Origin of the sequence: Celeribacter indicus (genome assembly GCF_000819565.1) — a bacterium.
In the GTDB taxonomy this organism is placed as follows: domain Bacteria; phylum Pseudomonadota; class Alphaproteobacteria; order Rhodobacterales; family Rhodobacteraceae; genus Celeribacter; species Celeribacter indicus.
The window spans coordinates 3,164,512-3,221,447 of the sequence record NZ_CP004393.1 but is presented as its reverse complement, the minus strand read 5'-3'; the positions used below and the strand labels follow the sequence as shown (position 1 = coordinate 3,221,447).

The 56,936-nt window shown below is 66.6% G+C and carries 52 protein-coding genes and 1 tRNA gene (2 of these 53 only partly in view); 17 read left to right on the top strand and 36 right to left on the bottom strand.

All coding sequences use genetic code 11. The features are described from left to right. The 7 genes from P73_RS15910 to P73_RS15880 all read right to left on the bottom strand — a co-directional run. Positions 1–491, bottom strand: partial view of an AEC family transporter gene (locus tag P73_RS15910; protein WP_043870334.1) — the 5' portion only. 448 nt of this gene lie to the left of the window's left edge; only the first 491 of its 939 coding nucleotides appear in the window; the start codon lies at positions 489–491; its stop codon lies off the left edge, out of view. Continuing rightward, entirely contained in the window at positions 491–1,294 is an 804-nt protein-coding gene (locus P73_RS15905) for an MBL fold metallo-hydrolase (protein WP_043870333.1), read from the bottom strand. Before P73_RS15905 ends, P73_RS15910 begins: the two co-directional genes overlap by 1 nt. After that, positions 1,291–2,082, bottom strand: coding sequence for a TatD family hydrolase (locus tag P73_RS15900; protein ID WP_043870332.1), 792 nt, complete (start codon positions 2,080–2,082; stop codon positions 1,291–1,293). The genes P73_RS15905 and P73_RS15900 overlap by 4 nt, the downstream gene beginning before the upstream one ends. 44 nt (positions 2,083–2,126) lie before the next feature. Further along, positions 2,127–3,275, bottom strand: a complete 1,149-nt coding sequence (locus tag P73_RS15895; protein WP_043870331.1) for a DNA polymerase III subunit delta' — start codon at positions 3,273–3,275, stop codon at positions 2,127–2,129. Then, entirely contained in the window at positions 3,272–3,895 is a 624-nt protein-coding gene (gene tmk / locus P73_RS15890; protein WP_043870330.1) for a dTMP kinase, read from the bottom strand. Before tmk ends, P73_RS15895 begins: the two co-directional genes overlap by 4 nt. Before the next feature lie 24 nt (positions 3,896–3,919). Next, a complete protein-coding gene (locus P73_RS15885; protein WP_043870329.1) occupies positions 3,920–5,089 on the bottom strand; it encodes a D-alanyl-D-alanine carboxypeptidase family protein in 1,170 nt (389 codons plus the stop codon). A gap of 61 nt (positions 5,090–5,150) precedes the next feature. Beyond that, on the bottom strand, positions 5,151–6,032 hold the full coding sequence (locus tag P73_RS15880) for an SPOR domain-containing protein (protein ID WP_043870328.1): 882 nt from the start codon (positions 6,030–6,032) through the stop codon (positions 5,151–5,153). Positions 6,033–6,333: 301 nt separating this feature from the next. Between P73_RS15880 and P73_RS15875 the strand changes: the two genes are divergently transcribed. Beyond that, positions 6,334–6,421: transfer RNA gene (locus P73_RS15875), tRNA-Ser, on the top strand. 150 nt (positions 6,422–6,571) lie between these two features. Beyond that, positions 6,572–7,279 carry a heavy metal-binding domain-containing protein gene (locus tag P73_RS26830; protein WP_476727303.1) on the top strand — a complete coding sequence of 236 codons (708 nt, stop codon included), beginning with the start codon at positions 6,572–6,574 and terminating at the stop codon, positions 7,277–7,279. 451 nt (positions 7,280–7,730) lie between these two features. Here P73_RS26830 and P73_RS15865 read toward each other — a convergent pair whose 3' ends face one another. The 7 genes from P73_RS15865 to P73_RS15835 form a co-directional block, all read right to left on the bottom strand. Then, positions 7,731–8,561, bottom strand: coding sequence for an NHL repeat-containing protein (locus P73_RS15865; protein ID WP_043870326.1), 831 nt, complete (start codon positions 8,559–8,561; stop codon positions 7,731–7,733). Continuing rightward, positions 8,561–9,619: a cyanuric acid amidohydrolase gene (gene atzD / locus P73_RS15860; RefSeq protein WP_043870325.1), complete on the bottom strand. Its 1,059-nt coding sequence runs from the start codon at positions 9,617–9,619 to the stop codon at positions 8,561–8,563. The genes P73_RS15865 and atzD overlap by 1 nt, the downstream gene beginning before the upstream one ends. 13 nt (positions 9,620–9,632) lie before the next feature. Beyond that, positions 9,633–11,144, bottom strand: a complete 1,512-nt coding sequence (locus P73_RS15855; protein WP_052453345.1) for an FAD-dependent oxidoreductase — start codon at positions 11,142–11,144, stop codon at positions 9,633–9,635. 44 nt (positions 11,145–11,188) lie between these two features. Beyond that, on the bottom strand, positions 11,189–11,950 hold the full coding sequence (locus tag P73_RS15850) for an ABC transporter permease (RefSeq protein ID WP_043870324.1): 762 nt from the start codon (positions 11,948–11,950) through the stop codon (positions 11,189–11,191). After that, complete coding sequence (locus tag P73_RS15845; RefSeq protein WP_052453344.1) at positions 11,947–12,777, bottom strand: ABC transporter ATP-binding protein; 831 nt, start codon at positions 12,775–12,777, stop codon at positions 11,947–11,949. The genes P73_RS15850 and P73_RS15845 overlap by 4 nt, the downstream gene beginning before the upstream one ends. A gap of 21 nt (positions 12,778–12,798) precedes the next feature. Further along, entirely contained in the window at positions 12,799–13,761 is a 963-nt protein-coding gene (locus P73_RS15840) for an ABC transporter substrate-binding protein (protein ID WP_043870322.1), read from the bottom strand. A gap of 120 nt (positions 13,762–13,881) precedes the next feature. Beyond that, positions 13,882–14,814, bottom strand: a complete 933-nt coding sequence (locus P73_RS15835; protein WP_043870321.1) for a LysR family transcriptional regulator — start codon at positions 14,812–14,814, stop codon at positions 13,882–13,884. 151 nt (positions 14,815–14,965) lie between these two features. Here P73_RS15835 and P73_RS15830 point away from each other — a divergent pair, with 151 nt between their 5' ends. The 4 genes from P73_RS15830 to P73_RS15815 are packed head-to-tail and all read left to right on the top strand — an operon-like array spanning position 14,966 to position 19,140. Next, positions 14,966–16,315 carry an amidase gene (locus P73_RS15830; protein WP_043870320.1) on the top strand — a complete coding sequence of 450 codons (1,350 nt, stop codon included), beginning with the start codon at positions 14,966–14,968 and terminating at the stop codon, positions 16,313–16,315. After that, positions 16,312–17,244 carry a polysaccharide deacetylase family protein gene (locus P73_RS15825; protein ID WP_052453343.1) on the top strand — a complete coding sequence of 311 codons (933 nt, stop codon included), beginning with the start codon at positions 16,312–16,314 and terminating at the stop codon, positions 17,242–17,244. Before P73_RS15830 ends, P73_RS15825 begins: the two co-directional genes overlap by 4 nt. Beyond that, complete coding sequence (locus tag P73_RS15820) at positions 17,234–18,139, top strand: polysaccharide deacetylase family protein (RefSeq protein ID WP_043870319.1); 906 nt, start codon at positions 17,234–17,236, stop codon at positions 18,137–18,139. Before P73_RS15825 ends, P73_RS15820 begins: the two co-directional genes overlap by 11 nt. Before the next feature lie 11 nt (positions 18,140–18,150). Continuing rightward, on the top strand, positions 18,151–19,140 hold the full coding sequence (locus P73_RS15815; RefSeq protein ID WP_043870318.1) for a bile acid:sodium symporter family protein: 990 nt from the start codon (positions 18,151–18,153) through the stop codon (positions 19,138–19,140). Between the two features lie 586 nt (positions 19,141–19,726). On the opposite strand, the gene P73_RS15810 is transcribed toward P73_RS15815, so the two are convergent. Beyond that, entirely contained in the window at positions 19,727–21,553 is a 1,827-nt protein-coding gene (locus tag P73_RS15810; protein ID WP_043871823.1) for a flavin-containing monooxygenase, read from the bottom strand. 229 nt (positions 21,554–21,782) lie between these two features. On the opposite strand from P73_RS15810, the gene P73_RS15805 reads away from it, so the two are divergent. Next, a complete protein-coding gene (locus P73_RS15805; protein WP_043870317.1) occupies positions 21,783–22,241 on the top strand; it encodes a nuclear transport factor 2 family protein in 459 nt (152 codons plus the stop codon). A gap of 84 nt (positions 22,242–22,325) precedes the next feature. Here P73_RS15805 and P73_RS15800 read toward each other — a convergent pair whose 3' ends face one another. From P73_RS15800 to P73_RS15780, 6 genes are all read right to left on the bottom strand, one after another. Next, a complete protein-coding gene (locus tag P73_RS15800) occupies positions 22,326–23,222 on the bottom strand; it encodes an ABC transporter permease (protein ID WP_052453341.1) in 897 nt (298 codons plus the stop codon). Beyond that, on the bottom strand, positions 23,222–24,175 hold the full coding sequence (locus tag P73_RS15795) for an ABC transporter permease (RefSeq protein WP_043870316.1): 954 nt from the start codon (positions 24,173–24,175) through the stop codon (positions 23,222–23,224). The genes P73_RS15800 and P73_RS15795 overlap by 1 nt, the downstream gene beginning before the upstream one ends. Before the next feature lie 51 nt (positions 24,176–24,226). After that, entirely contained in the window at positions 24,227–26,260 is a 2,034-nt protein-coding gene (locus P73_RS15790) for an ABC transporter ATP-binding protein (protein WP_052453340.1), read from the bottom strand. Positions 26,261–26,615: 355 nt separating this feature from the next. Next, complete coding sequence (locus P73_RS26780; protein ID WP_420836140.1) at positions 26,616–26,792, bottom strand: SDR family oxidoreductase; 177 nt, start codon at positions 26,790–26,792, stop codon at positions 26,616–26,618. A 178-nt stretch (positions 26,793–26,970) separates the two neighbouring features. Beyond that, entirely contained in the window at positions 26,971–27,723 is a 753-nt protein-coding gene (locus P73_RS15785; RefSeq protein WP_202966911.1) for an SDR family NAD(P)-dependent oxidoreductase, read from the bottom strand. Between the two features lie 116 nt (positions 27,724–27,839). Beyond that, a complete protein-coding gene (locus P73_RS15780; protein WP_043870314.1) occupies positions 27,840–29,408 on the bottom strand; it encodes an ABC transporter substrate-binding protein in 1,569 nt (522 codons plus the stop codon). Positions 29,409–29,788: 380 nt separating this feature from the next. Between P73_RS15780 and P73_RS15775 the strand changes: the two genes are divergently transcribed. Together P73_RS15775 and P73_RS15770 are read left to right on the top strand one after the other, a co-directional pair. Further along, positions 29,789–30,583, top strand: coding sequence for an SDR family NAD(P)-dependent oxidoreductase (locus tag P73_RS15775; protein WP_043870313.1), 795 nt, complete (start codon positions 29,789–29,791; stop codon positions 30,581–30,583). 87 nt (positions 30,584–30,670) lie between these two features. Then, positions 30,671–31,444 (top strand): SDR family NAD(P)-dependent oxidoreductase, encoded by a 774-nt coding sequence (locus tag P73_RS15770; RefSeq protein WP_074743047.1) that lies wholly within the window; start codon positions 30,671–30,673, stop codon positions 31,442–31,444. Between the two features lie 442 nt (positions 31,445–31,886). Here the strand turns inward: P73_RS15770 and P73_RS15765 are convergent, their stop codons facing one another. From P73_RS15765 to P73_RS15710, 12 genes are all read right to left on the bottom strand, one after another. After that, positions 31,887–32,966: a catalase family protein gene (locus P73_RS15765; protein ID WP_043870312.1), complete on the bottom strand. Its 1,080-nt coding sequence runs from the start codon at positions 32,964–32,966 to the stop codon at positions 31,887–31,889. 292 nt (positions 32,967–33,258) lie between these two features. Continuing rightward, positions 33,259–33,801: a flavin reductase family protein gene (locus tag P73_RS15760; RefSeq protein WP_043870311.1), complete on the bottom strand. Its 543-nt coding sequence runs from the start codon at positions 33,799–33,801 to the stop codon at positions 33,259–33,261. A gap of 319 nt (positions 33,802–34,120) precedes the next feature. Then, complete coding sequence (locus P73_RS15755; RefSeq protein ID WP_043870310.1) at positions 34,121–35,917, bottom strand: adenine deaminase; 1,797 nt, start codon at positions 35,915–35,917, stop codon at positions 34,121–34,123. Between the two features lies 1 nt (position 35,918). Next, positions 35,919–36,821: a nucleoside hydrolase gene (locus P73_RS15750; RefSeq protein ID WP_052453337.1), complete on the bottom strand. Its 903-nt coding sequence runs from the start codon at positions 36,819–36,821 to the stop codon at positions 35,919–35,921. After that, on the bottom strand, positions 36,818–37,831 hold the full coding sequence (locus P73_RS15745; protein ID WP_043870309.1) for an ABC transporter ATP-binding protein: 1,014 nt from the start codon (positions 37,829–37,831) through the stop codon (positions 36,818–36,820). Before P73_RS15745 ends, P73_RS15750 begins: the two co-directional genes overlap by 4 nt. After that, entirely contained in the window at positions 37,824–38,600 is a 777-nt protein-coding gene (locus tag P73_RS15740) for an ABC transporter permease (RefSeq protein WP_043870308.1), read from the bottom strand. Before P73_RS15740 ends, P73_RS15745 begins: the two co-directional genes overlap by 8 nt. Positions 38,601–38,604: 4 nt before the next feature. After that, on the bottom strand, positions 38,605–39,426 hold the full coding sequence (locus P73_RS15735) for an ABC transporter permease (protein ID WP_043870307.1): 822 nt from the start codon (positions 39,424–39,426) through the stop codon (positions 38,605–38,607). A gap of 104 nt (positions 39,427–39,530) precedes the next feature. Beyond that, positions 39,531–40,547, bottom strand: a complete 1,017-nt coding sequence (locus P73_RS15730; RefSeq protein WP_043870306.1) for an ABC transporter substrate-binding protein — start codon at positions 40,545–40,547, stop codon at positions 39,531–39,533. Positions 40,548–40,605: 58 nt separating this feature from the next. Then, positions 40,606–41,577 carry a LacI family DNA-binding transcriptional regulator gene (locus P73_RS15725; protein WP_052453336.1) on the bottom strand — a complete coding sequence of 324 codons (972 nt, stop codon included), beginning with the start codon at positions 41,575–41,577 and terminating at the stop codon, positions 40,606–40,608. Between the two features lie 454 nt (positions 41,578–42,031). Beyond that, positions 42,032–42,811 carry a MurR/RpiR family transcriptional regulator gene (locus P73_RS15720; protein WP_043870304.1) on the bottom strand — a complete coding sequence of 260 codons (780 nt, stop codon included), beginning with the start codon at positions 42,809–42,811 and terminating at the stop codon, positions 42,032–42,034. Between the two features lie 77 nt (positions 42,812–42,888). Then, positions 42,889–43,551, bottom strand: coding sequence for an HAD family hydrolase (locus P73_RS15715; RefSeq protein WP_043870303.1), 663 nt, complete (start codon positions 43,549–43,551; stop codon positions 42,889–42,891). Positions 43,552–43,603: 52 nt separating this feature from the next. Then, entirely contained in the window at positions 43,604–44,422 is an 819-nt protein-coding gene (locus P73_RS15710; RefSeq protein WP_043870302.1) for a sugar phosphate isomerase/epimerase family protein, read from the bottom strand. A gap of 306 nt (positions 44,423–44,728) precedes the next feature. Between P73_RS15710 and P73_RS15705 the strand changes: the two genes are divergently transcribed. The 6 genes from P73_RS15705 to P73_RS15680 all read left to right on the top strand — a co-directional run bounded on the left by P73_RS15705 (position 44,729) and on the right by P73_RS15680 (position 51,106). Continuing rightward, positions 44,729–46,369 carry an ABC transporter substrate-binding protein gene (locus P73_RS15705; RefSeq protein WP_043870301.1) on the top strand — a complete coding sequence of 547 codons (1,641 nt, stop codon included), beginning with the start codon at positions 44,729–44,731 and terminating at the stop codon, positions 46,367–46,369. A 154-nt stretch (positions 46,370–46,523) separates the two neighbouring features. Continuing rightward, positions 46,524–47,525: an ABC transporter ATP-binding protein gene (locus tag P73_RS15700; protein ID WP_043870300.1), complete on the top strand. Its 1,002-nt coding sequence runs from the start codon at positions 46,524–46,526 to the stop codon at positions 47,523–47,525. Then, positions 47,522–48,505 (top strand): ABC transporter ATP-binding protein, encoded by a 984-nt coding sequence (locus P73_RS15695; protein ID WP_043870299.1) that lies wholly within the window; start codon positions 47,522–47,524, stop codon positions 48,503–48,505. The genes P73_RS15700 and P73_RS15695 overlap by 4 nt, the downstream gene beginning before the upstream one ends. Before the next feature lie 10 nt (positions 48,506–48,515). Next, positions 48,516–49,442, top strand: a complete 927-nt coding sequence (locus tag P73_RS15690) for an ABC transporter permease (RefSeq protein WP_043870298.1) — start codon at positions 48,516–48,518, stop codon at positions 49,440–49,442. A gap of 13 nt (positions 49,443–49,455) precedes the next feature. Next, complete coding sequence (locus P73_RS15685) at positions 49,456–50,343, top strand: ABC transporter permease (protein ID WP_082033267.1); 888 nt, start codon at positions 49,456–49,458, stop codon at positions 50,341–50,343. 22 nt (positions 50,344–50,365) lie between these two features. Beyond that, positions 50,366–51,106 (top strand): glycerophosphodiester phosphodiesterase family protein, encoded by a 741-nt coding sequence (locus tag P73_RS15680; protein WP_043870297.1) that lies wholly within the window; start codon positions 50,366–50,368, stop codon positions 51,104–51,106. A gap of 40 nt (positions 51,107–51,146) precedes the next feature. Here P73_RS15680 and P73_RS15675 read toward each other — a convergent pair whose 3' ends face one another. Both P73_RS15675 and P73_RS15670 read right to left on the bottom strand, forming a co-directional pair. Continuing rightward, a complete protein-coding gene (locus tag P73_RS15675) occupies positions 51,147–51,755 on the bottom strand; it encodes a hypothetical protein (RefSeq protein WP_043870296.1) in 609 nt (202 codons plus the stop codon). Between the two features lie 337 nt (positions 51,756–52,092). Next, positions 52,093–54,192 carry an alpha-amylase family protein gene (locus tag P73_RS15670; protein WP_043870295.1) on the bottom strand — a complete coding sequence of 700 codons (2,100 nt, stop codon included), beginning with the start codon at positions 54,190–54,192 and terminating at the stop codon, positions 52,093–52,095. A 212-nt stretch (positions 54,193–54,404) separates the two neighbouring features. Between P73_RS15670 and P73_RS15665 the strand changes: the two genes are divergently transcribed. Further along, complete coding sequence (locus P73_RS15665; RefSeq protein ID WP_043870294.1) at positions 54,405–55,397, top strand: aldo/keto reductase; 993 nt, start codon at positions 54,405–54,407, stop codon at positions 55,395–55,397. Positions 55,398–55,431: 34 nt separating this feature from the next. Here P73_RS15665 and P73_RS15660 read toward each other — a convergent pair whose 3' ends face one another. Continuing rightward, the gene (locus P73_RS15660; RefSeq protein ID WP_043870293.1) at positions 55,432–56,487 is read right to left on the bottom strand and encodes a LacI family DNA-binding transcriptional regulator; all 1,056 of its coding nucleotides are present in this window, start codon (positions 56,485–56,487) and stop codon (positions 55,432–55,434) included. 213 nt (positions 56,488–56,700) lie between these two features. Here P73_RS15660 and P73_RS15655 point away from each other — a divergent pair, with 213 nt between their 5' ends. Then, positions 56,701–56,936, top strand: partial view of an ABC transporter permease gene (locus P73_RS15655; RefSeq protein ID WP_245629184.1) — the 5' end (the start) only. Its footprint extends 916 nt past the window's final position; 236 of the gene's 1,152 nt are visible here — the first part of the coding sequence; the start codon lies at positions 56,701–56,703; its stop codon lies off the right edge, out of view.

The window sequence follows — 56,936 nt, the reverse complement described above, 5'->3', positions numbered from 1 at the left end:
TGGCGGAAAATCCTGTAGCCCGACAGGCCCATGCCGGCGGTGCGCGCCAGCTCCATCGCGGAGATGCCGACCGCGTAGAGCAGCGGCGAATGGATCGAGATGATCGCGTAGTTCCAGGCCAGCGCCGCCTCGCCATAGGCGCGTTCGGTGATCGGGATGCCGAGCAGGAGCGAGTTGGAGAACATCCCGACGAAGCCGATGGCGACGCTGTCGGTCAGCTCCCGCCGGAACAGGAAGCGCGCGCCGAGGAATCCCGCGAGCCCGCCCGCCAGCGCCCCGGAATAGAAGGAGATCAGGAGCGGCGGGTGGAAGTTCTCCCCGAGGTCGATCCGCGCGATGCCGGCGAAGAGCAGGGTGGGGACGGCGAAATTCTGGGCGAAATCCATCACCGCGTCGATCGCCTCGTCGGATATCCAGTGCCGCCAGGTGGCGAGATAGCCGAAGCCGATCACAAGGAAGACCGGCAGGATCACATCGAAGAGTGTCTGCATCAGGCGGGATCGCCCGCGATCTCGAGCACGAGCCCGTCATAGGCGGGTGTGACGTGATCCGGGGTCTGGCGGTCCACCGTGTCGCGGTCGATGTCGATATGCATGTTGGTCAGGATCGCGCGGCGCGGACGGGCGCGCGCGATCCAGCCGAGGGCGAGCTCGAGATGGGCATGCGAGGGGTGCGGCTTGTAGCGCAGCGCGTCGATCACGAGAGTGTCGAGCCCCTCGAGCAGCGGCCAGCTCGTCTCGAAGATCTCGAGCACGTCCGGGATATAGGCGAGGTCACCGATGCGGAAGCCGAGCGCGTCGATCTGGCCGTGATTGACCTTGATCGGCGTCAGCGTGACCGGTCCGCCGGGGCCCTCCACCGTCACCGGGCCGCGGATGGCGTGCAGGTTCAGGATCGGCGGGTAGTTCGAGCCCTCGGGCTGGATGAAGGCATAGCCGAAGCGCGAGATCAGGTCGTTCTCCGTCTCGCTGTCGGCCCAGACATCCACCCGTTCGCGCATGTTGAACACGATCTGGCGCAGGTCGTCGAGCCCGTGGACGTGGTCGGCATGCGGATGGGTGAAGATCACCCCGTCGAGCCGGGAGACATTCGCCCTCAGGAGCTGTTCGCGCATGTCGGGCGAGGTGTCGATGAGCACGGTGGTCGTGCCCTCCGGCCCGTCGCGCTCGACCAGTGCGGAACAGCGCAGGCGCCGGTTCTTCGGGTTGGCCGGATCGCAGGCGCCCCAGAGCCCGCCGATCCGCGGCACACCGCCCGAGGAGCCGCAGCCCAGGATGGTGAAGCGCGTGCTCATGCGGCGGCCTTCGTGAAGAGGCGGGCGAAATTCGCCTCGGTCAGCTCTGCGAATTCCGCCAGGTCCATCTCGAAGGTCTCCGCGGCATTCGCGGCGGTCTTCGCGACATAGGCGGGTTCGTTGCGCTTGCCGCGATGGGGCGGCGGCGCGAGATAGGGGCTGTCGGTCTCCACCAGGATCCGGTCCCGCGGCACGTCGCGGAAGATCTCGCGCAGCTCCCCGGATTTCGGGAAGGCGGTGATCCCCGACATCGACAGGTAGAAGCCGAGGTCGAGCGCCGCTTCGGCGAGCGCGCGGGAGGAGGAAAAGCAATGCATGACACAGGGATAGGCGCCGGCCCTGAACTCCTCCGTGAGGATGCGCGCCATATCGTCATCGGCCGCGCGGGCATGGATGATCAGCGGCAGCTGCGTGATCCGCGCGGCCTCGATATGGAGGCGCAGGCTCTCCTGCTGGATCGCGGCGCTCTCGGCGGTGTAGTGGTAATCGAGCCCGGTCTCGCCGATGCCGACGAATTTCGGGTGCTCCGCCAGCGCGACGAGCTCCGCGACGGTGGCAAGCGGCTCCTCGGCGGCGGACATCGGATGCGTGCCCGCGGCCCAGTAGACGGAGGCATGGTCCTCCGCGATGGCGCGCACCCGGTCGGCCTGGCGCAGGCGGGTGCAGATCGTCACCATCCGGTGCACGCCGGCCGCCGCGGCGCGCGCGATCACCTCGGGAAGTTCATCGGCGAAATCGGGAAAGTCGAGATGGCAATGGCTGTCGGTCAGGCGGGGAAGGGTGGTCATCCGGAGGCGGCTCTGTCGCTGGAAAGCCACCCACGCCGGGCGCGTCATCGCGCCACGCGGGAAGCCGTGTCGTTGATCTTGAATACCATATCTAGGATCAGCGCGGCAGGGTCAAGGTTGACCGCGCGCGCATGCGCCGCCCGCGCCGAAAGCTCCTGTTGCAGCACCGCCCAGTCACCCGCGGCCCAGGCATCCGGGGCAAGCCGGGCCATCAGGCCGGCCTCTCCCGGCGCGGCCTCGACGATCGGGGGGCGCCCCGCCCCGGCGCGGGCGAGCCGGGCGAGAAACCGGTCCATCAGCCCGAGCACGAGGTCGAACCGCTCCACGTTCGCCGCACCGACGCAGCCTTCGGCGAGCTTCAGCGCGCGCGCCCGGTCGAGCCGCGGCATGGTGGCAAAGAGCGCGATGATCTCGCCATAGGTCTCCACCCCGTCCAGATTGGTCAAGCGCAACGCCTCCCCCACGGAACCCGCCGACAGTTCGGCGAGCGCATCCGACCGGTCTGCGGCATCGAAGCCCGCCGCGTCAAGCGCGCGGGCGAGATCGTCCTGTCCGAGCGGGGCGAGCCGCAGCTCGCGGCAGCGCGAGCGGATCGTCGGCAGAAGCCGCGAGGGCTGGTGCGAGACGAGCAGGAGGACGGCATGTTTCGGCGGCTCCTCGAGCGTCTTCAGGAGCGCGTTGGCGGCGGAAACGTTCATCTCGTCGGCACTGTCGACGATCACCACGCGCCGCCCGCCGTCGGCGGCGGACATGTGGAAAAACCCGTTGAGCTTGCGCACCTCCTCGACGGAGATCTGCGCGGCATGGCGCGCCTTCTTCTCGTCCCAGGCGCGGCGGATGAGGCACAGGCGCGGCTCGGCCAGCTGCGCGGAGCGCCGGTAGACCGGGTGATCCGTGCCGATGTCGAGCGTGTCGGGCGGGGGCGGGGCCGCGCCGAACAGGCCGCCGCCCGGCTCCCCGACCGGCTGGGCGAGCAGAAACCGCGCGATGCGCCAGGCGAGTGTCGCCTTGCCCACGCCGCGCGGGCCGGTGATCAGCCAGGCGTGATGCAGCCGCCCGGTGGTGAAGGCGTCGAGGAAGCGGGCCTCCGCCGCGTCCTGGCCGAACAGCGCCACGGTCTCGCGCGGGTGCGGCGCGCCGGGGGCGCGGTCCGCCTCGGGCGCAAGCTCCATCTCCCCGAGCGCGGCGCTCATGGCGCCGCCGCCGCGGACAGGCGCGCGTGCACCAAAGCCGCGACCTCTCGGGCCACCGTCGCGACGTCCCGGCCCGCGTCGATCACCGCGAAACGGGCGTTGCCGCGCGCGAGATCGAGAAAGGCGGCGCGGCATTTCTCCTGGAATCCGGCGCCGAAATCCTCGAACCTCTCCTCGGCCGTCTGCCGCCCCTTGGCGCGCGCCAGCCCGATCGCGGGGTCCATGTCGAACAGGAGCGTCAGGTCGGGCTCGATCCCGATCATCTCCGCGTGCAGCCGGTTCACCTTGTCCCGCAGATCGCCGCGCGTGACGCCCTGGAAGACCCGCGTGCTGTCGGCGAAGCGGTCGCAGATCACGACCTTGCCGGCGGCCAGGGCGGGGCGGATGGTCTTTTCAAGATGGTCGCGGCGCGCGGCGGTGAACAGCAGGATCTCGGTCTCCGCCGACCAGCGGTCGGGATCGCCTTCGAGCACGAGGGCACGGATCTCCTCGGCGCCCGGCGAACCGCCGGGTTCGCGCGTGAGCACCACCCCGACGCCGCGGGCGCGCAGATCCTCGGCAAGAAGACGCGCCTGCGTCGATTTTCCGGACCCGTCGATGCCCTCGAGACTGATGAACATGGCGCTCCCCGCGGCGGTTGGCGGTCAGTTGGACACGGACAGGCCCGTTTGTCCCTCCAGCTTGTCCTTAAGCACCATGAAGGCCGTGCGCAACCGCGGACCGAAGCCGCCGCGCGCCACCGAGCGGTCCGCGACCAGCGGAACCCGCGCCTCGGGCAGGTCGCCGCGGGTGATCACCAGTTCCGCGAGCGTGTCGCCCTGGGTGATCGGAGCCTCGAAGGGGCCGGTATAGACGACCTCGGCCTCGAGCCCCTCGAGCTGGGAGCCGGGCAGGAGCACGGTGACATCCTCTCCCGCGACGAGGCCGACCTCCGTCTCGTTGCCCATCCAGACCTGCGCGCGGGCGAATTCATGCCCGCTCTCCGCGATGGTCTTCTCCGCGAACTGGCGGAAGGCCCAGTTGACGATGCGCTGGCTTTCCTGCGAGCGGTCGGCCTCCGAGGCGAGGCCGGAGATCACGAAGACGATGCGGCGCGTGCCCTGCATCGCGGAGCCGACGAGCCCGTGCCCGGCCTCCTGCGTATGCCCGGTCTTCAGCCCGTCCGCCCCGATCCCCAGTTTCAGGAGCGGGTTGCGGTTGAAGCGGTTCTGTGGCGCACGGTTGTCGTAGGGGAATTCATTCTGGCCGAAATAGCCGTAATATTCCGGGAATTCGGAGACGAAGCGCACGGCGAGCTTGCCGAGATCCTCCATCGACATGCGCTGGCCGGGATTGGGCCAGCCCGAGGCATTGGCGAAGGTCGAGTTCTCGAGCCCGAGCGCCTTTGCCCGTTCGTTCATGAGGCGTGCGAAATTGTCCTCGGTGCCGGCGAGCCCCTCGGCCACCACGACGCAGGCATCGTTGCCCGACAGCACGATGATGCCCTGGATCAGCTCCTCCACCGTCGGACGGTCGGTTTCGTTGAGAAACATCGTCGAGCCGCCCATGCTCTTGGCCCGCGTGGACACGGCAAAGCGCGTGTCGAGTGTCACCCGCCCGTCGCGCAGCGCCTCGAACAGCATATTGAGCGTCATCAGCTTGGACATGGAGGCCGGCGGCAGCGGCGTCTGCGCCTCCTTTTCCATCAGGACCGTATCGGTCGTCATGTCATAGACCCAGGCCGCCCCCGCCGTCGTCTCGAAGGCGCGGGCGGGCAGGGCGAGGGTGAGGAGCGTCACGCCGGTGGCGAGGCTTTTGGCGATGAGGCGAAGCATGAAGGGTGTCCTGGTCCTGTGACTTTGTGCGACGGGGGCGGGGCCTCGGACGGCCCCGTCCTTAATGCGTGACGGCATAGGCGTCCGTGAAGCCCGCCCTTTTCACTTTTTCGAGAAGCGTGGCGCGTTCTGCGGCGGAGGCGGCCGGTCCCACGACCACGCGCCAGAACGCCTTGCCGCTGGAATCGCCCGGTTTCACCGTCGCGACGATGCCCTGGGAGCCGAGCATGTCGACCGTCCGGCGCGCATTGGCCTCGACGGAGAAGATCCCGATCTGGAGATAGGGCCGGTCGAGGGCGGAGGCGGGTTTCGGTGCCGCCGCGGGCGCCGGTACCGGTGCGGGAGCTGCGGCCGCGGGGGCCGCCGGTGCGGCCGGCGCCGCGAGCGCATCGAGCGTGGCCGCCGCGTCGGCGATCGGGTCGTCGAGCGGGGTGGCCTCGATGCTTTCGGCCGCCGCGATGGTGGCGACCGTCTCCTCTCCGCGCCCGCGCACCTCCTCGCGCCGGAGCGCGGTGACGTTGAGCTTCGCCGGCGCCCCCGCGAGCATGCCGAGCGCCTCCGCCGCGTCGGAGGAGACCTGCACGCCCGGTCCCGGCGCCGTCACCTCGCGCTTGAACAGCGCGCCGATGACGAACTTGCCGTTCTCCTCGTTGCGGATGATCACCCGTTCGGGGTCCTTCACCCTGGCATGGGCGACCCAGACACCGCCGAGGGAGGGGCGCCCGTCCCACAGGCCGGTGTCGGTGACCTGGAAGACATCCGGCGCCTCGACGTCGCGTTCGACGAGCTTCGTCGACGTCGCGTTGCCGGACGCGCCGCCCGAGGATGTCTTCAGCCCGCCGAGGACGGACCCGCCGTCCGCACAGGCGCCGAGCGCGAGAAAGGTCGTCAGGAATAGCGCGGCGCGGCGCATGGCGCCCGGCTGTCGCCCGGTCTTGGTCATGGTGTCTCGATGCCCCTTGGTCGACCCTGCGCCTTTTTGCGGCACGGATCTTATGTCGTTCGAACTGCTCCCGCCCGTGTGCGCCTCTGCCGGACCATGGCCTCCGGTCCCGACCGGACCGGCGCAGGGCCCCGGCCGCAGCCGCGCGCGGGCAGGCGCAAGTCTACCCGCGATGGAGCGTTCAGGAAAGCCCCGCGCGCGGCCTCGGGCGCAAAATCCGGTTCCTTGCGGATCGGCGGAGAGGGTTCCAGAATCGCACGCCCCCGGCTAAGCCTGCGCAACACCCGCTTCGCGGCGCCCCGGAGGAGTGGCAGAGTGGTCGATTGCACCGGTCTTGAAAACCGGCGATGTGCAAGCATCCGTGGGTTCGAATCCCACCTCCTCCGCCATACAGTCTTCACACCAATCTCAAGCCCGGCTTCCGGCACACAAGTCTTGGGAACAGGCCTGTTTTCCGAGGCATTCTCTATCTGCCGTGTTATTAAGCGGAGTTTTTACCGACAGTTAAGCGAGGCAAATTTCGATTTTTTCTCCGAATTGTGGAACCTGCGGAAAAAACCCTGGCACGCGTTGTCTCTGAGCGCCTCAAGCAATTGGATACAAACGCGTTTGCTGTCGAAAAGGCAGCTGGACTACCTGCTGATGCAGTTGGAAGCATTCTGCGTGGGGGAAAGAAATCGGGGACAACTCTCAACCGGGCGATGGACGTTTGTCACGCCTTGGGGCTTGAACTCTACATTGGGCCGCCCCGAGATTTACCCGACGCGAACCAACCTCCAGTCGCCAATCCAGATGACTTTGCGAATATCCCTCTGCATGAGGCCAGTCTCGCTGCCGGAGGCGGGCGCGCGAATGGCGATGAGTTCATGATTTCCTCTCTCGCGTTTCGGCGAGACTGGCTTGGAACGATCGGGATCTCTCCGGCCAATGCTGTGCTCGCTCGCGTCGAAGGTGAAAGCATGCAGCCAACGGTGTGGGCCGGCGATATGGTCGTCATCGATCTTGCGAAAAAGGAAATTCCTGTGCGCAAGGGAAAGGCGAAAAAAGGTCGTAGCCCGGTTTATGCCATTCTCGACGACGGTCACGCCCGCGAGAGCGCACTGGATGAGTTGAGAAAAGAGGCGCGTGCCCTCGGCGCCGACGCGGTGGTGGGCATTGACCTCGACTACAGCGAGATCTCTGGCGCCAGCAAGTCCATGCTTTTCTTAGGCACCAGCAGTACGGCTGTGAAACTAGCCGAAACATGACATAGGTTCCCCGGCACCAATCCAGTATGTTCCCCATATGCCGGCGCACTCGGCCGCGCGCGGAGGTCATTAATGACAAGGCCCGCGACATCGCGAACCTGTTCGGCATACTGCAGCGTCGCTATCCGCAGTTTCTCGAAACTCTACGTTTTCAGTTGACGACAGGCGCGGAAGTCGAGCGTCCCGTTGCGACCGATCCCGACACCCCTGAGTGTCCGGTCCAAACGGGGGCGAGTTCAGCTTGGTTCGCGGCGCCTCACGTGCGAAGAGCAGCGAACCGTCCTGCGCGCAACCCGCACTCCCGAAAGGCCCGCTGACCGGCGTGGTGGACAGAGGTGCCAGAGCAGCGGAACGACCTGGCAGCGCAGCCTCAAAGCAGTCTGCCGGTTTGACCCCCGGTCCGTCCTCTCTGACAGGATAGATCGGGGTGCTCGCGATTGGAGAGAAATTCTTAGATCGGAACCAAGCGGCTCACGCGCGACGGTGCCGGCTCGGCCAAGTATATCGTTCCGCAAGGTGACTTCGAAACTCCGTGGGCTCCGGAATCGACCGGGCGACACTGGGCCAGGGGTTGCAGGTCTGGCGACATCAGCGTCAGGGTGGGGGTCGTGTCCGTGACCAGAAGGGTGCCATCCCCCCGTCCAGTAACAGCCTGCGGCTGAAAAAAGGCGTCGTACACGGCGAGTAGTTCACCTGTCGCCGAGAACCGCTTGATCGCGTCGTTGTTCCGGTCGACCACGTAGATGCTGCCAGCCGGTGATTGCCAGACGGCGTGGACGCTGGACAGGGCGTCGGGTGCTCGGCCAAGTCGGCCGAAGCGGCGGAGCGGTTCCATGCGGCTGTCCAGAACATGCACCGAGGCGTCGGCGTAGCCGCCGGCCACGACTGCTCCGTCCGATCCGAAAGCCACGGCGGTGGGGTGGTTGAAGGGTTCACCTGGACGATCGGGCCGCCCGATCGACCGCGCCAGGCGCCCGCCGCGGTATTCCAGCAGCCGGTGGGCGTCGCGATCCACGACCCAGACGCCGCCGTCGGGTGCGATGGTCAACCCGTGGGCGTCGAGCACCTCTTCGCCGTAGCGTTCGAGGGGGCAACCCTCTGGATCAAGCACAACGACCGCGGGGATCGGCGGATGCGTCAGCGGGTCGACGCGAAGCAGGACATGCACGCGGCCCTCGGCGTCGACGGCGACATCACTGACGCGCTGCGACGGCTCCGGCGCGAAGAATGGTCGCTCTACCCGGTAGGTGGTGTCGGCCAGCCGCACGAAAAGGCTGCGCATCAGACCTCGCAGATGATGGCGATCGGGGCGGCGCCCTCGGGGCACTGATGCTCGGTGCCGCCCGAGATGAAGACCGCGGTGCGCCCTGTCGTTGCGGCGATCACCGCCGACAGCGCGGCGCGGGCGTGGCGCTCGGCGTGAACGTCGGCGTCCGACATCATGGTGGTGCGCAGGCCCAGGACGCGGGCAGCCGGTTCGGCCTTTGCGAAGATCGCGGCGATGGCGCCGCCGCCCGCATCGTCATGCGCGGCCCGGATGCCGTCGGCGTCGACGACCGAGGCCAGCATGCCATGGCCGATGCGGAACCGGCTGCCGCCGCCCTCGGCGTTGCCCATCAGCGCGACCTCCACGCAATCCACCTCGCCGCCGACCGAGGTCGAGGCGACGCGCGAGAAAAGCCCCATGTCGGCTAGCACGTTCTCCTGCACGAGGTCGGCTTCGGCGACTTCGCCCAGGCCCTGCGCGACGCCCAGGGCAAGTATCCCGCGCGCGAGCGGCTTAGACAGGTTGCCGTCGCGACTGACGAGCGGCGCTCCGCGCGCATCGGCGTCTGCGATGCGGCCCGGCGTGAGCAGGGGGCCCTTGATCTGGACGTAATGCACGTCTTCTGCTGCGCTCAAGCCCGCATTGGCCATCGCCTTGCGCACGGCCTCGGCCGTCAGGCGCGCCTGCGCGATGGTGCCGATCTCCTCGGGCAGGATGGCGCGGGTGCGGGCAAGGCCTAGCACCAGTGTCTTGCCAGGGGCGGCCTCAGTGGCGGGGGTGTGGGTAAAGACAGTGGCATGCGGCGACAGCACGCCCTCGCACCCGCCCGACCAGATCATCAGCACGCGCTCCAGAATCTCGGCGCGGGTGCTGTCGGTGGCGTCGGCGATCAGGTCCGCCAGCGCGCGGGTGGCCAGCGCGCGGGTAAAGTCGTTCGCGCCGCCATTGCCCTCAGTCTTGCCGATGACGGCGACGATCTCGGCGGGGGCGAGCGTTCCAGAGCAAATCAGGGCCTTCAGCCCCGAAACGTCGTCCGGGGCATTCATGGGAACCACATGCGGTGTGACTGTCATGGCGGGTCCGGTCTCAGGTATCGAGGGCTTCGAGATCGCGTGTGGTCCAGGACTGGAGCCCGGAGAGGTAAAGCTCGGCATCCTCGGCGAAGAAGGCGCCGGTAAGCGACCGAACGACCTCGGCCGCGCCGAACTTGATGCCGGAAAGGCCGATGGGCATGGTCCCGGTCGAAAGCTGCGCGCCGCGCGCGAAGTTCAGCACATGGGCGTGCCACGTGGCCTTCTGGCCCGGTTTTGGCTGAAAGGTGAAATCCCGCCCCAGCCAGGGGGCCTTTTCCAGCCCGTTGCCGGGCAGGCCGGGGGGCGGGGTGAACATGTCTTCCCAAGTGGCGATGTCCTTCAACTTGCCTGCCAAGCTCGGCACCGCGGACAGCTCCATCCGGTAGCCGGTGCCGAGGATGGCGAAGTCGCCGGTATGGGTGCCGTCAGAGGCTTCCACGGTCAGCCTGCCGTCGCTGGCCGTCATCGACCGCCAGCTGCAGCCGGGGTGGATGTGCAGGTTAGGCAACGCCAGCGCCCGCTTGATCGTCGCCACGGGCGGGCCGCCCTTGATCGAGCCGAAGGTCTTCATGAAGCGCCATTTCAGCTCGGGCGGCAGGTCGATGTAGTGGTGCAGGTAGCCGTCGAATTCGCCCCATGTGCCGGGGTTGACGGAAATCAGCTTCTCCATCCGGTGGAAGACATGCACCTCGGCACCCGCCTCGGCGGCGCAGATCGCGTTGTCATAGGCCGAGGCGCCGCCGCCCAGAACCAGCACACGGCTGCCCTTGAGCGCGGCGAAGTCAATGTCGTCCTGCGTGTGGGCGTAAAGCGCGGGCGGGATCTCGTGGCCGACGAAGGCCGGGATGCTGCGGATGCCGTTGCCTTCGATCCCGGTCGCAAGCACTAGCTTGCGGGCGTGGATCGTGCGGGTGCCTTCAGGGGCCCGGACTGCCGCGGCGATCAGGCCGCTTTCGTCCAGCGCGAAGTCCAGAAGCTCGGTGTCATAATCGACGCCCAGTTCCGCGGTGTCGCGGAACCATTCCAGGTAGTCTGCCCAATCCGCTGTCTGCACTTTGTAGAGCGCCTCCCAAGAGCCCGGCCCGTGCTGGACCTCATACCAGGCGCGCAACGACAGTGAGGGGATGCCGCATTCGATCCCGCCATTGTCCTTGTGCGTGCGCAGTGTCGGCATACGGGCATAGGTGGCCCAGGGGCCGACCTTGCCACGCGGGGCCAGGTCGATCAGCGCGATATTGTCGACATGCGCCATGCGCAGGCCATGCGCGACGGCAAGCCCTGCCTGGCTTGCGCCCACGATCAGCACGTCGAGCGCCCCGGTCCCGTCGGGTGCCTCGCGCGGCAGCGTCCATCGTTTTGCCGGGTAGCGGGTGATGTCGATCTCGCGCCGGGCGACGGCGGCCAGGTCTTCCAGCGTCCGGGGCAGGCACTCGGGGTGCTGGCCCGCGGCGCGACGGGGTGGCTCGGGCATCCAGCCCGCGCGTTCCAGACTTTCCGTCGACAGCGGGGAGGTGTTGTGTTTCATGGCAGGGTCCAATCAGAGTGGCAGTGGTGGAGGTGGCGCGTGCCTCAGCGGCCGGCCCAGTGCACGAATGTGCGCTCCAGCAGGAAGAACGACAGGTTGATCGCGTAGCCCAGAACGCCGGCCAGCAGGATCGCGGCATACATCGCGGGCATGTTGAAGAGCTGCTGTTCCTCGAAGACCCTGAGGCCCAGCCCGTCGACCGAGCCCAGAAGCATCTCGGCGGTGATCATCAGCACCAGCGCCAGCGTCGCGCCCGTCCTAAGCCCGATGAAGGTCTGCGGCATGGATTCAAGCAGCACCACAAGCATGCGCTGCCAGGCTGGCGCGCCCATGACGCGTGCTGCAAGAACGCGTGTCTTGCGGGCGTTCATGACGCCGTAGGCAGTGTTGAAGATGATGGCGAGCGAGGCGCCGAAGGCCGCAATGTAGATCTTGGTCTGGTCGCCGACGCCGAAGAACAGCAGGAACAGGGGGAAGACCGCCGAGGCGGGGGTGGAGCGGAAGAAGTCGATCACGAACTCGACCGAACGGTAGACCTTTTCGGATGCGCCAAGGACCACCCCGACCGGGATCCCGATCGCCGCGGCAAGCGCGATGCCCATCAGCGAACGCTCGACCGTTTTGCCGAAGTCGAAGGCAAGCTTGCCGCTTCCGAACAGACCGTCCCAGGCCGCGACGAAGGTCTTGCCCGGCGGCGGCAGAAGGACGGGGTCCACGATCTCTCCCATCACCACCAGTTGCCAGATCGCCAGAAGGCCGAAGACGCCGATCAGCGGGCGAAGTTTCTGAAGCTTTTTAAGTTTCACTTGCGCACCTCGCGCTGGAAGATGTCGAGACAATGACCCTTGATGCGGTTGAATTCGGGATCGGCGAGGGTCATCGCGTCGCGTGGCCGCTGAACTTCGACCTTGGGGAAATCCACGACCGTCGCCGGGGCGCGCGACAGAAGCAGCACCCGGTCGGCGAGATAGACTGCCTCGTCCAGGTCGTGGCTGACGATCAGTGTGGTGGTGCCGGTCTCCATGAAGACCTTCTGCATCTGGTCGCGCATCGACAGCGTCATCTCGTAGTCGAGCGCCGAGAAGGGTTCGTCCAGGAAGAGGATCTCGGGCTTCACGATCAGGGCGCGCATGATCGAGACAAGCTGCTGCTGTCCGCCCGACATCTGGTATGGGTAGTCCTTTAGGTTGATGCGCACGTCGAACTTGCACACCAGCTCCTCAACCCGCGCGTCGCGTTCCTTCTTGGAAACCTTCTGGAAGCGCAGGGGGTAGGCGATATTGTCCCAGGCGCTCATCCAGGGGAACAGCGCATCGCGGTAGTTCTGGAAGACGTAGCCGAAGCTGATTTCGTCGATCGTCTGGCCGTCGAAGAGGATCTGCCCGCTGTCGACCGGGATCAGGCCAGCGATCAGGTTCATCAGCGTCGATTTCCCGCAACCGTTCGGGCCGAAGATCGAGATGAATTCGCCGCGGGGCAGGTCCAGGTTGAAATTGTCGTAGATCGTGCGTTCACCAAACCGTTTGGTCAGGCCCCGCACGGTGACGTGCGGGCGCCGATACATCGAGGGGCGGGCGTCCACGGGGGCGTCGACAGGAGGTTCCTGTACGGGTCTGAGTTTCGCTATGGCCATTGCGGGAACCTCCTGTTTCGATCAGAACTTGGCGAGGAACGGCTTGACGTCGATCGGCTCGGCGACGGTTCCGATAGAGACAGCGAAATCGATGTATTTCTGGAAGCTCTCGATATCGACATCGGTCAGGTCGGACAGTTTCGTGAACTTGACGAGGGGTACCTCGTTGACGATCTCGGGGGGCGTCGGGGTGTATTTGGCCAGCGCCTCACGGGCCAGTTCGGGATGGGCGTGGATGGTGTCAATCGCTTCGTCGAACGCCTCCTTGTAGCGCTTGGCCACATCGGGACGTTCGGTCAGGAAGGCCTGGCTGATCGCGCCGCCGGCCATGTAAGCGTCGGCTTTCGGGTCGCCCAGCACCACTTCGGCGACGACACCGGCCTTGATCAGCCCGGCAACGCCGTTGTGCATCATCAGCGTTGCCGCCGGTTCCAGCGTGAAGGCGCCGTCATGCTGGCCCGAGGTCAGAACGTTGATGTGCTGCGCGGTGTCCAGTTGATCCAGCGTATAGTCGCCTTCGTTCAGCCCGGCGGCCGTCAGCGCGGCCACGGCGACCGACATGTTGCCGATGCCGGGCGAGGTGACGAGCTTCTTGCCCTTGAAGTCGGCCAGCTCCTTCACGCCCGCATCGGGGCGCGCCACGAACTGTTCCATCCGGTAGTCGGACGACTGCGCGTTGAGCGAGATGTAGTTGACCGAGCCGGGCTTGATGACGTTCGCGGCCATCCCCTCGACCGCCAGCATGACGGCGGCAGCGTCGATCTGGTTCGCGATGAGCGCGGATTGCAGGTTGGAGTTCACCACGATCTTCACGCCCTCGATCTCCAGGTCGTGCTTTTCGAAGATCCCTTGCTCGACGCCGACATAGTAAGGCAGGGCGGTTGCGCCCACGGAATAGCCGACGACGACTTTGTCGGCGGCGAACGCGATGCCCGAGGACAGTGCGGTCGAGGTTGCGGCGACAACGAGAGTCATGAACTTCATGGCGAGCTTTTCCTGTTCTGTTTCACACCCGGTCCGGGCGCCCTGTGGCCGAGATTGTATGCTGCAGCGCAGGTTGAAAAATTCGAAAGGCTGAACTCCGTATAAGTTGCCCTTATGTGGCTACATCGTGACCTTGAACGGGATGCCGCGGGCGTTCAGAAGCTCGGCCTTGATCGCAGCGCTTTCTCTCAACGCCAGCATGAACTTGCCGCTGATGCGCGACAGCGGACGCCGGCGCGAATAGTAGAGTGCCATCGTCACCGGCATCTGCGGCTCAAACCGGGCGAGCGACATTTGGCTCAGCGCGAATTCGGGCACCGACATCGGGTGGAGGACCGCAACCATGCCGCCCTGCCGCACGAGGTTGAAGGCGCCGATGGACTGGTTGGTGGAGATCAGCGAATTCGGGTCGATCTTGTTGGTCAGCAGCTGGTACATACGCGAGACGACGTTGCCTTCGTGGTGCACGACGACGACCGAGTGCCCTGCGATCTGGCGCGGGTCCAGGACAGCACGGCCCGCCAGCGGATGGTCCTTGTGGACGACGCAGATCATCTCGGTTTCCAGGATCGGCTGGGCGGCGATGTTGATCTCCTGCTGCGGATAGAATCCCATGCCGAGGTCGAAAAGCTCGTCGCGCACCTTGCGTTCGGTCAGCGCCTCGGTCGACACCTCCAGATGGATGCGCAGGTTCGGTCGCTGCGCCTTGAACTGCTTGATCGCGCGCGGGATCAGGTCGACGCAGGCGGTCGGCGGCGAGATGATCGAGACCGTGCCCGCGCGGCTGTCCTTCATTTCGCTGACGCGGCTCTGGAGGGTGGAGAATGCCGCCAGCACACGCTCGATCTCGGGTATGACGGCCTGGGTCTCGGCCGTCAGCAGGGTACGGTTTCCGATTCGGGTGTAGATCGCGAAGCCGAGCTGCGCCTCAAGCTCGCGCAAGGCCTGACTGACCGCCGGCTGGGTCACGTGCATGAGCCGCGCCGTCTCCGTCACGGAGCGGGTCAAGGTGAAGGTTTTCAGCGTTTCGAGCTGCCGCAGCGTCGCGTGCATAAGATACTCTTATGTAGGAGTTGGTAATTCTGTTTTGTTGCCGGGCGGGACTGGTGCCAAGCTGCGCGTTAGGACAGCAACTGGGATCATTAAGGGGCCTTCGGCAGCGCGAGTGCCATCCCCGGATAGGCCGGCAAGCAGGGTAGTGGCGATGAGCGCACTGGATTTAGGCAACTCGCCCGCGCTGCGGGCAATTCTTGAGCGCGGTGTTGGCAGTGCCGTGGCCGAGGCGCTGCAGCGCGCGAAAGAGAACTCCTGCAACGCCTTCTGCGCACTCAATCCATCGGCGATGGACGAGGCGCGCGCCGCCGAGGCGCGGCGTAGCGCCGGCAGGCCGCTCTCGCCGCTTGACGGGGTGCCGGTCGCGGTCAAGGACAACATGCTGGCGGCCGGAATGGCGGCGACCTGGGGGGCGGAGCTTTTCCGCGATTTCGTCCCCGAGGCGGATGAACTGCCCGTCGCACGGCTGCGGGCGGCCGGGGCGGTGGTGATCGGCAAGACCAACACGCCCAGCTTTTCCGCGCGTGGCTACACCTGGAACAGCCTCTGGGGCATCACGCGCAATCCGCTCGACCCACGCCTGACGCCCGGCGGGTCATCGGGCGGCATGGCCGCGGCGATCGCGGCGGGGATCGTGCCGATGGGACTGGGCACTGACGGGGGCGGCTCAACCCGGCGCCCGGCGGCGCATTGCGGGATCGTGGGGCTGAAGCCCTCGGTCGGATTCATCCCGCGCGCGGACGGCTTCCTGCCCCTGATGCAGGATCTGGAGGTCGTGGGGCCGATGGCCTCCGACATGACGCTGCTTGACGCGCTGGTTTCGGTTATGGCGGGGCCGGATCCCCGCGATCCGCGCTCGCGGCTGCTTGAGGACGACCGCCCGGCGCGCGCGCTGCGCATCGGGGTGATCGACCGTTTTCCCGGCCACCCGGTAGATCCAGGTATCCGCGCGGCGACCGCTGCCACCGCGCGGCGGCTTGAGGCGATGGGCCACCGGGTCGAGGCGGTCGCGCCCTTCTTCGATGTCGACGCCATCGGCGCGCTCGCGGGGGCGATGACCGACGCCGGGTTCGCCGCGCTCGCCGCACGCTATCCGATGTTCGACCAGCTGGCGCCCGAGGAATACCGCGCGCAGGCCGAGAACGGGCGCCGCCTCGGCGCCGTCGGGCTGGTCGAGACGCTGCAATCCATCACGGAATTCCGCAGCCTCTGCGGCACATGGTTCGCGGATATCGACGTGCTGCTCATGCCCGCCGTCGCGGCGCAGGCCTGGCCGGTCGAGAAGCCGTTTCCGGACACGATCGACGATAACCAAGTCGGGCCGCGCGGGCATGCGGTCTTCACCGGATGGGTCAACGTTGCGGGCATCCCTGCGCTGTCGCTGCCCTCGGGCATGGTCGCGGATGGCTTGCCGGTCGGGATACAGTTCATCGCGGGTCGGGGGCGGGACAGGATGCTGATGGCGCTCGGGATGGTCTACGAACGGGCGTTGAGCGCATGACGGTGGACGAATTTCCGCGCGAGCGCATCGCCTATGTGCCGATCAACCGACGGCCGGATCTGCGCTGGAAGAACGGCGCGCGGCTGGCAGTCTGGATCGTGCCGAACCTTGAGCATTACCAGTATTTGGGCGATCCGAGGCAGCCCGTCGACCCCTATCCGCGGATGCCGCATCCCGACATGCTGATTTATTCGCAGGTCGATCAGGGCAATCGCGTCGGTATCTGGCGCATGCTGGAGGTGATGGACCGCTACGGCCTGCCCGCCACCTGTTCGCTCAACCTCTCGGTCTACGAGACCTATCCGGAAATCGCCGAGGCCTGCGAGGCGCGCGGGTGGGAGGTGATGAGCCACGGCATCTACAACTCGCGCCATCACTGGGGCCTGTCGCGCGAGGCCGAGCGCGCCGTGATCGCCGACAATATCGCGCGCCACAAGGCGCTGACGGGCCGTGAAATGAAGGGTTTCTTCGCGCCCTTCGCATCCTCGACCGTGCACACCGAGGCGCTTTGTGCTGAGCTTGGGCTGCAATACTACGTCGATTACGGCTTCGACGACCAGCCGACGCCGGTGCGGGTGCAGAACGGCTATATCCTCGCGATGCCCTATTCCTTCGACGTGAACGACGGCATGAACTTCCGTGCCAATATCGAAGCGCCCGAGTTCGCCGAGAACACGATCACCATGTTCGACCGCCTCTACCGCGATTCCGAGGCGCGGGGCGGGCGGGTCATGTGCGTGCCGCTGCACCCGTTCTTCTTCGGCCAGCCGCACCGGGCGAAATACCTCGACCAGATCCTCGGGCATATCGCGGGCCACACGGATATCTGGGTGGCGACGGGGGGCGAGATCAACGACTGGTATCGCCAGCACCACCTGCCGAAGATGATGCCGCTGCTGCGGGACGCGGGGTTCGACGATGCGTTCTGACCCGGAAAACCGCCGCGCGCCGCATATGCTCGACCAGGACCTCTACACGCATGTAGGCTTCGAGGGCAGGCCGCCGTGGCAGCCTCGCGGGGCGGCTCGGGTCGCGGTGCTGATCTACCTCTATCTGGAGCGGTTCGAGGCCGAGCCGCCCGAAGGTGCTCTGTTCGACCGGCGCTACGCGACATTTCTGGGCGGGGTGGCGCCCTACCACCGCGCGAATGCCTTCTTCGAATACGGCAACCGCGTCGGCATCTTCCGTGTGCTCGAGGTGCTGGACCGGTTGGGCCTGAAGGCGACGGTTCCGGCCAATGCCGGGGCGCTGGCGGCCTATCCGCAGTTGGTCGAGGACCTTGTCACGCGCGGTTGCGAGTTCCTGGCGCATGGCGAATACGCAAGCCGCATGATCTCATCCGCGATGCCGGTGGAGGAACAGCGGCGGATCGTGCGCGCCTCGGTCGCGGCGGTCGAACGGGCGACCGGGCGACGCCCCGAAGGCTGGATGAGCCAGGATTACGGTCAGTCGACCCAGCTTCCCGGCATCCTCGCCGACGAGGGGCTGCGTTTCCTCTGCGACCTGTCGAACGACGAACATCCCTACCGGCTGCGCAATGGCATGATCTCGGTTCCGAACTGCTCGGAATGGAGCGATATCGAGATGATGTGCCATCGCCGGCTGCCGACCCCGGTTTACGTCCAGTCCGTGCTGGACGCATTCGAGGGGCTCCACGCGGAAGGCGCGGGCAATACGCGCGTATTCGCGCTCCACATCCATCCCTGGCTGTCGGGCCAGCCGTCGCGCTTTGACCGGATCGAGCAAATGCTCGAACGGCTGGCGGCAGCGCCCGATGTCTGGATGGCCGACGCTGCCGCCATCGCGGCCGAGGCCCATATCTGAGGAGAAGACCTGTGACCTTCCAGTTTCCCGCCCTGGCGCTGCGGCGCCTGGGACTGAGCGCGCATACCTTGGCGCTGGTCGGAATGGTGCTGCTGGCCAGCGTCCTGCCTGCGCGCGGCGCGTTCGCCGACGTCCTGCACGACGCGGGCTGGTGGATCATCGCCATCGTCTTCTTCCTGCATGGCGCGCGGCTGTCGACATCGACCGTCATCATGGGGCTGACCAACTGGCGGCTGCAGCTTGCCTGCCTTCTTGCGACCTTCCTGATCAGCCCCGTGGTCTGCCTTGTCATCGCGCCCGTCGCGGGAACGGTGCTTCCGGTCGAGATCATGACGGGCTTGCTGTTCGTGGGCTGCCTGCCTTCGACGGTGAACAGTTGCATCGCCTTCACCTCGCTCGCGCGCGGCAATGTCGCCGGCGCCATCTGCGCGGCGTCGCTGTCGAACCTGCTGGGCGTCGTGCTGACGCCGCTGATGCTTCTGCTGCTCATTCCCGACAGTTGGGCATTCGGAATCGAGGCGTCGGCCCTTGTGCGCATCACCGAGCAGGTTCTGGTGCCCTTCCTGCTGGGCCAGCTTGTCCGACCGCTGATTTCGGGCGTGTTTCTGCGGGGGGCGGGTGTCGTTCAGGCGATCGACCGGGGGGCAATCCTGCTGATCGTGTTCACTGCGTTTTCGGCTGGCGTGACGAATGGGGTATGGGCGCGGTTGCCGCCGGTCGTGCTGGGCGTGCTGATCCTGACTTGCGGCGTGGTACTTGGGGTGATGATGCTCCTTACACGGCCGCTGGCGCAGCTTTTCGGCCTGGCTAGGCCCGAGGAGAGCGCGCTGTTCTACGTCGGCTCCACCAAGTCGCTGGCCACGGGCCTACCAATGGCGACGGCGCTTTTTGCAGGCCACGACATATCAATGCTGGTGCTGCCGATCATGGTATTCCACTTGCTGCAGCTAATCGTTTGTGCGCCGCTGAACCATCGACATGCGCGCATGGCGGCCAGCTGAAGCAGGCGTGATGGCGATCAGATATACCGACGAGAAGTGGCATCGCTCTTGTCAGAAGGGCACTGTCAGAGGAGCTTGGCTAGAGGCGGGGCAGGAGGCTTGTCGGGGAAAGTCGGCTTGAGACGCGAAGAAATCGGGATTGTCGTATATATTCTGTGCCATGGTTATTTTCAGCGAAGAAAACGTGCGCCTCACTTTGTCAAAAGGAAAGAGGCAACGCCAATGCCTTGGAACCGGCGGATGACTTCGCGTTTCTTAGAGACGATCTCATGTTCATCGATTTCAGCCTTTAGGCCTTTGACTGACATGCCCAGGCCCCACCCCCGAAACCCGCTATATGAAAATGCAGCCGCCAATCCTCGCTGAATGTGTCTGGGTGACCTCCAAAGACCCTTCAGATTTGAAATGAACGAAGAAATTAGGAAATCCGGGCTGGCAGAGAAGGTTCGGCGCAAGTCCCTTCGTTTCCGCCGTCACTATCAACGGCCCGGTGCCCCCTCCCGCAGAAATGTGCTGCCCTTCGTCGGGACAGCACATCTGCATGGTATGGTATCGTCCGGCGGCGCACGCCGCCGGCGGGGACCGATCAGTCTTGTTCGAGCTGGAATGTCATGCCTTCGAACCCGTCCTTTCTCCACTGTTCGACGAGCTCGTTGAAGGCGAACAGCCCCGCGCCGTAGCGCGCGGAGATGAAGCCCTTGCGCTCTCCCGGCTGGCCTTCATTGTTATAGTACCCCGGCGTGCAGTTGCGCAGGAACTCCTCATTCTTCAGGCCCTTTTCGTGGAAATGCTCGACCCAGGCAGAGACAGCTTCGTCGGTGGGCTCGAACCGTTTGGCCCGTTTGCGGCGGGTTTCCTTCATCAGTTCGACGATGTAATCTGCCTGGGTTTCGGAGGCGAGGACGATATTGGCGCCGCCGACGCTCTGCACCTGTCCGATGACCATGAGATTCGGGAATCTGTTGATCGAGATGCCGTGCAATGTCTGGTAATCCTCGTCCCAATGATCCGACAGCGTCAGTCCATCGGTGCCGGTGATCGTGAGGCCCAGCTGGCGTGAATAATCCGTGCCGACTTCGAAGCCCGTCGCGAAGACGATCAGGTCGGTGGGATATTCCACACCGCCTGAAACCACGCCGGTGGGCGTAATCCGCTCGACCCCCAGTCCCTTGGTGTCGACGAGAGTCACGTTGGGCCGGTTGAAGGCCTGGAGGTAACCGTCGTTGAAGGTGGGCCGCTTGCAGAAAAAGCGGAACCAGGGCTTGAGGTTTTCGGCCACTTCGTGGGACTGGACGATTTCCTCGATCCGGTTCCGGACCTGCATCATCCGTTCGGCGTCAGCATATTCCATGGCAAGATCAATGTCCTGCTTGGATCGTTTGGCCGCGCCTTCCGCGTCGTCGGCCTTGTAGAGCACTGAGCCGAGGATGCGCATGATTTCGGTCCAGCCATCCTGCACTAAATCGACTTCCTGCGGCACGCCGGAGACAAGGGAGTAGAAATTCTCCCGCCGCTCCCTTTGCCAGCCCGCCTGGAGGTCCTTGAACCAATCCGGATCCGTCTTCTGGTTGTTGCGCGCGGCAACCACCGAAGGTGTCCGCTGGAAGACATTCAGTTGCTGGGCCTTTTCGGCAATGAAGGGTACGCATTGAACACCCGTCGCGCCGGTGCCGACCAATGCGACCTTCTTGTCCGCCAGTTTGCTCAGATCGTCTCCGGTATAGGAATGATCCCAGCGGCTGGTGTGGAACATCTTCCCCTGGAACTCCATAATTCCCGGAATACCGGGGAGTTTGGGCCGATGGAGGTTGCCGCAGGCCATGATGACGAAGCGGGCCTGGATTTCGTCGTCCCTGTCTGTCCGCACGATCCAGCGGGTCCTGGCCTCGTCCCAGGTCAGTTCGGATACGTGAGTCTGGAAAAGGGCCTTGTCGTAGAGGCCGAAGGTCTTGCCGAGGTGATACTGATATTCGCGGATTTCATCGGCGCCGGAGTATTTCTCCTTAGGCATGTAGCCGGTCTCTTCCAGGAACGGAAGATACATATAAGACTCGACGTCGCATTGCGCGCCGGGATAGCGGTTCCAGTACCATGTGCCGCCGAAGTTGCCACCGTTTTCGATGATGCGGATATCCTCGAAACCGGCCTCGATCAGCTTCTTCGCACCGATGATGCCGCTGAAGCCACCGCCCAGGATCAGGATCTCCACCGTCTCGACGACCGGATCACGTTTCAGGTCTTCGGCAACATAGGGATCCTTCCCGAATTCGGAAAAATCACCTGATATTTCAATATATTGATTGATTCCGTCTCGGCGAAGACGCTTGTCGCGCTCCTCGGCGTATTTCGCTCTGATCACTTCCAGATCAATCGCTTCGCCGCCGGCGTCAATCTTCATGGATTCTTGCTTCATGTTTCCTCCCTGGGTTGTGTTCGCCTGACCGATTTCGACCAGAAGCATCTATCAACCCCGAGAATCATACCCTGCGCATCTATGACCCAATAGAAACAAAAACGCATCGAACCGGTCCGTTTATGAAACGATGTGGCGGGTTGTCGGGTGGGGGCGTCCATGCGACGGTCTTCCGGTGCGCCGGCCAGGCAGCGACCTTTCCGGGTGCCACAAGATACAGGAGTTGACGATGGACCCACTTTCCCGGCTCGTTGCGATCGAGGAAATCAGAAGCCTTGCGATCCGATACTGTCACTTTCGGGACCAGTTGCAGTTGGACGAGATGGCGGATCTTTTCGAGGAGGATGCGATCTACGAATTCGGGGAGCTTTTCGGCGGAACCGTCGTCGGACGGCCTTCGATCCGCGAGGAATTCGAGCGCTCGCGGCAGATCGGCGACGGTCTTCCCTTCGCCACGCTCCATACGATCTCAACGCATTGGGTGGAAATGCTCGACGAGCAGACCGCCGAGGGCAGATGCTTCCTGACCGATTTCGTCTTCGGGACCGAAGAAAATCCCTTGAAGGCGCTGGTCATCTACGACGATGTCTATGCCTTCACGAATGGCGCGTGGAAATTCCGCAAAAGGACCCTTCATGCCATCTGGCCTCAACGCAATGCCGCAGTGCGCGTGCTCGGGAAGACGTAGAGCAGCAGCTCAACACGATGTGCGGATAAATCGAAGGGCCCGCTGCAATGCGATGCAGCGGGCCCTTTGCTTTCGCGGAGAGTGTCAATCGCCGAACTTGGGATCCAGCCAATCGCGCAATCCGTCACCGAACAGGTTGAAACCGAAGACCGTGATGCTGATCGCAAGTCCGGGGAACAGCACCTGCCAAGGCGCGTCGCGGAAGGCGTCGGCGGCCGTTCCGGACAGCATCAGTCCCCAAGCGGGGGTAGGCTCGCCGACGCCGAGGCCAAGATAGGACAGCGAGGCTTCGAGCAGGATCGCCTGTCCCATGTAGGCCGTGAGCAGCACCAGATAGGGTGCGATCACGTTGGGCGCGATATGCCGGAGAATGATGCGTGTCGTGCTAAAACCAAGGGCCTGGGCGGCATCGACATATTGCATCGTGCGCACCGAAAGCGCTGAGGACCGTAGCACGCGTGCGACATTGGGCACGGCGGGAATTGCAATGGCGATCAACAGGCTGACATCGACCTCACCGATCTTGTACTGGCCGAGCGCCGCGACGATCACCAGCGCCAGGATGATGATGGGAAAGGCCAGCAGGATGTCCATGATCCGCTGGATCACCAGATCGACGATTCCCCCGAAATAGGCCGAGGCGATGCCGATCAGCGCGCCGACCGTGCAGCCGACGATTGAGGAGACCAACCCGATGGTGAGCGCGGTGCGCGCGCCGTAGAGGATGCGGCTGAAAATATCGCGTCCGAATTCATCCGTGCCCATCCAGTGCGCTGCCGAGGGCGGTGCGAAGATGTCGGTATAGCTGAGGCTGGTCGGATCGTAGGGGGCGAGCACATCGGCACCGATGGCGGCGATACAGAACAGGATCAGGACGGCTAGGCCAATCGCCGCGATCGGCTGGGCGACGACGAATCTCGTGACGAGACCGCGTTTCCTCGGCACAACCAGGCCCGACAGTGTGCTTATGACGTTGCTCATCAGGAATACCTCACACGGGGATCAAGAATGGCGATGACGATATCGACGATCACGTTGACCGTTATGAACGCGAAGGCGGTCAGCATGACGATGGCCTGGATCAGGACGTAATCGTGGTTGTTCGCGGCCTGTAGCAGGAGTTTTCCGAGGCCGTTGATATTGAAGACCTGTTCCGTCACGACGACCCCGCCGACGAGGAAACCGGCCTCCAGCCCGACCAGCGTCACGGTCGGGAGCATGGCGTTGCTCATGCCGTGGCGCACCGTGATGATCCTGTTCCTGAGGCCCTTGGCACGGGCGGTCCGGATATAATCTTCGGTCAGGATCTCGATCAGCGAGGACCGCATCATCCGCGCGATGATCGCCGCGTAGCGCACGGCAATCGTCAGGGACGGCCAGAAGACGATGGCGAAATTCGCGAGCGGATCCTTGAAGAAGGAGACATATGTGATGGGCGGCAACCAATTGAAGAACTGGAGCAGCATCAACACGAACAGCATGCCGAGCCAGAATGTCGGGATCGCGAGCCCGAGCAACGTGACGATGCGGAAGGCGTAGTCGAGGACGGAGTTCGGCGACAGTGCGCACAGCGCGCCGAGCGGTATGCCGATCACCATGGCGAGGATCGTGGCGAAGGCCGCGATCTGCAAGGTGCCCGGAAGCCGGGGAGCAATCTCGTCGACCACCGGGCGCCCCGTCCACATGGACGTGCCGAAGTCCAGCGTGGCCAGCCCGACCATCCAGTCCGCGAACTGGACGATCAGCGGCTCGTTCAGGCCCAGTCGTTCGCGCTCGCGCTCGAGCGCTTCTTCCGTGATCGCGGCACCATCCGCGGCAAATTTCATTTCGACGACATCGCCCGGCAGGACCCGCAAGGCCAGAAAGATGACGACGGCCGCGCCGAGCAGGGTCGGGACGGCAAGGGCGAGACGGGTCAGGATATAACGCAGCATCAGTATCTCCTTCGACGCAGCTTCAGGCTGGGTTTGCAGATCGGGCAGGGCCTAGACCTTGATGCAGGCGACCTGGTGGCCCCCTTCGACCTCGCGCAGGGGCGGAACCGCGAGTTGGCATTCCCTGCTGGCAAGCGGACATCGCGAATGGAACGGACAACCTTTCGGTACCGTGATCGGCGAGGGCAGCTCGCCCTTCAGCGGGATGTGATCCCGCGACCGTTCCAGCACGGGATCGGGCGTAGGCGCGGCATCGAGCAATGCGCGGGTGTAGGGATGCAGAGGATTGGCATAGAGAAGGTCGCGCGGCGCCTTCTCGACGATGCGGCCGAAATACATGATCGCGACCTCGTCAGAGATATGGCGGACCACCGCGAGGTCATGGGCGATGAACAGGCAGCTTAGCCCCAGTTCGTCCTGGAGATCCTCCAGAAGCGTGATGATCTGGCCCTGCACGGAAATATCCAGCGCGGAGACGGGTTCGTCGCAGATCAGCAGCTTCGGGTTCAGGGTCAGCGCGCGGGCGATCCCGACGCGCTGTCTCTGCCCGCCCGAAAGCTGATGCGCATGGCGCGTGGCGACTTCCGGCCTGAGGCCAACCCGTTCGAGCAGTTGGGCTACGCGATCCCTGGCTTGGGATCGCCTGACGATCCCGTGGACCAGAAGCGGCTCGGCGATGATCGCGCCGACCGTCATTCGCGGGTTCAGCGAGGAGAACGGATCTTGGAAGATCACCTGCATGTCCCGCCGCGCCTTCCTGAGCGCGGAGGGTTTCGAGACGTCCATCTCCTCGCCGAACAGGCGCAGCGAGCCGGAGGTCGGGGTTTCGAGGCCGAGGAGCATGCGGCCGACGGTCGATTTCCCGCAACCTGATACCCCGATCAGGCCGAGCGTGCGCTGCCGCTCGATCCTGAAAGACACGCCGTCGACCGCCCGGACGATTCCGCCGGCAGGCAGGTCGAAATGCTTGGCGATATCCCTGACCTCCAGGACCTCCTCCGCGCCCGGCACCTTGTCGGCCGGGGAACGCGGCGAGGCGGGCGCGGATTGCAGTCCATCGAGCGGCTCATCGCGCCTGTGACAGGCGGAAAGCGCTTGGGTGCGGGATGGTTCCAGCAGCGGCTCGCGTTCCCCGCACACCGCCATGCGCACCGGACAGCGCGGGGCAAAGCGGCAGCCCGACGGCATCGCACCGGGGGCAGGGGGCATGCCGCCGATGGACAGCATACGTTCCTGGCGAGGCTGGTCGAGACGGGGGACCGCCTTCAGGAGCAGCGCCGTATAGGGGTGGCTCGGCCGGGAAAACACCTCGGAGGCCGGACCGCTCTCGACGATCTTCCCGGCATACATGACGCTGACGTAGTCGGCATATCGTGCCACCACACCCATATTATGCGTGATGACGACCATCGCGATGTTGTGCCGGACGGCAAGATCCGCCAGCAGGCTCAGGATCTGCGCCTGGATCGTCACGTCCAGCGCCGTCGTCGGTTCATCCGCGATGATCAGCTTGGGATTGCAGGCGAGTGCGATGGCGATCATCACCCGCTGGCGCATGCCACCCGACAACTGGTGGGGATATTGCGACAGTCGACGTTCGGCATCCGGAATCCCGACCTCGTTCATCAGCTCGAGCGCGCGTTCGCGGGCTTCGCCGCGCGACATCCGGAGATGTTCGGTCAGCGTCTCGGTGATCTGTGTTTCGATGCTGAGAACCGGGTTCAGCGAGGTCATCGGCTCTTGGAACACCATGCCGATGTGGCGGCCGCGCAGTCTGCGCATCTCCTCTTCGCCCAGTTTCAGAAGATCCTGTCCGGCAAAGCGGATCTCGCCCTTCGAGATGCGCCCGCTCGACCGGAGGAGCTTCATCACCGCCAGCGCCGTGACCGATTTTCCGCAGCCGGATTCCCCGACGAGAGCGGTGATCTTGCCCTGCTCCGCCGACCATGAAACCCCGTCGACGACGGTCACCTTCCCTTCGGGTGTCGAGACATCTATCCGGAGTCCGTCGATCGTGAGGAGATCCTCGGACCTGTCCGCACAGGGTTCATATTCCACGGCCTTTCGGGCCAGTTGGTTCCACATCTTTTCTCCTCCCTTTCCTCGTGCTGCGGTTGTCCTCTTTCGGGACGAAGCAATTCGAGGTTTCTTTTCAGTCAAGATTACGCAACGATCTCGCGGCCTGTAGAGCACCATTTCGACAACTCAGCGTTCCAGCGGTGCGACATGGGCGGTCACATCGTTTCATTGTCTTTCCCTGTGCGGCACGGGACCTCCGGCCCACCTTCCCTGGTGACGCCGGGGGGCTGGGATGACGCAGGTTTCAGGCGGTCGCCGTACGCCGCCTTCTTTCGGTGTTCCTTGCCGCCGGTATGCCGGAGGTCATGCGCAGATCGGGAACAGCTCACCGGTTGAGACGGCCAGCCGGGCGTTGGTCCCGTCACCTTTCGAGGTTGACGTTGAGGATCGCGTTCCAGTCGCTCCAGTCCGGTTCGGTAACGGATTTGCAGGATCGCGCGATCGCCACATTGTTGACAAGACAGTCGAGATGACCATGGGGGCGGACAGCCTCGGAAACGGCATCGGAACATTGGTCCGGGTCGGTCAGATCCGCCAGGACAATCGAACCCGTGCCCTTTTCCGCCTCGATCAGATCCAGCGTTTCGCGCGCGGCCCCGCCCCCGTCACCAGAACCCCCTGTTTCCCAGCCGCAATGTCATGATGAACATGCCTTGCAGGTTTCGATATCGGAGGGAGGGGGGGCGCGGGTTCCGGCATGGGAACCGCGGATGTCCTCAGGGGCGGCGAAGGCCGCCGTAGGTCTGCCAGGACGGGGCCAGCAGCCAGCCGCAATCGACCGGCACGTTCACGCCCGTGATGCCCGAGGACAGCGGTGAGGCGAGAAATACCACCGCATTGGCGACCTCTTCCGGTTCGACCAAGCGTCCGAGCACGGCGTTTTCCCTGAGCGGGGCGGGATCGCGCTCGCCTTTTTCGATCCGCGCGCGGGTCGCTGGCGTATTGGTATATCCCGGCGAAACGGCATTGACCCGGACGCCGGCGGGTCCCCATTCACCGGCCAGACATTCGGTCATCGAGGCCACGGCGGCCTTGGCCGGCGCGTAGGCGTGCAGCGGCACCGAACGCAGCGCGGCGGTGGAGGCGAAATTGACGATACTGCCATGGCCGCGCGCAAGCATCGCCTCGCCGAAGACCAGACAGGAAACGTAGGTGCCGCGCTGGTCGACACGGACGATGTCGTCGAACTCCTTCATGCTCAGCTCGTTGGGGCGAAGCGGGCCCTGCATGATGGCGGCGCAATTGGTAAGCGCCACGACCGGCCCGATTTCGTCTTCGATCCGCGCGGCCGCCTGCCGCATCTCGTCCTCGTCGCTGATGTCGGCGACCACTGGACCGGCGACCTTGCCCCTGAGCTCCGCGGGCAATTCGCTGGAGCGGTCCAGAACGACCACCTGCGCGCCGGCCTCCAGGAATTTCCGACAACAGACGGCGCCGATACCGCTTGCCCCGCCGGTCACGACGACCACCCCGTTTATCTGCATTTGTCTTTCCTCTTTCTGTAGGACGCGCTGACCCGGAGCAACGGCCGGGTCAGACCGAGATTTCTTCGACCCGGCCGAAGCCGGCCCGGACCGGGAAGCAATCAGTCCTCGCCTGCGATCCAGAGGTTCTCCAGGGATTGCTCGACCTCGAGCGGCGGAGCGCTCTCGAATCCGCCAACATCTGAGGACAGCGCGATGATCCGTTCCGTCCAGAAGAGCGGGATATAATAGGCCTCCTGCAGAACCCGCCGTTCGAAATCATGCACGATCTCCTCGCGTTCCGCCGGATCCAGCGTGCGCTTCTGCGCCTCGAACAGTTCCTCGAGTTGTGCATCCTCGTAAAGTCCGTAGTTGTTCGGGGAGTCGGGAAGGTATTTCACGAACAGCACCGAAGGATCATCGGTATTGGCCAGGTTGAAGTCGATGGCGGCCTGAAAATTGCCCTGGCGCTGGAAGGTGGTCGGATTGTCGGAATAGGTGACCTTCGCGCTCACGCCGATCCGCTGCCATTGCTCGGCGATGAACACCGCCCCGGCGGTATGCGAGTTCTGCTTGCGCGACAGGATGTCGATGGTCAGGTTGGTCTGCCCGGCCTCTTGCAGCAGCCGGCGCGCTTCCTCGCGGGCGGCTTCGACATCTTCGCCGAATCCCGGCATCTCGGCCAGTTCCTCCGGCGTCAGCGCCATGGAATAGCCCGGCCGCAGCAGACCGCCTACAAGGCCGGTGGTCGAGGTCTGCCCGAGCACGCTCGCCCCGGCGCGCTGGTCGACCGCGAGCGCCAGCGCCCGCCGCACGCGCGGATCGTCCAGCGGCGGCTGCGAGGAGTTGAACACCAACAGGTTCATACCGACCGAGGGGGTCTTCTGGAATTGTACCTCGTCGCCGCGCGCCGACTCGATCTGCCGGGCGTTGGGGGGCGAGAGTGGCCGGAAGTAGCCCTGGATCTGGCCGGCGGAGAAGGCGTTCACGATCGCGCTGGTGTCCATGCGCTTGATCTCGAAACCGTCGAGATGCGGTTTGCCCTCGCGATGGAACGCCTCGAAACGCGACCCTCTCCAGTGCGAGCCCGGAACGAATTCCTCGAAGACGAAGGGGCCGGAGCCCATGACCATCCGTGCTGGATAATCCGGGTTCTCTGCCAGCAGCTTGGCCGAATAGATACAGTTCCACGGGCTTGCGAGCGAGTCCAGTATGCCCGGATTCACCTCCGACAGCTGGAACACGACGGTCGTGTCGTCCGGCGTCTCGACCGAAGCGATGTCCAGAAGCTCGGACTGCCGCGGCGACACCACGCCTTCGGGCGGATCAATGATCCGCTCGTAACTGGCCTTGATATCGGCGGAAGTCAGCGGCGTGCCGTCATGGAACTGCACGTTGTCGTGGATCTTGAAGGTGTAGGTCAGGGAATCTTCCGATACCTCCCAGGACTCGGCGAGATCGCCGGTGATCTCCGGATAATTGCCCGGCACATAGCGCAACAGCGTCGAGTAATGCGGCGACAGGTGCTGTGTGCTGTAGAAATCGGTTGCGCTGTGGCAGTCGAAGGTCGGCGGATCGCTTTCCGCGGCAAAGGTAAAGACGCCGCCCTGATGCGCGTCCTGCGCGACCAGGGGGGTGAAAGCCATTGCCCCGACAACGAGCGCCGTCGTAAATGCCAGGTAGTGTCTCATCCTGATGTTTCTCCTCCATTGGCGTGCCTGTTCCCGAAAAGCCGACGGGGAAGCGCGATGGCCACCGCGCGTCGCTCTCCGGACCTCCGTCAGGTCCTGGTGGAAGGAACGTGCCGGTATGGCCGGTCTCCCCCACAGCTCCGGGACCCCTGCTCCTCAACAGGGATCACCGTCGTCCATCGTTACCTTAGGGGACGGTTTGAAGCCTCGTATGTTCCAAATCTGGAACATACAGTTACGCAATCTCCGAATGCTGCGATGGGTGCAGGCTTTGTAAGAATGCCGGGAGGCGGAGGTCATTCCGTCACAATTCCCGCCCCGCAAACCGGCGTTGCCGCAAAGGTCTGCCGGGTTGGGTCACGACATGAGGAGGAGAAAGAATGAGGTTCAAGGACAGGGTTCTTTTCGCGACCGGCGCGGCGTCGGGTCTCGCAGCCGCGACGGTCGCGAAATTCGCCGAGGAGGGTGGCCATGTCGCTGTCGTCGATCTCGATCTCGACCGGGCCGGCAGCATCGCCGCTGATCTTCCCTCGGCCATTCCGGTCCAGTGCGACGTCGCCGACGAAGACTCGGTGAAGCGGGCGGTGGCCGCGGTCGACAAGCATTTCGGTCGAGTAGACTGCGTGGTCAACTGCGCCGGGCATGTCATCGCAAAGTCGATCGAGGACACCACGGTCGCTGAATGGAACAAGATGATGACTGTGCATACGACGGGTCCGTTCCTGATCATCCGCGAACTGCTTCCGCTGCTGAAGCAGAGCGGGGCGGCGAGCATCGTCAACATCTCCTCTATCGCGGCGGTGACGGGCACGACGAACCGGAGTGCCTACACCGCCGCCAAGGGCGCCGTCCTGGCCATGAGCAGGCAGATGGCGATCGAGTTGGCGCCCTTCGGCATTCGCGTCAACACGGTCCTGCCCGGCTCGATCGACACGCCGATGAGTCAGCAGATGGCGAGCGACAATGCGACCGGCCGCGGAACGGGCTACGGCGCGCTGCTTGCCAGCGTTCCGCTGGGGCGCATGGGTGTGCCGCAGGATGTCGCCGCCGCGATCCTGTTCCTGCTTTCCGACGATGCGAGCTATTTCACCGGCACGTCGCTGACGCCGGACGGCGGGCGGACGGCCATGGCCTCGGTCGACCAGGCGGCCTCCCGCGTGTGCGCCGCGGAATAGCAATGGCACTGGTGCCCGCCCGGCGGGATCAGCGGGGCGGACGTGCCGCCGTTCCCCGGCCATCGGATATTTTCACAAGGAGACACAATGTCGGAACCAGTATTCAGTTTGGCGGGCAAGGTTGCGGTCGTGACCGGCGGCGCCTCGGGAATGGGCGAGGCGATTACCCGCCGTTTCCTGAACTCCGGCGCCAAGGTTCTGGTCATGGACCTGGGCGACCAGCAGGCCGCGGTGAACGCCGCGGGGGCGGAATATTTCGAGGCCGATGTGAGCGATCCCGCAGCAATCGAGGTCGCGCTTGACCATGCCGTATCGCTGTTTGGAAAACTCGATATCATGGTCAACAATGCCGGGATCGGGATCTATCGCCCGCTGGAGGAGATCGAGCCGCAGAAGGCCGAGAACATCTTTCGCATCAACGCCCTCGGCGTGATCTACGGCATGTCGGCGGCGTCGAAGCGGATGACGAGCGGCGGCTCCATCATCAATATCGGCTCGACCAGCGCCATCACCGGGATCTCGGGCCTGACCGAATATTCCGCGACGAAGGGGGCAGTCGGCACCGCGACGCGCACCGCGGCGATCGAACTCGGACTGCGCAACATCCGGGTGAATGCGATCAATCCGGGCAGCATCAAGACCCCGATGGCCGACAAGGAACGCTCGAAGCTGAGCCGCTCGGTCGGGGCGATCACCGCCATGGGGAGACAGGGCAGCCCGGACGAGATCGCGGCTGCCGCACATTTCTTTGCCAGCGACGACGCAAGCTATGTGACGGGTCAGGTCATCACGGTGGACGGAGGCTGGACAGTGGGCACGATGCCGCAGGTCCTCGACATCTGTTCCAAAACGCCCCTTTGAGGCCGCCACGCTCATCTCCGGGAAGGTGCCTGCGACAGAGCACGTATCCGATGAACAGAAGGTGGTGCCGGAGCGCGCCACGCGACCCAATCCACACGCGCCGGCATTGGCCCGGCGGACAGGGCTGGCGTTCCCATGTGTGTGCACCGGTTCGACTGGGCGCTTGTTTCAGACCATTGCACCGGCGATGACGGGACGTTTCCGTCCGCTGCGACCGGAAGGATTTCGAGGCTTTGCCTGCGGAGCCGCCGTCCGCAAGCAACGGCGCGGTGATTGTCGCCACGTCAACCGGATCCTCATCGGACGGGTGCTCGACGGGCGCAGCGCGAGGACAGGGCCGGGCGACAGGGGGGCGGCCCTCCCAGGCTCCGGTGCCGCACCCGGACGCGCGCCTTCGTCCCGCCGCGGTCCGGCGTCGGTCCGAGCCTGCCCGCTCCGGATGTCAGCCCGCGGGCTCGTGGATCGGGCAGCCGTTGACCCTTTCGCGGAAGGAGGCGCTGTGGCGGTAGGTGTCGCGGCGGGTGCGGTTGACGTTGCCGAGGGGGCGGTGGGCCGCGAGGCCGGTCCAGGGGCTGAAACGCATGCCCTCGTTCACCGCGGAAACCCTGTCGCCGTCCCAGCTGTCCTGCGCCGGAACGTGGACCAGAGCCACCCGCTGGTAGGGCGAGACATCCTCGGGCCATTCGACGGAGGCATCCTCGACCGGCTGCCGCTCGGGATCGCGCAGCAGCTGGACGCAGAATTCCCATTCGGCATCGCGGGTGCGGAATTCGGCCCGGACGTCTTGCCGGATCGCGTTGTCGCGGCCGTCCACCTCGATCGTTTCGCCGGCGAGCGCCCTCATCCATTCCGCGGCGGGCCGCAGGCTGAACTTGGCGACATGATCGCCGTAGCGGAAGGGCGTGGCGGAATAGTAGGTTTCTCCGAGCGGTTCGACATTGGGCAGGCCGCCCAGCGTCGCCAGCGTGGCGGAGGGCGCCATCCCGAGCGATTGCCGGGCGGCGTTGAGGCCATGCGCCATCGTCGCGGCGACCTTCTTCAGCCCCTCGACCCGGTCGGTGGTCTTCGCGAGCAGCTTCAGGGTCTTGCCGAAGCTTTCGGCATCGGGTGCGGCAAAGGCGGGACTGTTGACCATGACGAAATCCTGCGTATCGCCCTCGGCGCCGGGCAACCGCGCGCCCGCCACACCGCAGACCTTCATCGCGAGCCCGCGCGGCAGGGCGATGGAGTCGTCGAGGACATCGCCCGCATTCGTCGACAGCCGCAGGTATATCCTGTGCTCTCCCGGCGCCGCGAAGAGGCCCTGCGCCAGTTCGGGCGGCAGCCCGGACCCGACGGTCAGCGTGCCCTCGACGATGCCGTGCGACTTCGCGTGCACCGAGCGCATGGCATGGCCACAATCCCTGGCGGTGGTCTCCATGATCTCGTCCAGCGCGCCGTTGATCTCCTCGACGGTGGCGGCTTCATCCTCCTTCGGCGTTTCGAGCGCGGGATCGTAGGCGATGGGCTCGGGATGGGTCATGTGGCGTGCCTTTCCTGGTAAACGGCGGCGGTGCTGCGCCGCCCGACGGGGAGGCGGACGTGTCGGGAGGGAGCGGCAGCCCGCACCTGCCGGTGGCGTGGATGCCGATCCCGCCCGGCCCCCCGACGCCGGCGCCCGGCATGAGGCCCTGGTCCGGTCGGCTCGGCGCGTGGCTGCATCGGCGTTCGCTCCTCTGGCTCCTGCCTTCGGAAACACGCGGGCCCGCGGAATGTTCCGGCCGTGCCGGGGTCTCGCAGGTCGCGCAGTCGGGACGGGGGAGGCGGCCCAGAGGTCAGAGCCCGTCCGGCAGCTTGGCGCGCATCGCCACGCTGCGGTCGAAATGTGCGCCATCGGCGGTGAAGGTCCCGTCGCCGACGGCATGGAGCAGCCTCCTGTCCCTCGGCCCGGTGTCGATATAGGCCGCCACTCCCCGGAGCAGGACGAGGTCCAGCCGCGCGACGATCTCCTCGACACGGCATTCGATATTGGCAAGGCATTCTGCGATCAGCGGCGCCCCGACGTGGCGCGCGGGCAGGGGGGTGAGGCCGAACCGCGCGAACTTGTCCGTGTCGGCGCCCGAGCACGTCCCGATGCCCACGGCCGTGTCGATCATGTCGGCGGTCGGGATGGCGAGCACGCATTCGCCGCTGTCGGCCAGCGCGCGCCAGGAATGGTTCCACGATCCGGTGGTGAGCGCGAAGGAGGCATCGAAGCCGCGCACCATCGTCCAGGTGATGGTCATGATGTTGGGCCTCGTCCCGTCATGGGTCGTCACCAGCACCACCGGGCCGGGCTCGATCAGGGTGAAGGCGCGGGAGAGCGGCAAAGGGTCCATCGGTATCCTCCTTCGGCCGGTGCGGCCTGGCTGCGGCGTCTCGGGGGTGTTCGCCCGGATCGGGGTCGGGATGCGGGCACCGGGCGCCCGCCGCCGCCCCGGAGGGAGGAACACCCCGTCAGAATGCCTGCCGGACCGTCTCCAGTCGAGCCCGGATCGCCGCCCGCGCCCCGGCGGACCGGCGCGCTGCCGCGCAGGTCTCCGTGCCCGTGGCAGTGCCGCCGAAAGGGGGCCGGACGCCGGAGCCGCGCACCGAATGCGCGCGCCGCTCGTGGTCGTGGCGAACGGCCACCCTCCCGGCCTCCGCCGCCGGATCCTGTCAGCCCGCCGCCTGTTCGTCCGGACGCCCGTCTTCGAGCACGCAGCTTTCCAGGCGCCTGCCCTCGAAGACCTCGACCAAGCCGACATCGCTCAGGCGCGGGCCGGGGTTGCAGACGAGGGAGGAACCGAAAAGCGCCTTGAACACCAGATAGGGCGGATGCCAGTCCACCAGCCCGTCGAGCGTCTCGCGCAGCTCTGCAAATCCGGTTGCGACCTCGGCCAGACCGGCCTCGCTCATCAGGCCCGCCAGAGGCAGCGCGACGCAGGACAGCAGCTCTCCCCCCGCCGCCACGGCCACACCGCCTCCGGCGTCGCGCACGGCATTCGCGGCGATGGCCATGTCCTCGGGGCTGCGGCCGAACACGGTCAGGTTATGGCTGTCATGGGACACGCTCGTGGCAAATGCGCCCCGCCACTCTCCCCAGTTTTCCAGAAAGGCAATCCGCACCGGCGTGTTCGCCCCGTGGCGGTTGACCACCGCCATGCGGATCATGTCGTCGGGGAGACGCAGAGCGCCGGTCCCGACGGCAAGCTCCCGTTCCCCCCAGTCCGGGAAACGTGGCTTCGACAGGGTCGCGACCCGCGCCCGCGGTCCCCTGGCCGTCACTTCGAAATCTCCGGGGGTCAGCGGCGCGAGGCGCATCGTCTTGCGCAGGGGGGCGGGAACCGCGGCACGCGGCGCAGGCTCGGTCAGGCGACCGTCACGGGCCACGACCGCGCCATTCGCAATCACGCATCCGGCGGCGACGGTGTCGACATCCGCCAGCAGCACGAGATCGGCGCGCCGCCCCGGTGCGACCAGCCCGAGGTCCGGCCGCCCGGTCCGGCTGGCCGCGTTCAGCGTGGCCGCCCGATAGGCCCAGAGCGGCGGCAGGCCGCAGTCGATCAGAAGGCGGATCACCGCGTCGAGCCCGCCCCTGTGCAGCAGGTCGTCGGGAAAGACGTCATCGGTGCACAGCGTCAGGGTCTGCGGCATCTCGCCCAGCTCCAGAAGCGCGCGGGCGAAATCCGGCAAGAGATGCGCATGCGAGCCGCGCAACTCGATGGTGAATCCGGCCTCGAGCTTGGCGATCAGGTCTTCGGCACTGGTCAGCTCGTGATCCGTCTCGATCCCGGCCGCGGCGAAGGCCATCAGATCGCCGCCGGTCAGGCCGCGCCCGTGGCCGCAGACCCGCTTGCCGCTTGCGAGCCCGGCGTTGACGATCCCGGTGACACGCGGCTCCCCGTCGAGCAGGGGCTGCATCGTCATGAGTTCGGCTGCGCCGTTCATGTCGTCGCGGGCGAGCCATCGGGCAACCGTGTCCGCGGTGAAATCCCCGCCGCTGCATTCATAGCCGGGGGCCGAGGGAACGCAGGTGGGCATCAGGGGCAACAGGCGCAGGGGCAGGCCCTTTGCGGCGGCAAGGGCAAAGTCGAGCCCGGCCTCTCCGGCCACATTGGCCAATTCGTGCGGGTCCCAGAAGGCGCTCGTCACCCCGCGCGGCACGACGGCGGTGGCGTATTCCGCCGGCGTGACCATGGAGCTTTCCACATGCATATGCGTGTCGATGAACCCCGGCACGAGCGTCGCCCCCTGCGCGTCGAGGACCGTCCTGCCCTCATATGCCGGTTCGGGCGCGTGGACGCTGGCGATCATCGGGCCGACGATGCCGATCTCCGCATCGCGGCGCCGCCCGGTGACCATGTCGAGCACGACGGCGTTTCGGATCAGCAGATCGAACGGGGCCTGTCCGCGGGCCGCCTTCACCGCGCGCGCGCGCAGGGCCGGATCGTTCATGTCTCGGGGGAATGCCATGTCAGTCTTCCTTCTTCAGCGCGTCGAGGCAGTAACGCGCGATCGTCTCTTCCGTGCCCGTCGCCAGGCGGACCGGGGGCAGGGGGGTGAGGGGATGTGCGGGCGCGCTGAACCGGGTTTCGCCATATGCCTCTCCCGTATCGGTCGCGACCTCCAGGTGCCGGGGTTCGAACGTCACCGCCTCGGGCCGGGCAAGGACAAAGGCGGCCACCGGATCGTAAATCGCCATTCCGGGGCGGCCGCGCGACAGGCCGATGTCGAGATATCCGCCGAGCAGGTCGGCGGTCAGGGGATCGCAGTCCGGCATGTCCTGCGGGCCAAAGGACACCCCGCGGCAGAACATCAGGTCGACGATGTCAAAGGGAATCCCGGCCTGCGCAACCCGTGCCAGCGCCTCCGGGTCGGCAAGCGCGTTGAATTCGGCCCGCGCGGAATGGTTGCCCGGTCCGGTGCTGCCGCCCATCCAGACCAGCCGGGAGATGCGGGAGGCGGCCTCCGGCTCCTGCTCGATCAGGCGGGCCAGGTTGGTGAGCGGGCCGAGCGCGAGCACGTCGCGCGGCCCGTCCGCCGTGCGCAGCCATGCGGCGAGGGCCGGGACGGCATCGTCGGGCGGGCGCGGGCCGGTCGCCTCGGGAAGCCAGCGTCCCCGGCTTTGCATCCCCCGCGGTCCCAGAATGCGCCGGGCGGTCTCCACGGGGCGGTGCAGCGGGCGATCCGCGCCGACATGCAGCGGGATGTCGAGGTCATAGGCTCGGGCGGCGCCGAGCGCATTGGCGATCACCTGCTCGAGCGTGGCATTGCCGCTGACGAGCGAGACCCCGTCGATCGCCACCCCGGCCCGGCGCAACAGCAGGATGGCCCAGAGATCATCGAAGCCGTAATCGGTATCAATCCAGACGCTCATGCCGACAGGGGCCTCGCGCTGTCCTGCGGCAAGTCGAAGGCGAGCCGCTCTCCGATCGGAACCTCGGGCAGGGAAATCGCGGCATTGGCCTTGATCTGGCCGATCTGGCTGTCGATCACATATTCCCGGTGCGCACCGGCAAAGCTGCTGGCGATGACCTGGCCCTGATGCGGCCCGTGCCCGACGGTGACGCCGTCCGGGCGCCAGGCGAGCAGGGCGCTGTCGGGGCGATAGCCGAGGGCCAGCTCGCCATGCGTGCCGGTGAGCCTGTCGCCGTCGACGGAAAAGATGTTCTCGAACCCCATGAAATCGGCGGCAAAGGCGGTCTCGGGATGCGCGTAGAGGTCGCTCGGCGTGCCCAGTTGCTCGATCTTTCCCTGTTTCATCAGCACGATACGGTCGGCAAGGGCGAGCGCTTCGGCCTGATCGTGGGTGACGAAGACCATGGTGACGCCGGTCTCTTTCTGAACCCGCTGCAATTCCGTCCGCATCTCGAGCCGCAGACGCGCGTCGAGGTTCGAGAGGGGCTCGTCGAGCAAGAGCACTTTCGGGCGCATGACGAGGGAGCGGGCGAGGGCGAGGCGCTGTTGCTGGCCTCCCGACATTTCGGCGGGCTTGCGCGTCTCGAACCCGGTCAGGCCGACGGTGGCGAGGCCTTCTTCCGTCCGGCTGCGGATCTCGGTTTCCGGCAGCTTTTGCAGGCGCAGCCCGAAGGCGACGTTCTCGAAGGCGCTCAGATGCGGGAAGAGGGCGTAGGATTGAAAGACCAGCCCGATGCCGCGCTTGTTGGCCGGCACCTTGGTGACGTCGCGCCCGTCGATGTGGATGCGCCCGGAGGTCGGCGCGAGCAGCCCCGCGATGGCGCGCATGGTCGTGGTCTTGCCGCAGCCGGACGGGCCGAGCAGGGCGATCAGCTCGCCCTTGCGGATCGACAGGTCGAGCGCCGGCACGGCGACGCTTTTGCCATAGGACAGGGTGAGATCGGAGAGCTGGACAAAGGCATCAGACATAGCGAGAGAATCCCAGAAGGCGTTCGGCCACGAAGACGATGGCGAGAGACATGAAGGCCAGAAGCGCGGAGAGTGCGGCGACCGAAGGATCGAAGGTGATCTCCATATAGGCCAGCATGTCGATGGGCAGGGTGCGGACCCCCGGACCGGACAGGAACAGGGAGACGGGCACCTGGTTGAAGGAGGTCACGAAGCCGAGGATGAAGGCGGCGAGGACGCCGCCGCGGATGTTCGGCAGGACGACCTTGATAAAAGCCTGAAACCGGGTGCAGCCGAGCAGAACCGCCGCTTCCTCCATATCGGCGCGCAGATTGTGCATCGAGGAGGAGACGACCCGCACCGCATAGGGCAGGACCAGCGCGGTATGCGCCAGAAAGAGCGCGAGGGTGATGGTCATGTTGAGAGGCACGACGAAGTAGCGCAACAGCGCGAGGCCGACGATGATCCCCGGCACGATGATCGGGGCGGCCACGACGGTGCGCACGGTCTCGGCCCCCGGAATATCGTAGCGATTGAGCGCATAGGCCGCCGGAACGCCCAGAAGCAGCGCCATGAGCGTGCCGAAGATCGCCAGTTCCATCGAGAGCAGGAAGCTCGCGCGGAAGCTTTCGATGGTGAAGACCTTGGCATACCATTTGAGCGACAGCCCCTCGGGCGGGAAGGCGAGGTTCTGCCCGGCGGAGGCGCCCGCAAGGATGATGATCACGAAGGGCCCGATCAGGAAGACCAGCGTCAGGCCGAGAATGCTCCAGTTTGCAACATGTTTCATGGGATCACCTCCGCACCGTCGCAATGCGTTTCAACAGAAGGTTCGCGGAAAAGGACATCAGGATCAGGATCATCGCGATCACGCCCGCAGAGACGAAATCGTTGGAAACATTGACCTTCTGATAGAGCAGCGTTTCCAGCATCAGCACCTTGGAGCCGCCCAGGATCGCCGGGGTGATATAGGCGGTGAGCGCCCCGGTGAAGACCAGCGTGCCGCCGATCACCAGCCCCTCCCTTGTCAGCGGCAGGATGATCTTCAGGAAGACCGAGGGCCAGCTTGCCCCCAGAACGCGCGCCGCGGGGATGACGTCGCGCGGGATATTCTCCATCGCGGAAACGAGGCTGATGATCATCAGGGGCAGGAACAATTGCAGCAGGCCGAGGAAAACGGCGGTTTCGGTGAACAGCAGGCGGATGGGCCGATCCGACAGGCCCAGCCCGGTGATCGCCATGTTGACGATCCCGGTGCGCCCGAGGATCACGATCCAGGCATAGGTCCGCGCCACCGGGGAAATCATCAGCGGAAGAACCACCAGACCGAACACCCGCCCCTTGGAGCCGGGGCTGAGATTGACGATGCAGAAGGCGGCGGCATAGCCGATGACGGCGGCGGTCGCCGCGACCAGAACCCCGAGCTTGAGCGACCGCAGGAAGACCGTGCGGTTGAGCGGGCTGGCGAAGAAGTCGATATAGCCCTGCAAGGTCCAGCTCCCGTCCGTGCGAAAGGCCTCGGACAAAAGGATGCCCACGGGCACCAGGAACAACAGCATGGCGAAGATGGCGGCTGGCAGGGCCAGTGCAAGCCCCTCGCGCGTGTTACGAAACATGGTCAGATACCGCTTGTCAGAAAGGCCCGCTCAGGCGAGGGGCGTGGGGGGCTTGCCGTGAGCGCCGGGCCGCGGACAGCCGCCCGGCGCAGGGGATCGCGCGGTCAGCGGATCACTTCGTTGTTCCACTGTTCGACCCAGCCTTCGCGCTTGTCGAGAATTTCCGCGGCCGGAAGGATGTTCAGCGTGTTGATGACGTCGGCGCCATAGGTCAGGTTGTCGGCGACCTCGTCGCTCACGGTGACCTCCTTGTTCGCCGGGCTGTCCACCAGCATGTCGGCGATCTTGCCCTGGACCTCGGTGGACAGCCAGTAGTCCATGAACTGATAGGCCAGCTCCTCGTTGCCGCTGCCCTCGGTCATCACCAGCACGTTCATGCCGCCGGCCTGGCCTTCTTCCGGCTCGGCCCAGGCAAAGGGCAGGCTCGAGTTCCTGAAGCTCGACCAGGCAAAGCGGCCGACCGGCGCGGCGATCACCTCCTGCTGGTTCATCAGTTGCACGAGCTCGGAGGAGCGGGCGTAGAACGTGACGATATCGTCCGCCTTTTCCGCGATTTGGGAGATCACGGGGGCGAAATCGCTCTCCTCTCCCATGGTCTTGCCCAGCATCATGAGCGTCAGCGGCCCCTGGGTCGAGGTGAGGTTCGGAAGTGACACCTCGCCGGCAAGCTCCTCGCCCAGCAGGTCGCCCCAGCTCTCGACCGACACGAGATCGGAGCGGTAGACGATCGAGGTGGCGTAATAGGTATAGCCCACGGCCATGTGATCCCCGATCGGGTCTTTCGCCGTGTCGTAGAGCTTGTCGAAATTGCTCAGCTTCGAGGTGTCGATCGGCGCGACGAGGCCCTTGCGGGTGAGGCTCAGCGCGTCCTGCGTCGAAATCGCGGCCAGGTCGATCACCGGGTTGGCGGCATTCGCCTCGATCTTGGCCATGCGCTCGACGCTGTTGCCGGTTTCGACCACGAGCTCGCAGCCGCAGATCTCCTCGAACGGATCGTAGAGCGCTTCCTTGTATTCGTCCTGGGCAAAGGAATAGACGGATATCGTGAGGGTCTTGTCCTGTGCCAGGGCCGGGCCGGCCATCGCGCAGCCGAGCGCGAGAAGGGAAAGGCTGGATTTCATCGTTTTTCTCCGTGTTGGTTGGGTCGGGTCTCGGGGCGGGGGCGGGGTCTGGGGGACATCAGGAGGCGTCCCGGCAAACATCGGGAGGCGCGGCGCTCGAGGCCCTGACGACAAGGCGCATGGGGATCGCGTGGCCTCCCGGAAGATCGTCCTCCCCGGCGATCATGCGCGTGATCGCGCCAAGCGCATATTCCGCGATGGCCTCGACATTCTGGGCCGTGGTCGTCAGCGCCGGGTGCATCACGGTCGCGAAGGGCAGGTCGTCGAATCCCGTCAGGCTGACGTCTTCGGGCACGCGATAGCCTGCGCGGCTGAGATGGGAATGGGCGCCGAGCGCCAGCAGGTCCGAGGTGGCCAGAACGGCGGTCGCGCCGCGCCTCACATGATCGGGGAGCGCGGCCATCCCGGCCTCGCCCCAGAGGATCTCATGCGACACGCCGTCGCCCAGCCCCCCGGCCATGCCCCGAACGCGGTCGCGCTGCACCTCGGAAATCGCATCCCCGCCGAGCAGGACCACCTGCCGGTGTCCGAGCCCCGCGATATGCGCGCCCAGCAGGCGCCCGCCGCCGCCGTGATCCGCGGATACGGTCGAACGGGGATCGGACCGGGTGTTGATCACGACGCCCGGCACGCGCGGGATGACGGGCGAGGTGCCTTTCTGGGGCACGATGATGATGCCGTCCACACCGCGCCCGACGAGATGCGAGATCGCCGCGCCCTGCCGGGCGGCATCGCCGCGGGAATCCCCGATGAGGATGCCGAGCCCGTGGGATTCGGCGGCAACCGACACATGGCGGGCAAAGGACGGAAACAGCGGATTGGTCAGGTCGGGCATCACCAGCCCGAGGATTCCGCTCTGACCGGTCTTGAGCGCCCGCGCGGCGGAACTCGGGCGATAGCCGGCGCTGATGGCATAGGTCCGGATGCGCTCCGCCAGGGCGCTCGACACCCGCCCTTTCCCCGAAAGCGCATTCGACACGGTCGCCGTCGAGACTCCCATTTCACGCGCGATATGCTTGAGACTGATCATTCGCATCCTCTTTGATGAAACGAATAATCACAGCGGATACGCGGTTTGAACGATTAATTAAACGATTAATCATCGCAAAGGCGGACTCGTGGCGGCAAACGCACAAGTTTTGCGCTGCCGGCCCAAAATATGCGTCGTCTGACAAGTCATGGACGCGACCCGGACACCGGATTTCCCGGCGTGCCAGGGGGGCGTGCGGGGGATTAACGGAGTCTTAGGCCGGAGGCGCTATCCTGGGGACATGATTTTGCGGGGACATTTCGTGGAGGGTTTCATGCGACATGACAGCGAGTTTGCGGCCTGGATCAGGTCGGGGGGCACCGGCATCTCGTCGCTTGCCCCGGTTCGGGTGCGGCGTGCGGGGCGTTCGGTGGGCCCCGACCGGCGGCGCCACGGCAGCGCGGAGGAGGCGGGACGCTCCGCTCCGCGCCTCGTCGCCTCCCCCCGCGCCGCCTCAGCCGCCGCACCTGACCCGTTCGGCCAGCAATTCGCACAGGACGAGCTTGGCCACGACCGGGCCGAGCTCGCCGCGCTCGGGCAGCGGGGACAGCGGGGTGGCGATCAGGATCTTCTCGCAGAGCCGGCCGAGATCGGCGATCCGGCGGCCCGACACGGCCACCCGGTAGGCGCCGCGCTCCCCGGCGATCGACAGCATGCGCTCCGTGCGGGCGGTGAGCCCGGTTTCGGAAATGGTCATGTAGACCGAATGCGCGTCGAGCGCGCCGGCGATCTCCTCGGCCACGACCGGGTCCTGGAGGCCGCGCGCCACCAGCCCGATCCGCGAGAACCGGTAGGCGTAGAGCTGGGCGACGATGCCGGAGACGCCCGAGCCGAAGATGTCGATATGCCGCGCGGCGCGCAGCCGGTCGGCGATCTCGCGCAGGTCGGCCTCGGGGATGCCGTCCACCGTCGCGCGCACGGCATCGCTGATCCGCGTGCCGAGATCGGTCTCCCGCGGCTGTGCACCGTTGCGATAGGCGATGTCCGAGGCCAGGGCGATCTTGAAGGCCGGGAAGCCGTCGAAGCCCAGCTTGCGGCAGAAGCGGGCGATGCTGGCCTCGCCGCTGCCCGACAGCACGGCGAGATCGGACATCGAGGCGCGCACCGCCACCTCGGGCTCGCGCAGGATGAAATCGGCGATCCGCGCCAGCGCGTCGGGCAGGTCGTCGCGGCTGGCCTCGATGAGGCGCAGGGCGTCCCGGATCATCCCCGTCTTCTCGGATATGGTCTGCATGGTTCCCCCCTTCGCGGCCGGCCCGGCTGCCGCATGATAGCACCCGATCCGGCGCTGTCATCGCCGCCGGGCGCGGATCACGCCGCCTCGACGCGCAGCAGCGCGGTCAGCTCCTGCGCGGATCCCACGACGCGGGCGGCTCCGGCGTCCCTCAGGCGGGCGGCATGGTCGGGCCCGCTATGGCTGCCGCCGGTGAAGCCGATGGCGCGGGCGCCGGCCGCCACCGCCCCGGCGATGCCCGACACGCTGTCGTCGATCACGAGGCATCGGCGCGGATCCGCGCCGAGCCGGCCGGCGGCGAAGTGGAACAGGTCGGGGGCGGGTTTGCCGTGCGCGACATCGGCGGCGCTGAAGACGCGGGACCCGAAATGGCCGGCAAGCCCGGTCAGGCGCAGGGCGAGGGCCAGCCGCGCATGGCCGCTGTTCGAGGTCACGCAGGACGGCAGATGCAGCCTGGCCAGAAGCTCCGCGATCCCCGGCACCGGCGTCAGCTCTTCGCGGAACCGCCGGAACAGCAGCCGGTCGAACCGCGCCTGGTATGTCGCGGGCAGCGCGATCCCGCAGGCGTCGCGCAGGGCGCGATGCGCCGCCTCCGCGCTCTTGCCGGTGAACAGCGCCGCGGCCTCGGCCGGGCTGAGGGCGATCCCCAGCTCCGCGAGGCAGTCGACCGTGGTCCGGGTGGCCAGCACCTCGCTGTCCACCAGAACCCCGTCGCAATCGAAGCAGATCAGGTCGGTCATCGCCGGTCCTTCGCCGCCCTGCCGCCGCGCGCGGCGCCGCGCCTCTCCCCGCTCACCGGGCGAGGCCCAGGGCGGACAGACGCTCCGCGGAGGGGATCACGCCGGACTTGTCGCGCAGTTCGAGGATCAGCCGCGGCCTGCTCTCCAGCCGGCCGAGCGCGGCAAAGACCGCGTGCCAGTTCACGCTTCCCCGGCCGATCTCCCAGTGGCGGTCGGCATGGCCGTCGGCATCCTGGAGGTGGATGTGCTCGAGCAGGTTGCCGGCCCGGTGGACGTAGTAATCGACGGGCGGCGCCCCGGTCGACCCGTGCGCGTAATGCGCATGGCCGGTGTCGATCGACACGCGCACCGCCGGGCTGTCGAAGCTGCGGGCGAGATCGCAGCGGGCGTCGGGATCCTTGTCCTCGATATTCTCGAGGACCAGGGTCACGTTGCTGTCCTCGGCACGGGCGATCACCGGGTCGAGCGTGGCATGGACCAGGTCCACCACCTCCTGCCGGGCGTCGGGATGATTGTCGAGATTGTTGTGCATCCAGGTGGAGTAGGGGCTGTGGATCACCATCTGCGTCGCGCCGAGCGCCTCGCAGACCGCCAGCCCCTGGTCCATGCGCCGGGTGACGAGGGCGCGCAGCTCCGGGTCGGGATTGGCCAGCGACAGCCCCCAGAACGGCCCGTGGATTCCCAGCCGCCCGGTATGGCCGTCGAGCAGGGTGCGCGCACGGTCGACCAGCGGCATCCAGTCGCCGTTGAGGACGTCGGCGGTGATGAAGTCCTGGAGTTCGAGGTCGCGCTGGCCGGCCTTGATCCAGTCGCCATGGGTTTCGAGAACATCGAGCGGCATGGCCGCGCCGAGAACGGGAAGGGATGTCATTGGTCGCTCCGTAACCTGTGGACTCACCGGCCGGGGCCGACCGGAAACCTGTGGGGAAGGGGCCCTTTCGGCGCCTCCGATGCCTGTCGGCTACGCAGGATCTGTGACAGTATGATTACAAAACTTCATACTTCCGTCGTGATGTGGAGTATTTCTCCAAATTTCGCGGAACGGTAATCAAAGCGTCTCGGAACTGTCACATCCAGCGGGTTTCAACTGGGGCATGTCCGGCAGCGACAGCGGCCGGCAGGCGAAATTCAATCCCGGCACATCCCCCGGTTATCCGACAGTCCAGGAGACAGGAACATGATCAGACTAAATCGACGCCATGCGCTCGGAATGATGGGCGCCGCCGCCGGCGGGCTCGTGCTGCCCGGCTACCTGCGCGCCCAGGGCAGCCGTCCCTCGGTCACCGTCGCGGTTCAGAAGATCACCAACAACAACACGCTCGACATCTGGAACGAACAGTCCAACGTCGGCGAGCGCGTCTTCTTCCCGAACCTGTGGGAGGGGCTCATCCTGCGCGACTGGATGGGCGACCAGGGGCCGGTGCCGGGGCTGGCGACGGAATGGACGCGCATCGACGACAAGACGCTGGAGCTGAAGCTGCGGCAGGGCGTGAAGTTCCACAACGGCGACGAGATGACCGCCGAGGACGTCGCCTTTTCCTTCTCGCCGGAGCGCGTCTTCGGCGACACCCGGCCGGTCGGCGGCGAGACGATCTTCGCCGAGGATTTCAAGCCCGAGACGGCCAAGGACCTTCCGGCCACCCTGCCGGGCATCGGCCGCCGCCTGTGGCCGTCGCTTCAGGGGGTCGAGGTGGTGGACAAGTATACCGTGCGCTTCCACAACGCGACGCCGGACGTGACGCTGGAAGGCCGGCTCTATGCCTTCGGCAGCCAGATCGCCAACCGCCGCGCCTGGGACGAAGCCGCCTCCTATGCGGAATGGGCCTCCAGCCCCGTCACCACCGGCCCCTACAGGGTCGAGCAGCACCGCCCCGACGTGTCGCTGACGCTGGTCGCCTTCGACGATTACTGGGGCGGCCGCCCGCCGCTCGAACGGATCACCTTCGTCGAGGTGCCCGAGGTCGCCAGCCGCGTGAACGGGCTGCTCTCCGGCGAATACGATTTCGCCTGCGACCTGCCGCCGGACCAGATCGGCAACGTGATGGGCGCGGACGGGTTCGAGGTGCAGAATTCGACCATCTGGAACCACCGCATCTCGGTCTTCAACACCCAGAACGAGATCCTCGCCGATCCGCTGGTGCGCCGCGCCATGACCCATGCGATCGACCGCGACGCCATCGTGCAGGCGCTCTGGGCCGGTATGACCAACGTTCCCGCCGGCCTGCAATTCGAGAGCTTCCGCAGCTCCGACATGTTCATCGAGGGCTGGGCCGCCCCGGAATACAACCCCGAGCTGGCGCGCGAGCTGCTGCAACAGGCGGGCTACAAGGGCGATGCGATCCCCTATCGGTTGCTCAACAACTACTACACCAACCAGACCGCGAACGGTCAGATCATGGTCGAGATGTGGAAGCAGGTCGGGCTGAACGTCGAGATCGAGATGAAGGAGAACTGGGGCCAGATCCACGACCCGGCGGGGGTCAAGGGGGTGCGCGACTGGTCGGCGTCGAACTCGATCAACGATCCGATCACGCCGATGGTGGTGCAGTTCGGCCCGAATGGCGAGGTGCAGCAGAAGCAGGACTGGTCGAATGCCGAGCTGAACGAGCTGTCGGTGGTGATGGAGACCTCGACCGACCGGGCGCAGCGCAAGAAGGCGATCGCCCGGATGCTGGAGATCGCCGAGCGCGAGGATCCGGCCTATCAGGTGCTGCACCAGAACGCGGTGTTCACCGGCATGCGCGCCGATCTCGGCTGGAAGGCCGCGCCGGCCTTCGCCATGGACTTCCGCGCCTCGAACTGGCCGACGAGCGGCTGATCGCGACAGGATGAGATCTCCGGCGGGTGTCATGCCCGCCGGGGTCTGCGCGCTGTCCGTCGCGGCGGCGGGGGACTGCCATGGCCGCTTCCCGTTGCCGCGTCCGTTTCCCTGATCTTCCTGACCCTTCCGACCTGATCCGAAAGGAAATCCGATGTCCAATCTGATCGAGATCCGCGACCTGCGCGTCGCCTTCGACGGCGTTCCCGTCCTGCATGGCATCGACCTCGATGTCGCGCCGGGGGAGGCGGTGGGGCTCGTGGGCGAAAGCGGCTGCGGCAAGTCCGTGACCTGGCTCGCGGCGCTGGGCCTGCTGCCGTCCAGGGCGTCGGTTTCCGGCTCGGTCCGGCTGGGCGACACCGACCTCTCCGGCGCGCCGCAGGCGAAACTCGAGACGGTGCGCGGTGGCCGGATCGCGATGATCTTCCAGGATCCGTCGAGCGCGCTGAACCCGGTGCTGAAGGTCGGCCGGCAGCTCTGCGAGGCGCTGCGCCTGCATCGGGGGCTGACCGGGCGGGCGGCGCGGGCCGAGGCGCTGCGGCTGATGGACCTCGTCGGCATTCCCGACGCGGCGGGCCGCTTCTCCCTTTATCCGCACGAGTTTTCCGGCGGCCAGTGCCAGCGGCTGATGATCGCCATGGCGCTGGCCGGAGAGCCCGAGCTTCTGGTCGCGGACGAGCCGACGACCGCGCTCGACGCGACGATCCAGGCGCAGGTGCTCGACCTGCTGTCGCGGCTTCGCGCGGAGATGAACATGGCGCTGGTCTTCATCAGCCACGACCTCGGCGCGGTGGCGCAGGTCTGCGAGCGGGTCCATGTGATGTATGCCGGCCGGATCGTCGAGCAGGGCCCGGTCGATCTTTTGTTCGATCAGCCGCATCACCCCTATACGCGCGGCCTGTTCGACGCGATCCCGCGGCTTCACGGCCCCCGCACGCCGCTGGTGCCGATCCCCGGCACGGTGCCCGATCCGCGAAAGCTGCCGTCCGGCTGCGCCTTTGCGCCGCGCTGTGCCCGTGCCCGGCGGTTCTGCGACGAGGAGGCACCGCGGCTGCTGCCGCAGCGGGACCGCCGCAGCCTCGCCTGTGCCTATCCGCTCCGGGGGGCGGCGCCGGAGGCCGACGGGCCCGCGCGCCGGGAGGAGGTGCTGCAATGACCCCGCTTCTGGAGGCCGGCGGCCTCGTCAGGATCTATCCCGGCCGCAAGGGCCTGTTCGGCAGGGCGGCGCCGGTGCGCGCGGTGGACGGGGTCAGCCTGCGGGTGATGCCGGGCGAGGTGCTCGGGATCGTGGGCGAGAGCGGGTCGGGCAAGTCGACGCTGGGCCGGATGCTGCTGGGCGTCGATCCGGCGCAGGCGGGCGAGGTCCGTTTCGACGGCGGTCCGATGCCGGCGCCGGCCACGCCGGGCTGGCGGCGGCTGCGCGCCCGGATGCAGATGGTCTATCAGGATCCGCTCGCGGCGCTCGACCGGCGGCTCACCATCGCCGCGCAGATCCGCGAACCGCTGGACATCCACGGCATCGGCACCGAGGCGGAGCGCCGGGACCGGGTCGCGGCGCTCATGCAGGATGTCGGGCTGCGCCCCGACCAGGCGGGGCGGTATGCGCATGAGCTGTCGGGCGGACAGCGCCAGCGGGTCGTGATCGCCCGTGCGCTCGCCACCGCGCCCGACCTGCTGGTCTGCGACGAACCCGTCTCCGCGCTGGACGTCTCGATCCAGGCGCAGGTGGTGAACCTGCTGCGCGACCTGCGGCAGGCGCGGCGGCTGGGCATGGTCTTCATCAGCCACGACCTGAAGGTGGTGCGCAACCTGTGCGACCGGGTGGCGGTGATGTATCTGGGCCGCATCGTCGAGGAAGGCCCCGCGGCCGAGGTCTTTGCCGAACCCCGGCACCCCTATACGCGCGCGCTGGTCTCCTCGGTTCCCGAGCCGGGGCGGCGGCTCGACGGGCGGGTGATCCTCCAGGGGGAGCCGCCGGATCCGGCGCGCCGGCCGTCGGGCTGCGCCTTCCATCCCCGCTGTCCCCTTGCCACCGAGATCTGCCGCGGCGAGCTGCCCCTGCTGAAACCGGTCGCGCCCGCGCGCGCGGCCGCCTGCCACCACCTTGCCGGCACGCCGGCGACGCGCGCCGCATGAGGAGCCCGAGATGATCCGTTTCGTTGTCCTTCGCCTGCTGCGCGCGCTGATCACGGTGCTGGCGGTGATGACCTTCGCCTTCGTCGTGCTGCGCATGTCCGGCGATCCGGCCGAGGTGCTGCTCGGCCCCGACGTGCCGCAGAACGTGATCGACGCCTTCCGCCGGCAATGGGGGCTCGATGCGCCGCTCTGGCAGCAATACCTGTCCTATCTCGGGGCGATCTTCTCGGGCGATTTCGGCCTGTCGATGCGCGACCGCTCCCCGGCCATCGACCTCGTGCTCGAGCGCGTGCCGGCCACGCTGCAACTGACCCTCCCGGCGCTGATCCTGAAACTGGCGATCGGCATTCCGGCGGGGATCCACGCCGCGCTGCACCGCGACAGCGCGGTGGACCGCGGCGTGATCCTTCTCGCCATTCTCGGCTTCACCATCCCGTCCTTCGTCATGGGGCTGGTGCTGGTGCTGATCTTTGCCGTGACGCTGGGCGTGCTGCCCTCGGGCGGGTTCGGGAGCTGGCAGCACGCGATCCTGCCCGCGATCACCATCTCCATCGGCGGCATCGGCATCCTCGCGCGCTTTTCCCGCTCCGCGATGATCGAGGTGCTGGGCCAGCCCTATATCCGCACCGCCTCGGCCAAGGGCCTCAGGTGGCGCGACGTGGTGCGCGGCCATGCCCTGCCCAACGCCGCGGTGCCGATCGTGACCATCGTCGGCTTCATGGTCGGATCGCTGATCGCCGGGGCGGTGGTGGTCGAGACGATCTTTTCCTGGCCCGGCATCGGGCGGCTGCTGATCGTCTCGGTCTCGAACCGCGACCTTGCGGTGGTGCAGTGCATCCTGCTGCTGATCGCGGCGGTGATGGTGGTCTCGAACCTGATCGTGGACCTGCTCTACGGCTGGCTCGACCCGCGGCTGCGCACCCAGCCCGCCAGATGAGAGGAGAAGAGCGATGAGCCTCGCCACCGAGACCACGGACACCACAGAGGGCGCGACCGCGCCCCGCGCCGGGACCGCCCCGCGCGCGAAACGCCGTGTGCCGCCCGCCGTCGCCTTCGGCCTGTTCTGGCTGGCGCTGATGGTGCTCTGCGCCGTCTTCGCCGACCTGATCCGGCCCTATGACATCACCCGGATGGACCTGTCGGCGCGGCTGTCGCCGCCGGGCACGCCGGGGCACTGGCTCGGCACGGACGAGCTGGGCCGCGACGTGCTCTCGCGGCTGATCCAGTCGGTGCGCGTCTCGCTGGTGATCGCCTTCGGCGCCACGATCCTCTCGGCGGCGTTCGGCACCGCGCTGGGCTTCCTCGCGGCGCAGTTCCGCGGCGTCGTCGAGCATTTCGTGGTCATGCTGGCCGATTTCCAGGCGGCGCTGCCGTTCCTCATCATGTCGCTCGCCGTGCTGGCCTTCTTCGGCTCCTCGATGGTGCTGCTCGTCTGCCTCATGGGGTTCTACGGCTGGGAACGCTATGCGCGCATCGCCCGTGGGCTGGCGATCTCCGCCGGGGCGCAGGGCTATGCGGCGGCGGTGGTGCAGCTCGGCGCGACGCCGCGGCGGGTCTATCTGCACCACATCCTGCCCAACGTGGCCTCGACGCTGATCGTGTCGATGACGCTGACCTTCCCGGAGATCATCCTGATGGAATCGGGGCTGTCCTTCCTCGGACTCGGGGTGCAGCCGCCGGAGACCAGCCTCGGCAACATGGTCGGCTTCGGACGCGATTACCTGACCACCGCGCCGTGGATCATGCTCGGTCCGGCGGCGGTGATCATGCTGACGACCCTGTCGATCTCGCTGGTCGGGGACTGGCTGCGCGACAGGCTCGACCCGACCATCCGCTGACCGTCAGAAAAAGGAGAGACCCATGACGGAGATCACAGGACATCGCGGCGCCCGCGCGCTCTGGCCCGAGAATTCGCGGACCGGCTTCCGCCAGGCGGTGAAGCTCGGCTGCGACGCGATCGAGTTCGACGTTCACCTGACCCGCGCCGGCGAGCTCGTGGTGATCCACGACCCGACGCTGGAGCGGACCACGGAGGGCACGGGCCGGGTGGCGGAGCTGAGCCCCGCCGCGCGGGCCGCGACGCGCCTGAAGGGCAGCGACGAGAGCATTCCGACGCTCGACGAGGTGCTCGACATCCTCGCGCCCTCCGGCGTGCGCCTGCATGTGGAGATCAAGCTCGACGCCGGGGGCGATGCCTATCCCGGCCTCGCCGGCCGCGTGGCGGAGCGTCTCGTGGCGCATGGCGTCGCGGGGCGTGCGCATCTCACCTCCTTCGACATGGATGTGCTGCGCGCCTGCCGCGACCACAGCCCGGAGATCCCGCGGCTCGTCTCGGCCGATGCGGCCTGGGTGGAGAAGCGCGGCGGGCTCGAGGAGTTCCTGTCCGGGGTCCGGGACCTGGCCGATATCGTCGCGCTGCGGCACGACTATTTCGCGCAGGTCTTCGATCAGGTCACGGGGCTCTGGCCGCGGGAGCGGCTCTGCGCCTGGACGATCAACGAGCCGGAGCTGCTGCGCGACTGGCTGGCGCGGGATATCGGCCACCTGACGACGGACCGCCCCGATCTCGCGCTTGCGCTGCGGCCGGTGGCGGCCGTGTAGCCGCGCCGGGGGGTGACGACCGGGGGCGGCGGCGCGGGCGTCAGGCGCCGCCGGTCCGCCCGCCGGATGCCGCCGCGAGGCCGAGGAGGCGCCGCAGCCGGCGCGCGAGTCCTCCGCGCCGGGCGGTGTCCGTGGTGTCGTCCCCGGCGCCGCGCCCGGACCATTCGGCCCAGTCCCGGTTCGCGACCGCGGCGGAGATCCCGAGCTTCAGCGCGACCGGAGAGGCGGGCAGCTTCAGCACCACATCCGCGGGGGCGGCCTCGGCGGGCGAGAACAGGTTGATCCGCGCGCCGCCCGACAGCACGACGATCGCCAGCGAGGGCGAGGCCTCCCGGATGGCTGCGATCATGTCCGGCAGGGCGGCGGTGCCGAGATAGGTCTCGTCGAGAAGGACGCAGGACAGCCGGGGCGTATGCCGGCCGGTCCAGGACGGCGGAAGCCGTCGCTCCTGCACGATCATGCTCACGGCGCCCAACCCGGAGATCGCGTCGCGAAGCCGGAGGCCCGCCGCATCGAACCGCGTCAGCAGGAGGACCGGACCTGTCAGCCGGCCGAGATTGGCAATCCCGAGCTCGCAGGTCTCGAACAGGCGGGTGAGCTCGGTGTCGGAGACCGGCGCAGGCGCCGCGCCGGGCAGCGTCAGGGCCATCCGGGCACCCTCCCGGCATTCGCGCGACGGGGCGGGAGCGCGCGTGGATCGCCCCCTGCCGGGGTGGGCAGGCCCGTGGCCGAAGGGCCGGCCGGGGCCCGTCCCGGCATCATCCCGCCGCAGGGCAGGGCACCGCCAGAACCGGACCTTTTTGCCGGTCGCGGTTCCTCGGCCGCTTCCTCGCCACCGGCCGATTGGCGCACGACGCTACCGGACGGCGTCAGTGCGACCGGCGCACCCCTGGCCGGGAGAGCCGCGGGCGAACGCACCGCCGCCGCCAGCCCTTCGCCTCCCCTGGCCGAAATCCCCTTCGCTGCGGGGGAGGCGCGGGGCCGGCTCAGCGCCAGTCGAAGCGGACGACTTCCATTTCCGCGATGCCCTCGATCTCGACCTCGGCGCGCCCGTGTCCGAGCGTCACGGCCAGTTCCGGGCCGCCGTCGATCACCGCCCGCGCCGTGGCGCCTGTCCTGCCCTCGGGCAGGGCGACGGAGATCCGGTGGCGCCCGACGGGATAGACGTCGCGGATCGGCCCCTTGAGCATCATCGGATTGGTCAGGTTCTGAAGCCCGACGGCCGTGGCCCCGTCGCCTTCGAAGACCGAGAGATCGACGAGCGAACGGCCCTCCACCACGACGTCCGGCGTCTTGCCGAGCGCCCACCGCACGCAGGTCTCGATCAGCTGCTGATGGTCCTGTGCCAGGATGTCCCAGAAGATCGAGCCGAGATTCCACGGGATATGCACCACGCGTCCGCAGCCGGGACGCTCCGTCGCGATCACCGCCGGTTCCGTGGCGGGGCCGCGCGGATAGACCTCTTCCATCGGCAGGTCGGGGAAGGCGGGCAGGTGGCAAAAGGGCACCTCGACCCCGTCGCCCGCGCCGAGCGAGACCGGCGTGCGTTCGGATCCGCCGATCATGCGTTCGGCGCCCTCGGGCAGGGTGGCGGCGAGGGCATGGCGCCCGGCGGTCTCGAGATAGGTGTTCTTCAGCCCCGTCTCTGTCGGCCCCGCGACATCCGTGCCGAACGTGTCGGCCAGCCCGAAATTGGCACGCCGCTCGCCGTTCTCGTCGTAGAGCGCGGTCTGCCCCGCCGCAACGACGCTGCCGCCGTTTCGCACGAAGGCGTCGATGGCCGCGCATTGGGCGTCGGACAGGCAGCGCACGTCGGGCATCACCAGCACGCGATACCCCGCCAGCCGCTCCGGCGTCAGCATCCGGTCGGAGATGTAGTCGAAGGGCAGCTTCGCCTCCACGAGCGCGTGATAGAAGCCGAAGTCGCAGGTCTCCGCCGCGTCCCGGTTCTCCCAGGCGATGTGGTTGAGCGTGGTGGAGGCCTCCACGATCGCGATCTCCGTCGCGGAGACCATGCTGGCGCGCGCCGCCTCCAGCCGTTCGTGCAGGGCGAAGCCGTCGCGGACCGGGGCGATCCAGCGGTCGTCCGGGATCTTGCCGTTGAATTTCGTGTACCAGGCCGACAGCCCGTGCAACGTGCCGCTGCCCATCCAGGCGCGCAGCTCGGGCGCGGTGGTGACCGAATCCTTCCAGCGGTAGCGGCGATCCTCGACGCCCACCGAGGTGATGAGGATCACGTTGCGGTCGGGAAAGGTGCCGCGCACCTGCTTGCCGTTGCGGCCCGCGCGCCAGATCGCGTTGACGCCGCGGCGGCCCTGGTCGTCGATCGCGAGGATCGGGCATTGCTGGTTGATCAGGTCCGTGTCGAATTCCATGATCGAGGAGCCGCCCATGTTGGGGATGAAGCTCGCATGCGGCCGCTCCTCCTTCACCACGGCGTCGAGCTCGACCACGAGGTTGGAGAGGACCCGGCGCCGCCACGCGCTCCAGGCGCGCCAGACCGGATCGGACGGGTTTTCGTCCATCGGAAGTCCGGCATCCGCGTAGTCCCGGAACGATGCCCGGCACGAGGCGCAGTAGCAGACGCCATGCCCCTGCCAGCGGTTCGCGAAGATGGCGTCGATATCGTAGTTGCGCGCGATTTCGCGCACGATGAGGGGAATATAGCCGTGGCTGTGCGGTCCGTAGGCGCAGGAGACCCAGGCGTCGGGATAGGCCCAGTGGCGGCGGGGCGCGCCGTCGCGGCCCACCGAGACCCATTCGGGATGCGCCTGGGCCACGTCGTCGTGGAATGCGTGCGGGTCGATCCGCGCCATCACATGTAGACCATGGGCGCGGGCGCCGTCGACCAGCGCGCCGAAGGGATCGGTCCCGCCGAGATGCCGGCTGCGGTAATGATGGGGGATCTCGGTCGGATAATAGGCGACATAGCCGCCGGCGCTGATGCAGGCGGCATTCGACCCGGTCTCGCGGAAGATCCCGATCCACCGGTCGACATCGAAGCTGCCGGGATCGTCCTCGACCAGCGTGATTTGCGACCAGCGCGTTGCGGACCGGTGCCAGTCGGGGGTTCTCAACGAGGCCATGGGACTCCTTCCTTTTTGCAGCGTCTCGGTTTTAATGTTTTTACTAACGATATGTTTTGTTATTGCAAACATGAAATTGAAGTTTACTCTGGAAAGTGCGGGCGCCATGCGGCACGGAAATGTGCCGCGCCCGTGCAGCGGCAGCCGCGTCACCTGCCCGCAGGGGTTTCGCGGAGGGGCCGGAATCGCGACAGTCACGGGGAGGACGAGGAATGCAGACACGCGAACTTGGAAGGAGCGGGCTGGTGGTCTCTGCCATCGGACATGGCTGCACGGGCATCGGCAGGGGGTTCGACCGCGCGGCGGAAGATGCGCCCGCGCGCCTCCGCTTCCTGCGCGACACCTTCGAGAAGGGTGTGACCTTCTTCGATACGGCCGAGCTCTACGGACCCTATGTGAATGAGGAGCTCGTGGGCGAGGCGCTCGAACCCGTGCGCGACCAGGTGGTGATCGCGACCAAGTTCGGGTTTCGCATCGGCGCGGATGGCCGGATGGCCGGGACCGACAGCCGGCCGGAGAGCATATTCCGCGCGGTCGAGGGATCGCTGCGGCGGCTGCGCTCGGAGGTGATCGACCTCTATTACCAGCACCGGGTGGATCCCGACGTGCCGGTCGAGGAGGTGGCCGGGGCGGTGGGCGAGCTGATCCGGCAGGGCAAGGTCCGGCACTTCGGCCTGTCCGAGGCCGCCGTGGATACCGTCCGCCGCGCCCATGCGGTTCAGCCGGTGACGGCGGTGGAAACCGAATATTCGATGTGGTCGCGCGAGCCCGAGCAGGCGCTCCTGCCGGCGCTCGAGGAGCTTGGCATCGGCTTCGTGCCCTACAGCCCGCTCGGCAAGGGGTTCCTGACCGGGACCATCGACGCGGCGACGGAGCTTGCCGCGACGGACAACCGCGCCGGGATGCCGCGGTTCAGCGCGGAGGCGCGCAGGGCCAACCAGGCCATCGTCGAGATGATTGCGCAGATCGCGGCGGAGAAGGGGGCGAGCAATGCGCAGATCGCGCTGGCATGGCTGCTGAGCCGCAAGCCGTGGATCGTGCCCATTCCCAACACCACCAAACTGCATCGCGTGGAGGAGAACCTGAAGGCGGCGGAGCTGAAGCTCGGGCCGGAGGATCTCGCGCGGATCGACGCCGCCCTGGCGGCGCTCGAGGTGGTGGGAGAGCGTTACCCGCCCGGCGGCATGGCGCGCGTCGGCCTCTGACGGGCGCCGGCGGGCCGGGGCGCGACCGCGCCGCTCACGCCTCCAGCGACTTGAGGTGTTCGAGTGCGCCGGCCCAGTCCGGCGTGCCGGCCGTGGCCGAGGATTCGCGTTCGATCATTTCCGCCGCCAGGTTCGTGCGGCGGTAGAGCCGCCGGTCGCGGCCGTTGCCGGCGGCGATGCGCTCCTTCATCTGGCGGATCGCCTCGAGGCCGATTTCGCGGAAGGGCACGCGCACCGTGGTCAGGTTGGGGCTGACCTGCGTCGCCATCGGATAGTCGGCATGGCCGATGATCGTGCAGTCCTGCGGCACGCGCAGGCCGAGGCGCCGGATTTCGTTCAGCACCGTCACCGCCACACCGTCGCTGCCGCAGAAGAAGGCGGTGGGGTTGAAGCCGTCGCGCACCATTGCCGTGATCTCCGGGATGAAATTCTGCGGCGAATAATCGTCCTTGAAGGCGATCTCGCGCACCTCGGCGTCCACGCCGGAGGATTCGATCGTGTGCCGGAATTCCCGCAGCCGCAGGTCGCGCCCGAAATAGCCGCGCCGCCCGTGCACATAGACCAGCTTGCGGTGGTTGAGCCCGAGCAGGTATTCGGCCACGTAGATCGCCGATTCCTCGACCGAATGCGAAACCATGTCTGCCTTGAACAGGGGCGGGATCTGCACGGTGACGAGGATCAGCGGCACGCCGCTTGCGCGGGCCGCCTCGAAGACCTCCCGGTTGTTCGGGCCGAGCAGGAACAGCCCCTGTGCCCCCTCCGCCGCCGCCCGCAGCGCCGGTGCGTCATGCGCATAGGCGAGTTCGAGGCGGATATTTTCCCCCAGCGCGCCGAATTCGAGCCCGTGCAGGATCTCCGCCCAGGATTCACGCGTGGCGACATGCTGGTCGCTGCACACGACCTTGATCACGCCGGTTTCGCTGCCCGATCTCACCTTGTAGCCCATGCGATGCGCCGTCTCGATGACGAGGGTGCGCGTCTCCTCGCTCACGCCGGGCTTGTGGCTGAGGGCGCGCGAGACGGCGAATTTCGACAAGCCGAGTTCGTCGGCGATCGACTGCACCGAGATCCGCTTTTTCCTGCCTGTCATCAACGTGCTCCAATTCCACAATATTTCGTGAAATCATGCCGCTATTCGCGCGCATGTCAACGAGACGCGGGGCAGGGCGGCGCCCGAGACCCGCATCTTTCGCCATTTTGTTTTTCAAATTGGCAGACTAACGTTTTCTAAAACGTTTGTGCTAGTCTTTACAATAAAAATATCCTACCATTTTGAAAACGTAATCGCGCAGAGGAGGGGAACGTGATTCGAACGGATGAAGCAGGTGCGGCGATCGGGGAGGATCACGCAATTCCGGTGCCTCCGCAGGTCACGCACAGCCAGTGGCGCCTGGTCTGGGAGAAATTCAGCGACCACAAGCTCGCGCTGTTCAGCGCCATTCTCGTGATCTGCATCTATCTCGTGGGGCTCTTCGCGCCCTTCGTCGCGCCGCGCTCCGCCGGGTTCTACGACCCGTCCTATTCGATGCTTGCCCCCCA

Bases quoted from the DNA above. Each gene is read 5' to 3' on its own strand.
- P73_RS15905 (WP_043870333.1), bottom strand. From the start codon at position 1,294: ATGAGCACGCGCTTCACCATCCTGGGCTGCGGCTCCTCGGGCGGTGTG.
- P73_RS15900 (WP_043870332.1), bottom strand. From the start codon at position 2,082: ATGACCACCCTTCCCCGCCTGACCGACAGCCATTGCCATCTCGACTTT.
- P73_RS15895 (WP_043870331.1), bottom strand. From the start codon at position 3,275: ATGAGCGCCGCGCTCGGGGAGATGGAGCTTGCGCCCGAGGCGGACCGC.
- tmk (WP_043870330.1), bottom strand. From the start codon at position 3,895: ATGTTCATCAGTCTCGAGGGCATCGACGGGTCCGGAAAATCGACGCAG.
- P73_RS15885 (WP_043870329.1), bottom strand. From the start codon at position 5,089: ATGCTTCGCCTCATCGCCAAAAGCCTCGCCACCGGCGTGACGCTCCTC.
- P73_RS15880 (WP_043870328.1), bottom strand. From the start codon at position 6,032: ATGACCAAGACCGGGCGACAGCCGGGCGCCATGCGCCGCGCCGCGCTA.
- P73_RS15865 (WP_043870326.1), bottom strand. From the start codon at position 8,561: ATGCGCAGCCTTTTCGTGCGGCTGGCCGACACCACCTACCGGGTAGAG.
- atzD (WP_043870325.1), bottom strand. From the start codon at position 9,619: ATGACAGTCACACCGCATGTGGTTCCCATGAATGCCCCGGACGACGTT.
- P73_RS15855 (WP_052453345.1), bottom strand. From the start codon at position 11,144: ATGAAACACAACACCTCCCCGCTGTCGACGGAAAGTCTGGAACGCGCG.
- P73_RS15845 (WP_052453344.1), bottom strand. From the start codon at position 12,777: ATGGCCATAGCGAAACTCAGACCCGTACAGGAACCTCCTGTCGACGCC.
- P73_RS15840 (WP_043870322.1), bottom strand. From the start codon at position 13,761: ATGAAGTTCATGACTCTCGTTGTCGCCGCAACCTCGACCGCACTGTCC.
- P73_RS15835 (WP_043870321.1), bottom strand. From the start codon at position 14,814: ATGCACGCGACGCTGCGGCAGCTCGAAACGCTGAAAACCTTCACCTTG.
- P73_RS15830 (WP_043870320.1), top strand. From the start codon at position 14,966: ATGAGCGCACTGGATTTAGGCAACTCGCCCGCGCTGCGGGCAATTCTT.
- P73_RS15825 (WP_052453343.1), top strand. From the start codon at position 16,312: ATGACGGTGGACGAATTTCCGCGCGAGCGCATCGCCTATGTGCCGATC.
- P73_RS15820 (WP_043870319.1), top strand. From the start codon at position 17,234: ATGCGTTCTGACCCGGAAAACCGCCGCGCGCCGCATATGCTCGACCAG.
- P73_RS15810 (WP_043871823.1), bottom strand. From the start codon at position 21,553: ATGAAGCAAGAATCCATGAAGATTGACGCCGGCGGCGAAGCGATTGAT.
- P73_RS15805 (WP_043870317.1), top strand. From the start codon at position 21,783: ATGGACCCACTTTCCCGGCTCGTTGCGATCGAGGAAATCAGAAGCCTT.
- P73_RS15800 (WP_052453341.1), bottom strand. From the start codon at position 23,222: ATGAGCAACGTCATAAGCACACTGTCGGGCCTGGTTGTGCCGAGGAAA.
- P73_RS15795 (WP_043870316.1), bottom strand. From the start codon at position 24,175: ATGCTGCGTTATATCCTGACCCGTCTCGCCCTTGCCGTCCCGACCCTG.
- P73_RS15790 (WP_052453340.1), bottom strand. From the start codon at position 26,260: ATGTGGAACCAACTGGCCCGAAAGGCCGTGGAATATGAACCCTGTGCG.
- P73_RS15780 (WP_043870314.1), bottom strand. From the start codon at position 29,408: ATGAGACACTACCTGGCATTTACGACGGCGCTCGTTGTCGGGGCAATG.
- P73_RS15775 (WP_043870313.1), top strand. From the start codon at position 29,789: ATGAGGTTCAAGGACAGGGTTCTTTTCGCGACCGGCGCGGCGTCGGGT.
- P73_RS15770 (WP_074743047.1), top strand. From the start codon at position 30,671: ATGTCGGAACCAGTATTCAGTTTGGCGGGCAAGGTTGCGGTCGTGACC.
- P73_RS15765 (WP_043870312.1), bottom strand. From the start codon at position 32,966: ATGACCCATCCCGAGCCCATCGCCTACGATCCCGCGCTCGAAACGCCG.
- P73_RS15760 (WP_043870311.1), bottom strand. From the start codon at position 33,801: ATGGACCCTTTGCCGCTCTCCCGCGCCTTCACCCTGATCGAGCCCGGC.
- P73_RS15755 (WP_043870310.1), bottom strand. From the start codon at position 35,917: ATGGCATTCCCCCGAGACATGAACGATCCGGCCCTGCGCGCGCGCGCG.
- P73_RS15750 (WP_052453337.1), bottom strand. From the start codon at position 36,821: ATGAGCGTCTGGATTGATACCGATTACGGCTTCGATGATCTCTGGGCC.
- P73_RS15745 (WP_043870309.1), bottom strand. From the start codon at position 37,831: ATGTCTGATGCCTTTGTCCAGCTCTCCGATCTCACCCTGTCCTATGGC.
- P73_RS15740 (WP_043870308.1), bottom strand. From the start codon at position 38,600: ATGAAACATGTTGCAAACTGGAGCATTCTCGGCCTGACGCTGGTCTTC.
- P73_RS15735 (WP_043870307.1), bottom strand. From the start codon at position 39,426: ATGTTTCGTAACACGCGCGAGGGGCTTGCACTGGCCCTGCCAGCCGCC.
- P73_RS15730 (WP_043870306.1), bottom strand. From the start codon at position 40,547: ATGAAATCCAGCCTTTCCCTTCTCGCGCTCGGCTGCGCGATGGCCGGC.
- P73_RS15725 (WP_052453336.1), bottom strand. From the start codon at position 41,577: ATGATCAGTCTCAAGCATATCGCGCGTGAAATGGGAGTCTCGACGGCG.
- P73_RS15720 (WP_043870304.1), bottom strand. From the start codon at position 42,811: ATGCAGACCATATCCGAGAAGACGGGGATGATCCGGGACGCCCTGCGC.
- P73_RS15715 (WP_043870303.1), bottom strand. From the start codon at position 43,551: ATGACCGACCTGATCTGCTTCGATTGCGACGGGGTTCTGGTGGACAGC.
- P73_RS15710 (WP_043870302.1), bottom strand. From the start codon at position 44,422: ATGACATCCCTTCCCGTTCTCGGCGCGGCCATGCCGCTCGATGTTCTC.
- P73_RS15705 (WP_043870301.1), top strand. From the start codon at position 44,729: ATGATCAGACTAAATCGACGCCATGCGCTCGGAATGATGGGCGCCGCC.
- P73_RS15700 (WP_043870300.1), top strand. From the start codon at position 46,524: ATGTCCAATCTGATCGAGATCCGCGACCTGCGCGTCGCCTTCGACGGC.
- P73_RS15695 (WP_043870299.1), top strand. From the start codon at position 47,522: ATGACCCCGCTTCTGGAGGCCGGCGGCCTCGTCAGGATCTATCCCGGC.
- P73_RS15690 (WP_043870298.1), top strand. From the start codon at position 48,516: ATGATCCGTTTCGTTGTCCTTCGCCTGCTGCGCGCGCTGATCACGGTG.
- P73_RS15685 (WP_082033267.1), top strand. From the start codon at position 49,456: ATGAGCCTCGCCACCGAGACCACGGACACCACAGAGGGCGCGACCGCG.
- P73_RS15680 (WP_043870297.1), top strand. From the start codon at position 50,366: ATGACGGAGATCACAGGACATCGCGGCGCCCGCGCGCTCTGGCCCGAG.
- P73_RS15675 (WP_043870296.1), bottom strand. From the start codon at position 51,755: ATGGCCCTGACGCTGCCCGGCGCGGCGCCTGCGCCGGTCTCCGACACC.
- P73_RS15670 (WP_043870295.1), bottom strand. From the start codon at position 54,192: ATGGCCTCGTTGAGAACCCCCGACTGGCACCGGTCCGCAACGCGCTGG.
- P73_RS15665 (WP_043870294.1), top strand. From the start codon at position 54,405: ATGCAGACACGCGAACTTGGAAGGAGCGGGCTGGTGGTCTCTGCCATC.
- P73_RS15660 (WP_043870293.1), bottom strand. From the start codon at position 56,487: ATGACAGGCAGGAAAAAGCGGATCTCGGTGCAGTCGATCGCCGACGAA.